The sequence below is a fragment of the Thermodesulfatator autotrophicus genome, assembly GCF_001642325.1.
Taxonomy (GTDB): domain Bacteria; phylum Desulfobacterota; class Thermodesulfobacteria; order Thermodesulfobacteriales; family Thermodesulfatatoraceae; genus Thermodesulfatator; species Thermodesulfatator autotrophicus.
This window is the reverse complement of sequence record NZ_LSFI01000017.1, coordinates 1-49,629: the sequence shown is the minus strand read 5'-3', so window position 1 is coordinate 49,629 and position 49,629 is coordinate 1. Positions and strand designations below refer to the sequence as shown.

General features: G+C 42.0%; 53 protein-coding genes and 1 other annotated feature. Of the genes, 23 read left to right on the top strand and 30 right to left on the bottom strand.

Annotation, left to right across the window (positions count from 1 at the left end):
- The first annotated feature begins 315 nt into the window (after positions 1 to 315).
- The 5 genes from TH606_RS04615 (at position 316) to TH606_RS04595 (ending at position 3,665) form a co-directional block, all read left to right on the top strand.
- Positions 316 to 732: a Fur family transcriptional regulator gene (locus tag TH606_RS04615; protein ID WP_082863517.1), complete on the top strand. Its 417-nt coding sequence runs from the start codon at positions 316 to 318 to the stop codon at positions 730 to 732.
- Between the two features lie 2 nt (positions 733 to 734).
- Positions 735 to 842: an RCKP-type rubredoxin-like domain-containing protein gene (locus tag TH606_RS04610; protein WP_022852340.1), complete on the top strand. Its 108-nt coding sequence runs from the start codon at positions 735 to 737 to the stop codon at positions 840 to 842.
- Positions 843 to 859: 17 nt separating this feature from the next.
- Complete coding sequence (locus tag TH606_RS04605) at positions 860 to 1,297, top strand: hypothetical protein (protein ID WP_231887738.1); 438 nt, start codon at positions 860 to 862, stop codon at positions 1,295 to 1,297.
- A 66-nt stretch (positions 1,298 to 1,363) separates the two neighbouring features.
- Positions 1,364 to 3,058: an indolepyruvate ferredoxin oxidoreductase subunit alpha gene (iorA, locus tag TH606_RS04600; RefSeq protein WP_068541715.1), complete on the top strand. Its 1,695-nt coding sequence runs from the start codon at positions 1,364 to 1,366 to the stop codon at positions 3,056 to 3,058.
- Positions 3,059 to 3,074: 16 nt separating this feature from the next.
- On the top strand, positions 3,075 to 3,665 hold the full coding sequence (locus tag TH606_RS04595; RefSeq protein WP_068541713.1) for an indolepyruvate oxidoreductase subunit beta: 591 nt from the start codon (positions 3,075 to 3,077) through the stop codon (positions 3,663 to 3,665).
- Here TH606_RS04595 and murJ read toward each other — a convergent pair.
- The 6 genes from murJ to TH606_RS04565 are packed head-to-tail and all read right to left on the bottom strand — an operon-like array spanning position 3,655 to position 8,278.
- Positions 3,655 to 5,226: a murein biosynthesis integral membrane protein MurJ gene (murJ, locus tag TH606_RS04590; protein ID WP_068541712.1), complete on the bottom strand. Its 1,572-nt coding sequence runs from the start codon at positions 5,224 to 5,226 to the stop codon at positions 3,655 to 3,657. The genes TH606_RS04595 and murJ overlap by 11 nt on opposite strands.
- Positions 5,227 to 5,565: a hypothetical protein gene (locus TH606_RS04585; protein WP_068541709.1), complete on the bottom strand. Its 339-nt coding sequence runs from the start codon at positions 5,563 to 5,565 to the stop codon at positions 5,227 to 5,229.
- Entirely contained in the window at positions 5,549 to 6,532 is a 984-nt protein-coding gene (glk, locus tag TH606_RS04580) for a glucokinase (protein ID WP_068541707.1), read from the bottom strand. The genes TH606_RS04585 and glk overlap by 17 nt, the downstream gene beginning before the upstream one ends.
- The gene (locus TH606_RS04575; protein WP_068541705.1) at positions 6,532 to 7,059 is read right to left on the bottom strand and encodes an OmpH family outer membrane protein; all 528 of its coding nucleotides are present in this window, start codon (positions 7,057 to 7,059) and stop codon (positions 6,532 to 6,534) included. The genes glk and TH606_RS04575 overlap by 1 nt, the downstream gene beginning before the upstream one ends.
- 8 nt (positions 7,060 to 7,067) lie before the next feature.
- Positions 7,068 to 7,709, bottom strand: a complete 642-nt coding sequence (gene pal, locus TH606_RS04570) for a peptidoglycan-associated lipoprotein Pal (RefSeq protein ID WP_068541703.1) — start codon at positions 7,707 to 7,709, stop codon at positions 7,068 to 7,070.
- A gap of 8 nt (positions 7,710 to 7,717) precedes the next feature.
- Complete coding sequence (locus TH606_RS04565; protein WP_068541701.1) at positions 7,718 to 8,278, bottom strand: hypothetical protein; 561 nt, start codon at positions 8,276 to 8,278, stop codon at positions 7,718 to 7,720.
- A gap of 55 nt (positions 8,279 to 8,333) precedes the next feature.
- On the opposite strand from TH606_RS04565, the gene TH606_RS04560 reads away from it, so the two are divergent.
- The 5 genes from TH606_RS04560 to TH606_RS04540 all read left to right on the top strand — a co-directional run bounded on the left by TH606_RS04560 (position 8,334) and on the right by TH606_RS04540 (position 12,158).
- The gene (locus TH606_RS04560) at positions 8,334 to 9,215 is read left to right on the top strand and encodes a YicC/YloC family endoribonuclease (RefSeq protein ID WP_068541700.1); all 882 of its coding nucleotides are present in this window, start codon (positions 8,334 to 8,336) and stop codon (positions 9,213 to 9,215) included.
- An 86-nt stretch (positions 9,216 to 9,301) separates the two neighbouring features.
- A complete protein-coding gene (locus TH606_RS04555; protein WP_068541698.1) occupies positions 9,302 to 9,607 on the top strand; it encodes a DUF370 domain-containing protein in 306 nt (101 codons plus the stop codon).
- Between the two features lie 2 nt (positions 9,608 to 9,609).
- The gene (gene gmk, locus TH606_RS04550) at positions 9,610 to 10,212 is read left to right on the top strand and encodes a guanylate kinase (protein WP_068541696.1); all 603 of its coding nucleotides are present in this window, start codon (positions 9,610 to 9,612) and stop codon (positions 10,210 to 10,212) included.
- Positions 10,213 to 10,953: a 23S rRNA (guanosine(2251)-2'-O)-methyltransferase RlmB gene (gene rlmB, locus TH606_RS04545; protein ID WP_068541694.1), complete on the top strand. Its 741-nt coding sequence runs from the start codon at positions 10,213 to 10,215 to the stop codon at positions 10,951 to 10,953.
- Positions 10,953 to 12,158 (top strand): 3-deoxy-D-manno-octulosonic acid transferase, encoded by a 1,206-nt coding sequence (locus tag TH606_RS04540; RefSeq protein WP_068541693.1) that lies wholly within the window; start codon positions 10,953 to 10,955, stop codon positions 12,156 to 12,158. Before rlmB ends, TH606_RS04540 begins: the two co-directional genes overlap by 1 nt.
- Here TH606_RS04540 and TH606_RS04535 read toward each other — a convergent pair.
- A complete protein-coding gene (locus tag TH606_RS04535) occupies positions 12,155 to 12,397 on the bottom strand; it encodes an Lrp/AsnC family transcriptional regulator (RefSeq protein ID WP_068541691.1) in 243 nt (80 codons plus the stop codon). The genes TH606_RS04540 and TH606_RS04535 overlap by 4 nt on opposite strands.
- The gene (locus TH606_RS04530) at positions 12,387 to 12,767 is read right to left on the bottom strand and encodes a response regulator (RefSeq protein WP_068541689.1); all 381 of its coding nucleotides are present in this window, start codon (positions 12,765 to 12,767) and stop codon (positions 12,387 to 12,389) included. The genes TH606_RS04535 and TH606_RS04530 overlap by 11 nt, the downstream gene beginning before the upstream one ends.
- 173 nt (positions 12,768 to 12,940) lie before the next feature.
- Between TH606_RS04530 and ftsH the strand changes: the two genes are divergently transcribed.
- The 5 genes from ftsH to glmM are packed head-to-tail and all read left to right on the top strand — an operon-like array spanning position 12,941 to position 18,689.
- On the top strand, positions 12,941 to 14,761 hold the full coding sequence (gene ftsH / locus TH606_RS04525) for an ATP-dependent zinc metalloprotease FtsH (RefSeq protein ID WP_082863515.1): 1,821 nt from the start codon (positions 12,941 to 12,943) through the stop codon (positions 14,759 to 14,761).
- A gap of 6 nt (positions 14,762 to 14,767) precedes the next feature.
- Positions 14,768 to 15,610, top strand: a complete 843-nt coding sequence (gene folP, locus TH606_RS04520) for a dihydropteroate synthase (protein WP_068541687.1) — start codon at positions 14,768 to 14,770, stop codon at positions 15,608 to 15,610.
- Positions 15,607 to 16,407: a diadenylate cyclase CdaA gene (gene cdaA, locus TH606_RS04515; RefSeq protein WP_068541685.1), complete on the top strand. Its 801-nt coding sequence runs from the start codon at positions 15,607 to 15,609 to the stop codon at positions 16,405 to 16,407. Before folP ends, cdaA begins: the two co-directional genes overlap by 4 nt.
- Complete coding sequence (locus TH606_RS04510; protein ID WP_068541683.1) at positions 16,404 to 17,315, top strand: CdaR family protein; 912 nt, start codon at positions 16,404 to 16,406, stop codon at positions 17,313 to 17,315. The genes cdaA and TH606_RS04510 overlap by 4 nt, the downstream gene beginning before the upstream one ends.
- A gap of 24 nt (positions 17,316 to 17,339) precedes the next feature.
- A complete protein-coding gene (glmM, locus tag TH606_RS04505; protein ID WP_068541681.1) occupies positions 17,340 to 18,689 on the top strand; it encodes a phosphoglucosamine mutase in 1,350 nt (449 codons plus the stop codon).
- On the opposite strand, the gene TH606_RS04500 is transcribed toward glmM, so the two are convergent.
- The gene (locus TH606_RS04500; protein ID WP_197460508.1) at positions 18,686 to 19,408 is read right to left on the bottom strand and encodes an MgtC/SapB family protein; all 723 of its coding nucleotides are present in this window, start codon (positions 19,406 to 19,408) and stop codon (positions 18,686 to 18,688) included. The two genes, glmM and TH606_RS04500, sit on opposite strands and share 4 nt — an antisense overlap.
- A gap of 132 nt (positions 19,409 to 19,540) precedes the next feature.
- On the opposite strand from TH606_RS04500, the gene TH606_RS04495 reads away from it, so the two are divergent.
- The gene (locus TH606_RS04495; protein ID WP_068541679.1) at positions 19,541 to 20,584 is read left to right on the top strand and encodes a uroporphyrinogen decarboxylase/cobalamine-independent methonine synthase family protein; all 1,044 of its coding nucleotides are present in this window, start codon (positions 19,541 to 19,543) and stop codon (positions 20,582 to 20,584) included.
- 323 nt (positions 20,585 to 20,907) lie between these two features.
- Here the strand turns inward: TH606_RS04495 and TH606_RS04490 are convergent, their stop codons facing one another.
- Together TH606_RS04490 and TH606_RS04485 are read right to left on the bottom strand one after the other, a co-directional pair.
- A complete protein-coding gene (locus TH606_RS04490) occupies positions 20,908 to 22,428 on the bottom strand; it encodes an Rne/Rng family ribonuclease (RefSeq protein ID WP_068541677.1) in 1,521 nt (506 codons plus the stop codon).
- Position 22,429: 1 nt separating this feature from the next.
- Positions 22,430 to 23,290 carry a purine-nucleoside phosphorylase gene (locus TH606_RS04485; RefSeq protein WP_068541675.1) on the bottom strand — a complete coding sequence of 287 codons (861 nt, stop codon included), beginning with the start codon at positions 23,288 to 23,290 and terminating at the stop codon, positions 22,430 to 22,432.
- Between the two features lie 71 nt (positions 23,291 to 23,361).
- Here TH606_RS04485 and TH606_RS04480 point away from each other — a divergent pair, with 71 nt between their 5' ends.
- Complete coding sequence (locus tag TH606_RS04480) at positions 23,362 to 24,414, top strand: sigma-54 interaction domain-containing protein (protein ID WP_197460507.1); 1,053 nt, start codon at positions 23,362 to 23,364, stop codon at positions 24,412 to 24,414.
- Positions 24,415 to 24,416: 2 nt separating this feature from the next.
- Positions 24,417 to 25,385: an SDR family oxidoreductase gene (locus TH606_RS04475; protein ID WP_068541673.1), complete on the top strand. Its 969-nt coding sequence runs from the start codon at positions 24,417 to 24,419 to the stop codon at positions 25,383 to 25,385.
- A gap of 392 nt (positions 25,386 to 25,777) precedes the next feature.
- Here TH606_RS04475 and TH606_RS04470 read toward each other — a convergent pair.
- From TH606_RS04470 to TH606_RS04425, 9 genes are all read right to left on the bottom strand, one after another.
- A protein-coding gene (locus TH606_RS04470) for an IS3 family transposase (protein ID WP_157627859.1) occupies positions 25,778 to 27,027 on the bottom strand; the annotation gives its coding sequence in 2 pieces (ribosomal slippage) (positions 25,778 to 26,739 and positions 26,739 to 27,027; 1,251 coding nt in all).
- Positions 26,633 to 26,749, bottom strand: a sequence feature (AL1L pseudoknot). It overlaps the preceding gene by 117 nt.
- 99 nt (positions 27,028 to 27,126) lie before the next feature.
- Entirely contained in the window at positions 27,127 to 27,498 is a 372-nt protein-coding gene (locus TH606_RS04460) for a response regulator (protein ID WP_068541667.1), read from the bottom strand.
- Positions 27,498 to 28,514, bottom strand: coding sequence for a galactose-1-phosphate uridylyltransferase (gene galT / locus TH606_RS04455; protein WP_068541665.1), 1,017 nt, complete (start codon positions 28,512 to 28,514; stop codon positions 27,498 to 27,500). Before galT ends, TH606_RS04460 begins: the two co-directional genes overlap by 1 nt.
- Positions 28,515 to 28,530: 16 nt before the next feature.
- Positions 28,531 to 30,663 carry a glycoside hydrolase family 57 protein gene (locus tag TH606_RS04450; RefSeq protein WP_068541663.1) on the bottom strand — a complete coding sequence of 711 codons (2,133 nt, stop codon included), beginning with the start codon at positions 30,661 to 30,663 and terminating at the stop codon, positions 28,531 to 28,533.
- A complete protein-coding gene (gene dksA, locus TH606_RS04445) occupies positions 30,663 to 31,025 on the bottom strand; it encodes an RNA polymerase-binding protein DksA (RefSeq protein ID WP_068541661.1) in 363 nt (120 codons plus the stop codon). The genes TH606_RS04450 and dksA overlap by 1 nt, the downstream gene beginning before the upstream one ends.
- 10 nt (positions 31,026 to 31,035) lie before the next feature.
- A complete protein-coding gene (gene moaC / locus TH606_RS04440) occupies positions 31,036 to 31,512 on the bottom strand; it encodes a cyclic pyranopterin monophosphate synthase MoaC (protein WP_068541659.1) in 477 nt (158 codons plus the stop codon).
- Entirely contained in the window at positions 31,509 to 32,615 is a 1,107-nt protein-coding gene (gene dnaJ, locus TH606_RS04435; protein ID WP_082863513.1) for a molecular chaperone DnaJ, read from the bottom strand. The genes moaC and dnaJ overlap by 4 nt, the downstream gene beginning before the upstream one ends.
- On the bottom strand, positions 32,612 to 32,884 hold the full coding sequence (gene rpoZ, locus TH606_RS04430) for a DNA-directed RNA polymerase subunit omega (protein WP_068541655.1): 273 nt from the start codon (positions 32,882 to 32,884) through the stop codon (positions 32,612 to 32,614). The genes dnaJ and rpoZ overlap by 4 nt, the downstream gene beginning before the upstream one ends.
- A 9-nt stretch (positions 32,885 to 32,893) precedes the next feature.
- Positions 32,894 to 33,115: a NifU family protein gene (locus TH606_RS04425; protein WP_068541654.1), complete on the bottom strand. Its 222-nt coding sequence runs from the start codon at positions 33,113 to 33,115 to the stop codon at positions 32,894 to 32,896.
- A gap of 516 nt (positions 33,116 to 33,631) precedes the next feature.
- Between TH606_RS04425 and ilvD the strand changes: the two genes are divergently transcribed.
- A complete protein-coding gene (gene ilvD, locus TH606_RS04420; RefSeq protein ID WP_068541652.1) occupies positions 33,632 to 35,293 on the top strand; it encodes a dihydroxy-acid dehydratase in 1,662 nt (553 codons plus the stop codon).
- Positions 35,294 to 35,511: 218 nt separating this feature from the next.
- Here ilvD and TH606_RS04415 read toward each other — a convergent pair whose 3' ends face one another.
- The 5 genes from TH606_RS04415 to dnaA form a co-directional block, all read right to left on the bottom strand.
- Complete coding sequence (locus tag TH606_RS04415; protein ID WP_068541650.1) at positions 35,512 to 37,041, bottom strand: ATP-binding protein; 1,530 nt, start codon at positions 37,039 to 37,041, stop codon at positions 35,512 to 35,514.
- Positions 37,038 to 37,937 (bottom strand): ABC transporter substrate binding protein, encoded by a 900-nt coding sequence (locus tag TH606_RS04410; protein WP_068541648.1) that lies wholly within the window; start codon positions 37,935 to 37,937, stop codon positions 37,038 to 37,040. The genes TH606_RS04415 and TH606_RS04410 overlap by 4 nt, the downstream gene beginning before the upstream one ends.
- A complete protein-coding gene (locus tag TH606_RS04405; protein WP_068541646.1) occupies positions 37,925 to 39,808 on the bottom strand; it encodes a TonB-dependent receptor plug domain-containing protein in 1,884 nt (627 codons plus the stop codon). Before TH606_RS04405 ends, TH606_RS04410 begins: the two co-directional genes overlap by 13 nt.
- Positions 39,809 to 39,877: 69 nt before the next feature.
- Positions 39,878 to 41,254 (bottom strand): FAD-binding oxidoreductase, encoded by a 1,377-nt coding sequence (locus tag TH606_RS04400; protein ID WP_197460506.1) that lies wholly within the window; start codon positions 41,252 to 41,254, stop codon positions 39,878 to 39,880.
- The gene (gene dnaA / locus TH606_RS04395; protein WP_068541644.1) at positions 41,151 to 42,551 is read right to left on the bottom strand and encodes a chromosomal replication initiator protein DnaA; all 1,401 of its coding nucleotides are present in this window, start codon (positions 42,549 to 42,551) and stop codon (positions 41,151 to 41,153) included. The genes TH606_RS04400 and dnaA overlap by 104 nt, the downstream gene beginning before the upstream one ends.
- A 413-nt stretch (positions 42,552 to 42,964) precedes the next feature.
- Here dnaA and cutA point away from each other — a divergent pair, with 413 nt between their 5' ends.
- Genes cutA through TH606_RS04380 form a run of 3 tightly spaced genes read left to right on the top strand, consistent with a single transcriptional unit; the run spans position 42,965 to position 45,228 of the window.
- A complete protein-coding gene (gene cutA, locus TH606_RS04390) occupies positions 42,965 to 43,297 on the top strand; it encodes a divalent-cation tolerance protein CutA (protein ID WP_068541642.1) in 333 nt (110 codons plus the stop codon).
- The gene (locus TH606_RS04385) at positions 43,290 to 44,711 is read left to right on the top strand and encodes a CsgG/HfaB family protein (RefSeq protein WP_068541640.1); all 1,422 of its coding nucleotides are present in this window, start codon (positions 43,290 to 43,292) and stop codon (positions 44,709 to 44,711) included. Before cutA ends, TH606_RS04385 begins: the two co-directional genes overlap by 8 nt.
- 10 nt (positions 44,712 to 44,721) lie before the next feature.
- Complete coding sequence (locus TH606_RS04380) at positions 44,722 to 45,228, top strand: hypothetical protein (RefSeq protein WP_068541638.1); 507 nt, start codon at positions 44,722 to 44,724, stop codon at positions 45,226 to 45,228.
- Positions 45,229 to 45,258: 30 nt separating this feature from the next.
- On the opposite strand, the gene nikR is transcribed toward TH606_RS04380, so the two are convergent.
- Positions 45,259 to 45,678, bottom strand: a complete 420-nt coding sequence (gene nikR, locus TH606_RS04375) for a nickel-responsive transcriptional regulator NikR (RefSeq protein ID WP_068541636.1) — start codon at positions 45,676 to 45,678, stop codon at positions 45,259 to 45,261.
- A 127-nt stretch (positions 45,679 to 45,805) separates the two neighbouring features.
- On the opposite strand from nikR, the gene TH606_RS04370 reads away from it, so the two are divergent.
- Positions 45,806 to 46,843 (top strand): bis-aminopropyl spermidine synthase family protein, encoded by a 1,038-nt coding sequence (locus TH606_RS04370; RefSeq protein ID WP_068541634.1) that lies wholly within the window; start codon positions 45,806 to 45,808, stop codon positions 46,841 to 46,843.
- Between the two features lie 180 nt (positions 46,844 to 47,023).
- On the opposite strand, the gene TH606_RS04365 is transcribed toward TH606_RS04370, so the two are convergent.
- From TH606_RS04365 to TH606_RS11335, 4 genes are all read right to left on the bottom strand, one after another.
- Positions 47,024 to 47,638, bottom strand: a complete 615-nt coding sequence (locus TH606_RS04365; RefSeq protein WP_068541633.1) for an FmdB family zinc ribbon protein — start codon at positions 47,636 to 47,638, stop codon at positions 47,024 to 47,026.
- Between the two features lie 4 nt (positions 47,639 to 47,642).
- Positions 47,643 to 48,437, bottom strand: coding sequence for a 4Fe-4S binding protein (locus TH606_RS04360; RefSeq protein ID WP_068541631.1), 795 nt, complete (start codon positions 48,435 to 48,437; stop codon positions 47,643 to 47,645).
- Positions 48,434 to 49,162: an ATP-binding protein gene (locus TH606_RS04355; protein WP_068541629.1), complete on the bottom strand. Its 729-nt coding sequence runs from the start codon at positions 49,160 to 49,162 to the stop codon at positions 48,434 to 48,436. Before TH606_RS04355 ends, TH606_RS04360 begins: the two co-directional genes overlap by 4 nt.
- Positions 49,163 to 49,456: 294 nt before the next feature.
- Positions 49,457 to 49,629: PD-(D/E)XK nuclease domain-containing protein (locus TH606_RS11335; RefSeq protein ID WP_197460505.1), on the bottom strand; the 173-nt coding region annotated here is incomplete at its 5' end.

Sequence of the window (49,629 nt, the reverse complement as noted above, 5' to 3'; positions counted from 1 at the left end):
ACTTCCACGAAATAGACCTGAGAGAGCCAGCAGATGAGGTTAAGGAGATAGTCTTTTTCTTCCTGGCCAAGGACGTGGTGGCCTGGAAGGGCCGTGCGGGAGATGACGTGATAAGCCGCTTTTGGGTCGTTCATAAAAAATCTAGGTATGCGTGGCATAACGAAACCTCCTTTTAAAAGTTTGCCTGTCCCTTTTATCGGTTAGTTTTAAGCAGCGCTAAAGATGTTTTGCCTGTCCCTTTCAAAACTTGCAAAATGAAAATTTTTTATTATCTTAGAGCCAATCTAAACAAAAAAAATTTATGAGGTGATAACTGTGACCAGAGAAAAAATTGAACATTATCGTAAGCTAGGGCTTAAGATGACTCCTCAAAGGCTTGCTATTTTGGAGTATTTAGAAGGAAATACTTCTCATCCTTCAGCGGAAGATATTTATCGCCATGTGGAAGGTAAATTTCCCAGTATGTCTTTTGCTACCGTTTATAACACTTTAGAGGCCTTAAAAGAGAAGGGCCTCATACGGGAGTTGAGTATTGAACCTGGGAAAAAGCGTTTTGACCCTAACCCTTCCCCTCACCACCATTTTATTTGTGAAAGGTGTCATAGGGTCTATGATATTTTTGAAGATTTTCAAATAACACTTCCTGGGGAACACCAAAAACAATTTGAAATAAAAGAATGTGAAATAATTTTCCGCGGAGTTTGTGCAGACTGTAAAAGAAAGGAGGTGTAACTATGGCAGTTTTTCGTTGTGAAAAGTGCGGTGCCACTAAAGAAGGCCGTTGTAAGCCCCGTAAGTGCCCTAAATGTGGAGAGCAGGGCACCATGAAAAAAGAAGAATAGAGGTGTTTTTTATGTGTATGGAAGTCAAAATACGCTGTGAATGCGGGCAAAAAGAGGCAAGTTTTAACCTGAGAGACAATATTATGCCACAAGAAGTTATTTTTAGCCTCTACTGCCCGCGCTGTTCTTCTGAAATAGAACTTAATGAATCCACCATGATTTGGGATAACGGCTGGATTATTGAGTATGATATGGAACTTGCCCGTTTTATGGCTGTAGCCAAACTTGGTATTCCCGCAGAAAAAGTAACTCCCGCTTTTCTTTTTGATGAGGGCTACGCCACCTGGAAGGAGCTTTACCCAGGCGAATTAGAAGACATAAAAAACGAAAAAGAAGCTATCGTGGCTATTCTTAAGGAAGATCCTCATCGTTATTTCAAAGAGTTGAGGGATTGGGCTAACGCTAGAATGGCTCGTCTTAAAGAAGAGGGCTGGCGTAAAGCTCAACTTATTTAAAATTGCTCTTGCCATTTAGCCTCCCGCCAGGTAATACCTTTCTAACTATTGGCGGGAGGTTTAATTATGCATCCACTGGTAGAAGCCAAACCAGGCCAAAAACTCCTTTTATTAGGAAACGAAGCTATTGTTAGAGGAGCCTTAGAGGCAGGCCTAAAGATAGGCGCCGCCTATCCAGGGACCCCTTCCTCTGAGATTGGCAATAACCTGTTTCAGATACAGCATGAATTACCCGGGCTTTATTTTGAATTCTCTACCAATGAAAAGGTAGCTACCGAGGTAGCCGCTGCCGCTGCGGCCTCTGGCTTAAGAAGTCTCACCTGTATGAAGCACGTCGGTTTAAATGTAGCCGCTGATGCCCTGATGACTCTTGCCTACATTGGAGTACAAGGTGGCATGGTAATTGTGGTGGCAGATGATCCTTCCTGCCACTCTAGCCAGAACGAACAGGATAGCCGCTACTATGCCAGGCTCTCAGGTCTCCCATTACTTGAGCCTGCTACCCCTGAAGAAGCTTACCAGATGACCCGTTTTGCTTTTGAACTTTCTGAAAAGCTTGAGCTTCCAGTGCTTTTGCGTACGACTACTAGAGTGTCTCATGCCAGAGGAGTTGTAAAAGTAGGAGAAATGCCCTCCTATGATAAACCAGTTAAAGGAAAATTTGAAAAAGATATCCGCCGCTGGGTGCCTATCCCAGCTGTAGCCAGGGAAAGACACAAAGTACTCCTTGAAAAGATGAAAGAAGCCGAAACTTTGGCTGAAAGTGCTTCCTGGAACTTTGTTTACGGAAACGGCACTTTAGGTATCATCACCAGCAGTGTGGCGGCTAATTATGTTTACGATGCCTTTCAGGAATTAAACATTGATGAAAAAATTAGGGTATTGACCCTTGGTTTTACCCATCCCTGGCCAACTAAACTTATAGCCGAATTTTTAAGTCAGGTAGAAAAGGTCCTCGTAGTAGAAGAACTTGAGCCTTACCTTGAAGAGGCTGCCAGAGTAGTAGCTCAAAGAGAAGGGTTTAAAGTAGATATACTTGGTAAATATTCTGGTCATCTTCCCCGTTATTTTGAGTTTGATCCGGGCCAGGTTAAAGAGGCCATAGCCAGAGCATTTTCTCTAGATTTGCCTCAACCTGAGACCCCTGATGTTTCCTGGGTGCCAGACCTTCCACCAAGGCCCCCTACGCTTTGCCCTGGTTGTCCTCATCGCGAGACCTATAACGTGATCAAGGATGTCTTAAAAGACTTGGGCCAGCTTGAAAATACTATCTTCCCCACTGATATTGGCTGTTACACCCTGGGTATTTTACCGCCTATTCAAATGGCTGATTATCTTATCTGCATGGGTTCAAGTGTTGGATCTCCCTGTGGTTTTTCGGTGGCTACTGACCAGCGCATAGTCTCTTTTATAGGTGATTCCACCTTTTTCCACGCCGGGCTTTCTCCTTTAGCCAGCGCGGTTTTCAATAAACATAACTTTACCTTGGTGGTACTTGATAACGAAACCACCGCTATGACCGGCCACCAGCCAGTTCCTTCCCAGGAACTGCGGCCTAAAGTTCTTGAAGATCGGCCCAGAATAGACATTGCTGAAGTGGTTAAGGCCTTAGGGGTCAAAAATGTGGTTACCATAAATCCTTATCAGAAAGAAAAGGCTAAAGAAGCAGTGCGCCCTATTCTTGAAAAAAATGAGCTTTCGGTGATTATAGCCAAGGCGCCGTGTGTACTTTACCGGGCTCGTTTGGCCAAGAAAAAGTAACTGCGGGAGGACACGCATGAAAAAACTTCGTATTTTAACCGTGGGAGTAGGAGGGCAGGGGATACTTCTTTTTTCTAAAATTTTAGGGGAAGCCTGCCTCAAGGCTGATATTCCAGTAGCTATGTCAGAAGTTCATGGTATGGCCCAGCGTGGTGGTGTAGTTGAAACAAACATTGTTATGGGGGGAATAAAAAGTCCTCTTATTGCCAAAGGCGAGGCAGATGTGCTGGTAGGGCTTGAACCAGTAGAGACTTTAAGAGCGCTCCCTCGCACCCGTAAAGGGACGGTAATTGTTTCAAGCACAGACCCGGTTGTCCCTCAAATTGTAAAAGATGGCTTTGCTAAATACCCAGAGCTTCCACCTCTTTTTGAAAAACTGAAAGAGCTTTTTAATAAAGTTTATCTCTTCCCAGGAGAACAACTTGCCAGAGAGGCTGGTACCAGCCGGGCTTTAAACGTGGTAACCCTTGGGGCCTTGACAGGAACCGGGATTTTACCTTTCAGTAAAGAAGATATGGTTGAAGCTATTAAAAGCACAGTTAAGCCCCAGTTTTTGGAAGCCAACCTTAAGGCCTTTGAGCTGGGTTTTAACGCGGTTACCGCCTAGGGCGAAGTTTAAAGAGATAAAGACCTTCTTCAGGGCCAAGGAGCTTTATTAGGCTAAAATAAAAGGCAGCACAGAGGCTGATCAAGCCCAAAAGGCCAAAAACAAAATTTGGCCCAGAAAGGTTTTCAATATGCTTTGCCCCGTAAAAAGCGAGCAGTCCCAGGCCGGTGGTAGCTATAAGAATACGGCTTAAGCCATTTATTATTCCATAATAGTTTATCCCCTTTAGGGTTCTAACAAGAACAAATAGCTGGAATAGGGCCTGGGCCACTATACCAAGGCTCATGCCTAAAGCTACCGCCTTAAAGCCAAGAGATTTAATTAGGCTTACCACGGTAAAAAGGTTTACCCCCACAGAAAGAAAGCTTGAAAGCATGGGAATTTTAGGTCTATGCAGGGCGTAAAAGAGAGGCGCTGTGACCTTGGTGAGAGCATAAGCCGGAAGAGAAAGAGAGAAGAGACAAAGGGCGGTGGCGGTGGCTAAGGTGTCTTCTGGGCCAAATTTTCCACGTTCAAAAATCACTTTGACAATTGGTTGAGCCAGAATAATAAGGCCCACGGCAGAAGGAAGGGCTAGAGATTGGGCCATAAGCACCGCTGAAAAATAAGTAGAACGAAGGCGTGTTAAATCTTTTTGGGCAGCCTGTGCTGAAACTACGGGAAGAATAGCGGTGGCCAGTGCTACTCCAAAAAGCCCCAGAGGTACATACATGAGCCTGAAAGCATAAGAAAGCCAGGAAAGCGAGCCTTCTTCACATAAAGAGGCAAAGTAAGTGTTGATAAAAATATTTAACTGCACCGCTGAAAGGCCTATTACCGCTGGGGCCATAAGCTTAAATATTTGTCTGACATAAGGGTCCTTAGGAGCAAAAGAAAGTTTAAAACGAAAACCTTTTTGCCAGAGAGCAGGTATTTGCACACCAACCTGGGCCGCTCCCCCTATCACCACCCCGATAGCCATGGCGACAATGGGGGTATTTCCTGCGTTGGTGAAAACAAAATAGAGACTAATTCCCGTTAAAATAGAAACCAGGTTAAAAACAGCTGAGGAAGCCGCTGGTAAAAAGAAAGTGCCAAGGGCGTTTAACATGCCGGCAATTACTGCGGAAACACTAATTAAGGCCAGGAAAGGGAACATAATACGGGTAAGAAAAGTGGCTAACTCAAATTTGTAAGGATTGGCCTTAAAACCGGGAGCCAGTAAGGCCACAAGATAAGGTGTAAAGATCTCTCCCAGAATTACTAAGAAAACAACCAGGATAAGGACCGTTCCCAGAGCCTTTCCTGCCAGGCGCCAGGTTTTTTCAAGGCCATATTTTTCTTTGTGCTGGGTAAAGACAGTAACAAAGGCGGTGGCAAGAGCCCCTTCAGCCAGAAGGTCTCTTAATAGGTTGGGAATACGGTAGGCCACCACGTAGGCATCCATCTGGAGCCCGGCGCCAAAAAAACCCGCCAAAACTTGTTCACGCACTAAACCAAGGAGGCGGCTTAGTAACACGGCTATGGTTACGGCTCGTGCACCTGAGGCTATTTTCTTAAAGGTTTGTTGTTCTTGAGGCATCTAGGTTTGAGAAGATCTGTGCTTGAGAGCTTGGTATATGTTAAACAACGAGGCTAATAAAGTTAAAGCAATCACTCCACCCAAAATAAAACCAGTTTTTAAAAAAGGTAGATTATGTACCGCGTAAAATATTTTTAGGTAATAAAATGTCTTAACCCAAAGTGCTACTCCAATTAGAAGCCCCAGGCTTAAAATCAAGCGGACTGGCCATTTTTTTATTATTAATGAAAAGGGCAACAAAGTGAGGATTAAGGCCAATTCTATCTGGGCATGGCGCCAAAAGTGAGCGGCTAAAAGGAGATAGGCCAGCCATAAAAGTGTACTAGCTAAAAAATTCATTACCTCTTCCTTGTGCTTTTATTAATTGGTGTTTTGCCCATAGGGCCGCGCCTTGAAGCACAGAGTAAGGATGGTTAACCAGCCAGATGGGAATATTTTCAAGAAATGTTTTATGCCTTCCTTTGGCTAAAAAAGCTTCCTCAAAAATTCCTCTTTCAAAAAAGGATAAAAGCTTGGGAGCAATCCCTCCGCCTATAAAAACCCCTCCAGTAGCAAGGCTTTTAAGAGCCAGATTGCCAGCCTCAGCACCGTAGGCGTAAAAAAATAGTTCAAGGGCCTTTTCTGCCAGGGGGTCTTTCCCTGTAAGGCCGGCCTGGCCGATTTCTTTGGCCGAAGAAAGACCCGGGCTAAGACCTTCTTCTTTACAGAGAAATTCATAAATGTTTTCAATACCTGGGCCTGAAGCTACTCTTTCCCAGCTCACATGGCCAAATTTTTGGGAAAGATGGGCGTGAAGCCTATAGGTAAGTTCATTCCAGGGGGCAAAATCCGCGTGTCCACCCTCCGTGGCTACTGGAAAATTAGAGCCCTCCTTTCTGATTAACAACGCTTCGCCAAGGCCTGTGCCTGCAGCAATAATTGCCAGGTTTCCCTTTTTATCAACCCGGCCGGATTTGATAGGGATAAAATGTTTTTTAGAAAGAAAAGGAAGGGAATAGGCCAGAGCTTCAAGGTCATTTAGTAAAAACACCCGGGATAAATTGAATTTTCTTTTCAGGTCTTTTACGGTGAAACGCCAGCCTACGTTTACCATGTTTACCTGGCCTTTTATTACCGGGCCAGCCACTCCCAGAGAAATACAGGTAGGTCTAATCTTAATTTCTGAAATATATGTGTTTAAGAGAGTTTTTATGCTGGAAAAACTTTTGGTGGAAAATAAGCGCATTTTTTTGGGCCTGGCGGGGCCAGTTAGCTCATAAATAGCCAGTAAGGTCTTGGTCCCGCCTATATCTCCCGCCAAAATCATTATTTTTTCTGGGAGGTCCAATATTTGTCGTAAAGTTCAATTAAATGCTGGGTTATGTCTATTTCTTTAGCAGCCCAGTAAAGTCCAGGCATTCTCTTTTCAAGGATAAGGTCATAGCCTTCTTTTTGGGCCATATCTTTAATAATTTTGTCCAGATCCTGCATGATGGGCTTTAAGGCCTTTTCTTCTTCCTGTTTCATTTCAAATTGAGCGTCTTCTCTGGCGGCCTGATATTCTCTTAGCATTTTTTGGTATTCTCTTTCTTTTTCTTTGCGGGCCTCTGGAGATAGAAGAGGTGCTTTCTTTTCCAGTTCAGCCTTAAAATTACGTATTTCCTCTTCTTTTTTCTGGAGTTTGGCCCTTAGTATTTCAAATTTGGCCTGAAGTTTTTTAAGGGCTTCCTGGCCAGCCTGAGAACTTCTAACTACCGTTTGTATATCTACTACTCCAATTTTTAATTCTCCAGCCCAACTAACTGCACTAAAAATGAAGATTCCAAAAATCATCAAAACTGCTAATCTTTTCATAAAACCTCCTAATCTGTTTTAATATTTGAGTTATTTTTAATTATCACAAAATCCACCCGTCGGTTAAGCGCCCAGGCTTCTTCGTTATGTCTGGGGTCAAGGGGCCTTTCTTCGCCAAAACTAACGGTGATTAGCCTATCAGGAGAAATACCGAGATTTACCAGGTAACGTTTAACCGCAAGGGCCCTTCTTTCTCCAAGGGCCAGGTTATATTCGCTTGAGCCGCGCTCATCACAATTCCCTTGAAGTTCTACTTTTATTTCTGGATTTTCCAGGAGAAAGCGGGCATTTTCCTGCAAACGGCTTTTCATGTCCTCACGAATGTAATAGGAATCAAAATCAAAAAAGATAGCCTTAAAAGGCCTGGTGCTGCGCCCATAGATTAAAAGTTCTTCACGGTGGGCATCTATCCACTCTGGGCTTTGAGGCTCAAGGCCTACTTCTTCAAAAAGAGGTGGTTCTGAGGGCTTGGCCGACTCTTCAGGAGGAAGTTGGGCTTCTTCAGAGGGTATTACTGCAGGGTGGGGCTCTTCTTTTACGGCAGGAGGTGGTGGCGCTTCTTCTTCAATGCCTGTAGGTATCTCTTTTTTTGCACAAGAAAAAATAAACAAGCCTGCCAACAGAAGAATTAATAAATTTAGCCTTTTCATAGAACCTCCTAATAACCAGTAAGGTCGTATTCTAACAGGAACTTTCCTGTCCAGTCTTCCAGCCTTTCACGTATAAGTGAAGTTAGACGATGTAAAAGGGTTAGTTCTTCGTTTAAGACCTGGGTTATATGGGCCATTTCTTTGTCAGAGAGCATATTTAGATGTCTAAGGCAAAAATAATCTCTGCACAACATGGGGCGGGCCAAAATTTTGCACCCTCTTGGCCCTACAAAAAAACATCTCCCGGGGACCTCTCTTTCTTCAGGAAAATCCTCTCCAAGCATAAGGTTTAAGAGCAGAATTAAGACCGTGCATTCATTTTCAAGGCCGATTTTGCAACACCCTTTACCCTCAAGAACAGTGCACACATAACATTCGTGGAAAGTTCCCGCTTCTTCCATGGCCTGGTTAGAGTTTTCCACCGCTTTTACATATTTAGGAAGAAGGGGAGCAATCTCTGGGTCTTTAAGTAATCTATCACCCCAGACTATAAAAATTTCTTTGGCAGTGTCTATTTTTTCTTCTATAAGACGTGTAGGGTCAGGCCTTTTAGAACGTAGATATCGCATAGTGCTTATTTACCATTAAAATGGAAGCCTCAAAAGGGAGAAAAGGAGGAAAATAATGAGTTTGAAAAGTATGACAGGCTTTGGCCGAGCTGAAGAGATAAGAGACACCTGGTCCCTTCGCGTGGAAATAAAAAGTGTGAATCATCGTTTTCTAGAAATAGTGGCCAAACTTCCCAGGCGTTACCAGGCCCTTGAAGAAAGGGTGAGAAGAGCTGTCAGAGAAAAGTTTTTGAGGGGAAGATTTGATATATACGTGCAACTGGTGGGAAGTCCGCCGGCAGCCCAGAGTTTAAGCTTTAATGAGACCCTTGCCCGTCAATACGTAGAAGGCCTGCGCTACTTAAAAGTAGCTTTGGGGTTAAGTGGTGAGGTAGAAACCAGGGATTTGCTACGTATGCGAGAGGTATTTCAGGCCTTAGAAGCCGAGGAAGACCTTGAAACCCTCTGGAACGAGCTAGCCCCGGCTTTAAACCAGGCCCTTGACCAGCTGGCTAATATGAGAAGAGAAGAAGGGACATTCTTGGAAAGGGTTATTAGAGAACAGCTTTCAAAGCTAGAAGGCCTCTTGAAAAAAATAGAAGAAAAACGCGAAGAGGCCTTTTTAATGGCTAAAGAACGTCTTGAAGAACGTATTAAAAAACTTCTTTCGGACAAAGAGCTTGACCCCTTACGCCTGCACCAGGAGGTAGTAATACTTGCCGACAGGACAGACTTTACCGAAGAGCTAGATCGCCTAAAAAGTCACCTGAAACAGTTTTTAAAGACCCTGGAAGAGCCCGGCCCCCATGGTCGTAAACTGGACTTTTTGGTTCAGGAAATGTTCCGTGAAATAAATACTCTTTCTAACAAAGCTGCTAACGCCGAGATATCCCAGCTGGCAGTGGAGGTGAAATGCTCCCTAGAGAAAATACGTGAACAGCTTCAAAATATCGAATAATTTAAGTAAAATTTTCATATGTTGACATTTTTTAGGTGTTTGGTTAAAATTTCTGGCGAAATTTAGAAAATTTTGGAGGAACAGTTATGAGCTGTAAATGCCGTCTATTGAACATTGGGTTTGGTAATTCCGTGGTAGCGGAACGCATTATCGCTATAGTTAACCCCAATTCTGCTCCCATGAAAAGGCTTCGTGAAGAAGCCCGTGAGTCAAAACGTCTTATTGATGCCACCCAGGGCCGCAGAACTCGCTCCATCATTATTACTGACAGTAATCACGTCATCCTTTCTGCTATTCAGGCAGAGACCATTTCCCAGCGTCTTGCCTCTGATTTACTTAAAGTTAACCATGAAGACGGCGAAGAGTGCGAAAGCAAAGGCTCTGGTAAATAACTATGAGAAAAGGTTTAGTCTTAGTGGTTTCGGCCCCTTCTGGGGCCGGCAAAACTACCCTTTGTCGGCGATTACTTTCTCTTGACCCAGAAATTTCTTTTTCTATTTCTTATACTACCAGGCCTCCACGTCCTAACGAAAAAAACGGCTTTGATTATTTCTTTGTTGACAGAGATACCTTTCAAAAAATGATAAAAGAAGAAGTTTTTCTGGAGTGGGCTGAAGTTCACGGTAATTACTACGGCACTTCTCTTGAACAGGTGAAAGAGGCTGTCTCATCGGGAAAAGACGTTTTACTTGATATAGATGTCCAGGGAGCTTTTCAGATTAGGGAGAAGCTTGGCCGCGAAGCGGTGTTGGTTTTCGTTTTGCCCCCTTCTTTTGAAGAGCTTGAAAGGCGTCTTAAAAAACGTGGCACTGAAGACCAGAGAGAACTTGAAATAAGGCTTTCTGCAGCTAAGGAAGAGATAGCCAAGGCCCAGGCCTTTGACTATTTAGTTGTAAATGATGTCTTAGAAGACGCTCTTGATAAACTCTACTCTATATTAAAGGCCGAAAGGCAGCGCACTTTCCGCCGAAGTGACCTTATCATGAGGTTCTTTTAGATGGCTGAAATTATCTGGGGGATTAATCCCGTTCTTGAATTTCTTCGCGCCCAACCTGCCAGAATAAAAGAAATTTACATTCAAAAAAAAGAATTAAAGGGCCGTGTTTACCAAATAGTGGAAAAGGCCCGCAAAAATGACATACCAGTAAAGATAAAAAAAGAAATATCACCCTCAGGGCTTCCTCCAGAGGCTAAAACCCAGGGGGTAGTGGCAATTATTAAAGAATTTGATTACGTCTCCCTGGAAGATATCCTTGAAAAAGTTAAAAAGAGCCAGGAACTTGGCTTGATAGTAGCGGTAGATGGTCTTCAGGACCCGCAAAATCTGGGTTCTTTAATAAGGAGCGCGGTGGCAGCCGGGGCTCACGGCTTAATTATCCCTGAAAGAAGGGCTGCAGGGATTACCGGCACAGTGGTTAAAGCTTCGGCTGGAGCCATTTTCCATCTTTTGGTCCACCAGGCCAAGAATTTAGGACAGACCCTTGAAAAGCTCAAAGAAAGAAACTTTTGGATAGCCGGGCTTGACACCAGGGCCCAAAGTACAATTTATCAACTGGACTTAAAGCTTAATTTGGTATGGGTAATAGGTAGTGAAGAAAAAGGGCTGCGCCTATCAATAAAGGAAAAGTGCGATTTTCTGGCCTCTATTCCCATGCGTGGACCTATAGATTCCCTTAACGCGGCGGTGGCTGGAGCCATAGCCCTTTTTGAAACCCAGAGGCAGCGTTATCATTCGTAATGCTCAGGGCATATCGGCTAATAGGGCATCTGTTTACCCCCTTTTTAAAGGCCAGAGGCCTTCCCTCCACCCGCCAGGGAAATCTCCCCAGGGCTGACCTCTGGATTCACGCTGCTTCGGTAGGAGAGGCCAATGTGGCGGCAAGCATTATTTCCGGCTTTTTAAAACGGAATCCTGGTGTAAAGGTCTTACTAACTTTGCAGACCCATACAGGGATTAAAAAAGCACAAGAGTTATTGGCAGGGCTCCCTGTGGCTATAACTCTCGCACCCTTTGATGTCCCTTCTTTCATTAAGAAGGCCTTTTCCTCAGTAAACCCCAAAGTTTTGGCTATAATAGAGACAGAGTTATGGCCAAATTTAATATGTGAAGCCCGGGCTAGAGGAACAAAGCTTTTGGTGTTAAATGGCCGCTTATCTGCTCGTAGTTTCAAAAGCTACCGGCTTATAAAACCTCTCCTTAAAAAATTGCTGGTAAGTTTTGAGCATATCGGCGTTATTGGTCCTGATGAGAAAAAAAGATATCTTTTGCTTGGGGCGTTGCCTGAAAAAGTTTCTATAATGGGAAATGCTAAATACGATCTTCTCTGGGAAAGACACAAAAAGCTTGATCTTACCACTATATCTTCCAAGCTCCCTCAAACAGAAGAGCTCTTTGTCTTTGGAAGTGTTCGTCGGGGGGAAGAGGAAACCATAGCCAAAGCTATTTTTTTTCTGAAGGGAACTTTGCCCAACGTGCATTTTATTATAGTGCCGAGGCATCTCACTTTAATCCCCAGGATAAAGGACCAGTTATCTAAAAAAGGACTTTCTTTTCGTCTTTACAGTGAGCCTATAAATACTGCTCTGGTTACCATAGTTGATGAAATAGGCCCTCTTTTTGGCATTTATGCCCTGTCAAAAGCGGCTTTTGTGGGAGGAAGTCTTTGCCCCAAGGGAGGCCAAAATCCCTTTGAACCAGCGGTGTTTAGAAAACCTGTGCTTGTTGGGCCTCACATGGAGAATTTTTCTTACGAAGCGAAAGCCTTGGTTACTGAGGGCGGGGCTCAGGTGGTGAAAAACTCTAGGGAATTGGCTGAGGATATATACAAACTTTTTAAGGAAAAAAAATTGGCTCAAGAAAAGGGAGAACTGGCATTTAAGGCCTTTAAAAAATTTTTAGGGGCTACCGAAAACTACATTTCACTTCTGGAGAAGTACTTTTAATCTTCAATTTTTATTACCGGACAGGTCATGGTATGTTGGATGTAATCAATGCTTTGTAATTTTTTAATGACCATGTCTGAGAGTTCGTCGTGGTCTTTTGTTTCTACCTCTGCGATAATATCGTAAGGTCCCATAATAATGTCTAGCCTTTTTACCTCGGGCATATTTTTTAATGTTTCAGCCACTTCAGCTGTTTTACCAATCTGGGTGTTTATCAAGATATAAGCTTTAAGAGCCATTTTTGCCTCCTTTGGAGATAAGTCCTTCCAGGAGTTTAAGCATCTTTTCCGTTTCAATGGGCTTAGAAAGCACGGCATCGGCTTCTTTTTCCTGGGCTAGATTTTCTACTTCTGCTCCGTAACCAGTGATGGCTACTACAGGGATATCCGGATTTTCTCTTTTGAGGATAGTTATGATGCCAATGCCACTTATATAGGGCATGGTTATGTCGGTTATTACCAGGTCAAAAGGTTCATTTTTGAGCTTTTCAAGGCCCTTCAGGCCGTCTTCGGCCTCTTCTACCTGATAGCCCCCCTTTAAAGACAGGTATTCTGCTAACTGGGTTCTAAGGTTGTCATCATCTTCTATTATTAAAATCTTCCTGCTCATAGGCATCTCCTAACACTTTTTGATTTTAGCAAAATATATTTAGATGTGCAATGAAGAAAAATTTATATTATTTTTTCCGATAAAAAGTTAAAAACTGTTGCCCGATTGCAAAATATTCATAAAGATTTAAAATTTAAACAAATTTCGTTCAAAAAAGTTTAGAGGTGAAAGAATTGCGAAACTTTTATCGTAATTTAACAATCTGGCTCCTCATCGCTCTTGCCATGATATTACTTTTTAATTTTGTAAGTACTCCACACCAGAAGGCCACAGAGATATCTTATACTGATTTTATATCTATGGTGGAAAAGGGGCAGATTACAGAGGTTACCATTAAGGGTAGAGAAATTCGCGGGGTGGTGGCGGATAAAAAAGAAACCTTCATAACTTATATTCCTGAAGGAGAAACGGAGCTAATCCCCATGTTACGCCAGGCCGGGGTGCGTATAAATGTTAAACCTGATGATAAAAATCCATGGTATCTCTCTTTTTTGATTTCCTGGCTTCCCATGTTATTGCTGGTAGGAGTCTGGATATTTTTCATGCGGCAGATGCAAGCAGGAAGCGGCCGAGCCTTTTCTTTTGGCCGCAGTCGCGCGCGCATGGTTTCTGGCGAAGAGGTCAAAGTAACCTTTGATGATGTAGCTGGTGTTGATGAAGCCAAAGAGGAGCTTCAGGAAGTTATTGAGTTCCTGAAAGACCCTCATAAATTCACCAAACTGGGGGGGCGTATTCCTAAAGGGGTTCTCCTGGTTGGCCCTCCAGGAACAGGGAAAACCCTCCTGGCCAAGGCCATTGCCGGTGAAGCCGGGGTACCCTTCTTCAGTATCAGTGGTTCTGATTTTGTAGAAATGTTTGTGGGAGTAGGCGCTGCCCGGGTGAGAGACCTTTTTACCCAGGCCAAAAAGAATGCCCCCTGTATCATTTTTATAGACGAAATAGACGCTGTTGGCCGTCACCGTGGGGCAGGCCTTGGTGGAGGCCATGATGAACGTGAGCAGACCTTGAATCAACTACTGGTAGAGATGGATGGTTTTGAAGGGAATGAAGGCATTATTGTGGTAGCTGCCACTAATCGTCCTGATATTCTTGATCCAGCCCTTTTGAGGCCCGGGCGTTTTGACCGCCAAGTAGTGGTACCTCCCCCAGACGTTAAAGGAAGAGAAAAGATTCTTAAAGTTCACACTAAGAAAGTACCCTTAGCTGAAGACGTTGATCTAGCAGTTATTGCCAAAGGAACTCCTGGTTTTACAGGAGCAGACCTTCAAAATCTGGTAAATGAAGCGGCTCTTATTGCGGCCCGCAAAGGGAAAGACAAGGTCTCCATGGAAGATTTTGAAGAAGCCAAAGATAAACTCCTTATGGGACGTGAGCGAAAAACCGCTGTTATCAGCGAAGAAGAGAAAAGAGTTACGGCTTATCACGAAGCCGGGCATACCATGGTAGCCAAGCTACTTCCTGGAACTGACCCAGTTCATAAAGTGAGTATAATTCCTCGTGGCCAGGCTCTAGGTATTACCCAGCAGTTGCCCCTTGATGAAAGACACACTTATTCCAAGGATTATCTTTTAAAAAGGCTTATGGTCCTTTTAGGTGGCAGGGCGGCTGAAGAGATAGTTTTCAACGAGTTTACCACGGGTGCAGGCAATGATATTGAAAGAGCCACAGAAATTGCCCGTCGTATGGTTTGTGAGTGGGGTATGAGTGAAAAGTTAGGCCCGGTATCTTTTGGTCAGCGCCACGAGCCAGTTTTCCTGGGTAAAGAGCTTTCTCAGATTAAAAATTACAGTGAAGCCACCGCGCTGGCTATTGATAATGAAATTCGCGAGATAGTGCTTTCTTGCTATAACAAGGCCAAAAAGATTTTAGAAGATAACATTGAGCTTCTTCATCGGTTGGCCAACGCTTTACTTGAGAAAGAGACCCTTGATGCCAAAGATATTGATAATATCCTTGGCCTTTCACAGGAGAAACCGGCTGAAGGGACGGCTTAGCCTCTAATGCTTAAACCTCTCAAGGTTAGAAACAAGGTTTTTGAATGGGGCCAAAGGACATACCTGGTTGGGATTTTAAATGTCACCCCGGATTCTTTTTCTGATGGAGGGCTTTACTTAAACCTTAAACAGGCCCTTAAAAGAGCTGAAGAAATGATAGAAGCCGGGGCTGATATAATAGATGTTGGTGGAGAGTCCACCAGGCCTTTTGCTAAGCCAGTTCCCGCAGATGAAGAATTAAAAAGAACTATTCCGGTCATTGAAGCTATCAGGAAATACTGGGATATTCCCATTTCTATTGATACTTATAAAGCAAAAGTAGCCAAGGAAGCCCTTGAGGCTGGGGCAGATATAGTAAATGATATTAGTGCCCTTCGTTTTGACCATGATATGGCGAGAGTAGTGGCTGAAAGTGGAGCCCCGCTTATCCTCATGCATATGAAGGGAAATCCTCAGACCATGCAACTTGATCCCTATTACGAAGATGTTTTAGCGGAAATAAGTACTTTTCTGGAAGAAAGGATAAATTTTGCCGAAAAGGCCGGTATTCCTCGTGATAGAATTATTATTGACCCGGGCTTGGGTTTTGGGAAACGCTTTGAAGATAACCTCAAAATTATCAAAGAGATTGATTATTTTAAAAGACACCAGTTGCCTATTCTGGTTGGCCCTTCAAGAAAATCTTTTATTGGACAGATATTAAATAAAGAGGCCAAGGAAAGGGACGCAGGTACTATGGCTGCGGTGGCTTATCTTGCCTTGAAAAACGTTGATTTGGTGCGTGTTCATAATGTAGCCATGGCCAGAGATGTTATAAAAGTTATGGAAGCCTTAAAGGAGGTTAGGTGAAAGACCTCCTCAGGCAATATCTCAGTCTTCTCCGCTGGCAAGACATTGTTGACATCCTGATTGTAGCCTATCTCTTTTACCGCATCCTTTTACTTATTCGGGGAACCAGGGCCGTTCAAATGGCGGCTGGCTTAGCCATGTTGGTGATGATGTATTTTGTAGCGGCAAACCTTCAACTCCTTACTCTTCACTGGCTCCTGGGAACCTTCCTTTCTTCCATCTTTCTGGTGGTAATCATTGTCTTTCAGGATGATATTCGCCGTGCTCTCATTCAAATGGGGCAAACTCCTTTTATTAAAGCGCGCACTGAGTATAGCCAGATAATTGAAGAAATAGTTAAGGCTGTAACAGCTCTTTCTGAAAAAAAGATAGGGGCTCTTATTGTTATAGAACGAAATACCGGCCTTGGGGAATTCATAGAAAGTGGAACCCCTATTGAAGCCAGAGTTACCAGAGACTTACTTGTATCTATTTTTCAAAAGGATTCTCCTTTACACGATGGAGCGGTTATAATTAGAGAAGGCCGTATCGCCGTAGCTGGCGCTATTCTCCCCTTATCTACCAACCCAAAGATAAGCCGTAGATTAGGAACCAGGCATAGAGCGGCTATTGGCATTACCGAGGTAAGCGACGCGGTGGCTATTGTGGTTTCCGAAGAGACTGGAAGTATTTCAGTGGCTTTAGGTGGCAAAATAACCAGAGATATTAAGCCCTCTAATCTCAGGCAACTTTTACTTAATTTATTGGGTTTTGAGGAAAACCAGAGTAAATGGTGGCGGAGAAAGATATTTAAATGAATCCTTTTAGAGTTCTCAGCCAGAATTTATTTTTAAAGGTTCTTTCGCTAGCGTTTGCCATCCTTCTTTGGTTTTTTGTAGTCCTTGAAGATAAAGTTGATAAAGAGATTACCGCTCAATTGAAGCTGGTAAATGTGCCCAAAGGCCTGGTACTGGTGAAAGAGCCACCGGCTTTTGTTTACGTCAAAGTCTCTGGCCCGAGAAGTATTTTGAGAAATCTTGAAAAAAATCCCCTGATAATAACCCTTGATCTTAAAGATTTAGGGCCAGGTCGGCATTTTATAAGAATAAGGCCCTCAAAATTAAATCTACCCGCAGGTTTAAGTGTTAAAGAAGTAAATCCTGCCCAGGTGGAAATTGTTCTTGAAAAAGAAGCCAAAAAGACAGTTAAGGTAAAACCGGTGATCTATGGCAGCCCTCCACCTGGCTGGAAAGTGGAAAAGATAGAGGTTCATCCTTCAAGGATAAAGATCAGGGGCCCTAGGTCTCTTGTTTTCCGTATTCGGGAGATACCAACTAAACCACTGGATATTTCTAATCTTACAGGGGAAATCCGCCGTGAAGTACCTCTGGATTTACCTCCACTGGTGAAAGCTGAGCGTGAAAGTGTAGAACTAGCAATAAAAATCGTAGAAAAAATAGTTATTAAACACCTTAAAGACTTCCCGGTAAAAATAGTAGGTGCCAAGAAAAAGCCAGTCAAATTATTGCAAAACACCGTTGATTTAGTCATTGAGGGACCAGAGAATTTACTTACAGCCTTTGTTGATGAAAAGAAAGTGAAGGCCTTGGTTAATATTAAAAATCTGAGTAAAGGGAAACATTTAGTTAAAGTAGAAATAATACTTCCTCCAGAAATTAAACTCCTAAAAATTGAACCCAGCCAGATAGAAGTTATTATTGACTAGTCAAATTCAGGGATGGAGGAGCTTATGGGAAAGCTTTTTGGAACAGACGGCATACGCGGTAAGGCCAACAAATGGCCTATGATTCCTGAGGTAGCTTTACAGGTTGGTCGTGCGGTAGGCCATATTTTTAAAAATCATCGTAGTCGTCATAAAGTCCTCATTGGTAAAGATACCCGTCTTTCTGGCTATTTATTAGAAAATGCCATTGCTTCAGGACTTTGTTCCATGGGGGCTGAAGCTATTTTTGTCGGCCCTATGCCCACCCCTGCTATTGCCTTTCTTACAGTAGATATGCGCTGTGATGCTGGAATTGTTATTTCAGCTTCTCATAATCCCTACTACGACAACGGTATTAAAATTTTTGGTTCAGACGGATTTAAACTTTCTGATGAGCTAGAAGAAAAGATTGAAGACATGGTATTAAACGATACCATTGCTTCGTTTAGGGCCGAGGATGAAAAAATTGGTAAGGCTTATCGTATTGAAGACGCCCCTGGCCGTTACGTGGTTCATCTAAAAAATACTTTTCCCCGGGAAGAAAACCTTGAAGGGATAAAAATTGTCCTTGACTGCGCTAACGGAGCAGCCTACAAAGTAGCCCCTTCTGTTTTTGAAGAACTCGGGGCAGAGGTTATAAAAGTTGGCGTTTCGCCCAATGGCTTAAATATTAATGACGGCTGTGGAGCTCTTTATCCAGAAAATATTTCCCGTCTGGTGAGAGATAATCACGCTCATATAGGGCTGGCCCTTGATGGTGATGCTGACCGTTTAATTGTGGTTGACGAGAAAGGAAGGGTGGTTGATGGGGACCAGATTCTGGCCTTATGTGCTGAAGAAATGCAAAAAGAAGGGGCTCTTAAAGGAAATACGGTGGTGGCTACGGTAATGAGTAATATGGGTCTTGAAAAGGCCCTGGCCAAAATGGGTTTAAAGCTCTTGCGAACTAAAGTGGGAGACCGCTTTGTGGTGGAGGCCATGAAAGAAAACGGCTATAACCTGGGCGGAGAACAATCGGGGCATATTATTTTTCTTGATTATGCTACCACTGGAGATGGCATATTAGCCGCCCTCCAGGTACTAGCTATTATGAAAAAGAGAGGAAGACCCTTATCTGAACTGGCTAATCTGGTAGAAAAATATCCTCAGGTTCTGGTGAACGTCAAAGTTAAAGAGCGGATACCCAAAGATGAAATAGCCGGCTTAAACGAATTAATAGCCAGGATAGAAAAAGAGTTAGGTGATGAGGGTCGTGTTCTCATAAGACCCTCTGGCACAGAGCCAAAATATAGAGTGATGGTAGAAGGTCAAGATGAAGAAAAGATAAAAGCTTATGCTGAAGAGCTGGCTGCCCATATAAGAACGAAGCTTTCTTAAGGTACCGGGGCCTCTTCCCAGATGATGCGCTTTATATTCTCAAGTACGAGAATGTCTCCAACTAGCTTTTCAAGGGGGATATTGTCAGTCATACGCAGGCGTAGTTTTAAAGTATAAATAGTTTTTTCTATATCATAAAAAAAGTCAGCGTTTTGAATTTCAATATTATAACGCGCAAGAATTGGCTTTACCTTTTCTAATTGTTCAACAGGGCAGGTGCAGGTAATAGTTAAAATACGATAAGTATCTCTTACAAAAGAAGGCCTAAAAACCAAACGAAATACATAGAGAAAAACAATACTTATAACCGTGGTAATTATAGCCAGTAAATAAGCACCTGCCCCTACTGTTAACCCGATAGCATTTACCAGCCAGAGGCCTGCGGCTGTAGTTAATCCTCTAACTGTGCCCTTACCCTTGATGATAGCTCCAGCCCCCAAAAAACCCATTCCTGCTACGGCATAGGAAGGGATACGAGCCGGGTCAAGTCTCAAGGAAAAGCTAGCCGATTCACTTCCATAACGCTCTACCAGAAGTATAGAAAGAATCATTAGTAAACAAGAAGAAGTTGCTACAATGATATTAGTGCGGAAGCCTGCCGCCTGGCCATGTTTTTCTCGTTCATAGCCAATTATTGCCCCGAGACCTGCGGCCAATAAAAGCTTCCCTAACTCTTCAAACAGAAATATTTTGTCAAAAAATTGCCATAATTCAGTCACAATTTAGTAACATAATAGCGGACTTAAAAATTCGCAAATAAACCTGGATATAAAATCAGAAATTATTTCTTTTAGTCCTCTGGTCAAAAAAGAAAATTCTGGTAAAAAATAAGCCAAATTTGGGAGGTGAAGATGTTTAAAGGAAAATTGCTCCCTACTCTTATTGGGAGTTTTCCTGGCAAGAACCATGAAACGGTAGTGGATTTGATATTAAAGTATTGTCCTGAAATACCCTGTTGGCCCCAGTTACCAGCTTATCCTCAAGAAGGGATGTTAATCCAGTTTTCAAGGGGGCTACCAGGTTTTCAACCAGAAAACCTCACCATAGACCCAACCAGTGAGGACTTTGAACCTCAAATGCTCCAGTTTTATGAAGAATATCTGGCGGTAAAAGAAGGCGGCAGACCGGTTCTTGAAAGTGCCTTTGCCCTTACGCCAGAGGAAGCCAGGGGGCTTTTTTTATTGAAAGAAAAGCTCGGTGATCTTAAACCCTTAGCGGTAAAGGGGCAGGTTACCGGGCCCTTTACTTTAGCTACCGGCCTTAAAACTCCAGATGGCAAGGCCTGTTTTTATGATTCTACTTTGCGAGATATTATAACCAAACAGGTGGCCTTAAAAGCGGCCTTTCAGGTGGAATTTTTAAAGGACCTGGGAGTCCCGGTTATCATATTTCTTGACGAGCCAGCGCTGGCAGGGTTTGGTTCGTCAAGTTTTGTAGGAGTAAGCCGAGAAGAGGTCCTTACTGTTCTTGGCGAAGTGACAGACGAAATAAAGGCAAGGGGAGGTATTGCAGGGGTTCATGTTTGTGCCAATACCGAATGGGACCTTTTGGTTGAAGCTGGTATTGATATTTTGAATTTTGACGCCTTTGACTATCTTGACCGCTTTATGCTTTATAGCCAGGACATTTCAAAGCATATCACTAATGGTGGAAACGTAGCCTGGGGCATTGTTCCCACCCTAAAACCCGAGGCCCTTAAAGAAAGTACCGCAGAAAGTCTTGCCAGACAGCTTGAAAGCGCCTTTGATAAACTGAGAAAAGAAGGAAATTTGTCTCAAGAACAGATAGTAGAACAAGGTTTAATTACTCCCAGCTGTGGCATGGGGACTTTGCCTGAAAACCTGGTGGAAAAAGCCCTATCCCTTTTGAGAGAGATTTCTTCTGTTTTGAAATAACCCTTGTCCCGAGCGCTAGCGAAGGGATCTGAGATTGCTTCGCCACTTCGTGGCTCGCAATGACCAGGAAGGAGTGTGGCTCGCAATGACATCCTTTTTTGTCACTGCGAGCGAAGCGAAGCAGTTTCTGAGATTACCGGGTTGAGATTGCTTCGGCCTCTGACAAGGCCTCGCAAGTGACAAAGTGGGCCAGTCATCGCGAGGAGACCCTCTCTCTGCTCGGGATAAGCGAAGCGGTCTCAGGTTTCATGGAACAAGCGAAGCAGTCTAAAGCGCGAACAGTCACTAGATTGCTTTGTTTCGTTTGTAATGACAAATCCTCGTCACGGTGAGGGTGAAGAGATTTTTTGGTCGGGAAAGTGGGAATTTAAAATAAATTTAAATTCCCAGGGAGCAAGTTCTGGGTCTTCACTTACTGAGGCCTCAAATTCAAATTTTTTTTCTATTTCTTCCAGGAATTCAATTTCTTCTCCTGTTAAGACCTGAGCCACATCAGGGTGGACTTTAATAATTATGTTTTTTCCTTTTACGTGAGGGCCCATGCGTTCAAGACGGCGAAATAGCTCGTAACAGACGGTGCGTTTGCTTTTTATAAGGCCGTCACCGTGACAAAGGGGGCAGGTTTCCATAAGAAGGGTATAAAGGCTTTCGCGGCGTCTTTCTCTGGTCATTTCTATAATGCCAAACTCAGACATAGGGCGTACATTGGTTTTGGCCCGGTCACGGCTCAGGAACTGTTTGAGGGCCAGATAGACTTTTTCGCGGCTTTCCTGACGATGCATGTCAATAAAATCAATGATAATGAGCCCGCCAATATTGCGCAGGCGTAATTGATAAGCTATTTCTTTGGCGGCTTCAAGGTTAGTGCGAAGTACGGTTTCTTCAAGGTCATCTTTGCCTACAAAGCGGCCGGTGTTGACATCAATAGCGGTAAAGGCCTCACAGGGTTCAATCACTATGAAGCCTCCTGACTTAAGCCACACCTTGCGGGCTAAAAAACGATGGTAGTCTATTTCAACGCCGTAGGCCTCAAAAATTCCAGGTGGTGGTTCATGCAGTTTGATACAACCTTTTAAGTGGGGAGCCAGGTCTTCTACGTAAGAAAGAATTTTCTCATAAACCTGCCTGTTATCTACTATTAGAGAAGAAACTTCTTTTACCAGTAAATCGCGTACAGCCCTGAGACTTATATCAAGCTCTTCATAGAGCAGGGCCGGGGACGTGACTTTTTGCGCGCGTTTTTTAATGTCTTCCCACAAAGAAACCAGGAAAGATATTTCTGTCTTAAGCTCTTCTTCGGTGGCTTCTTGGGCTACCGTCCTTATGATCCAGCCGGTACCAGGGGGCCGTAAGGCCTCGATGAGTTCTTTTAGGCGTTTTCGTTCTTTTTCATCGGTAATTTTTCTTGAGATACCAATATGCCCCATGGTTGGCAGGAAAACCAGGTAACGTCCGGCAAGAGTTATATTGGTGGTGAGTCTTGCTCCTTTGTTGCCAATAGGTTCCTTAACCACTTGGACTAAAATTTCCTGACCAGGTTTTAAAACGTCTTCTATAGGGGGGATTTTAAATTTTTCCTGGGAGAATTCTTCGCCAAATAGTTCTTCGGCTTCAAAAAGGCTGGGGCATAAATCTCCGCCGTAAAGGAAAGCCGTGCGGTTTAAGCCAATATCTACAAAAGCGGCTCTCATACCAGGAAGAACTCGGACTACACGGCCCTTGTAAATATTTCCTACGTAGCCCCTTTCTCTTGGCCGTTCCAGATAAAATTCGGCAAGTGAGCCGTCTTCAAGAAGGGCCACCCTTGTTTCGTAAGGAGCATAGTTTATTAGAAGTTCCGCCATCTTAGCCCAGCCAATCTCTTGGAAGAGATTTTAATAGCTCTTTTATCAGAAAAAGCATTTTCTTTTCTGCCTTTTGGGCGTTGGCAATGACATCTTCCAGAAGAATAGGTTCAAAGTTATCCGGGTCATTCACGTTAGCAATGACCGAAAGGCCAAGTATTTCTAGGCCCGCGTGTCTGGCCACGATGACTTCTGGCACCGTGGACATGCCTACGGCATCTGCCCCTATCAGGCGTAAAAAACGAGTTTCTGCTGGCGTTTCAAGGCTTGGGCCAGGGACCGCCACGTAAACTCCTTCCTGAAGGGAAACCTGCCCCTGAGCTACAGCTTTAGCCAGGTGGCGTAGTCTTTTACTGTACGCTTCAGAAAGATCGGGGAAGCGCGGCCCCCAGTCTTCATAGTTCTCTCCCCTTAACGGATTCTCTGGAATAAGATTGATATGGTCGGCAATAAGCATTAAATCGCCAGGCCTGAATGATAGATTAAGGCCCCCAGCGGCATTTGAAATGATAAGAAGCCTTGCCCCCATAAGGCTTAGTACCCTCAAAGGAAAGGTTATTTCTCTGGTAGAGTAGCCTTCGTAATAGTGAAATCTTCCTTGAAAAACCGCTATTTCAAGTCCTGAGAGCCGACCCACGATCAAATTGCCTTTATGGCTTTCCACCGTTGAGCGGGGAAAATGTGGAATTTCTGTATAAGGAATTACAAGGTCTTTTTCCATTTCTTCGGCGACCCCTGAAAGGCCTGTCCCCAAAATAATGACCACTCTGGGAAAATAGGGAAATTTTTGGGTTAAAAAATCTCTGGCTTCTTCTATTTTTTGCCGATAAGATAGGTTAGAGTTACTTTTTGAATTTTTCATGGCACTCCCTTGCTTAAAGTTCTGTTTAGCCTATATAATAAAAGCACATTTTCAAAAGTCGGGTATCTGGAGTGAATGCATTAGCCATTAAACAAGAAAAACATCTTGAAGGCCCCTTAAGAAATATTGTTGGCCAAAGCCCTGCTATTAAGCGCATCAAAAATCTTATCCTCCAGGTAGCTGATACGGATTTAAATGTTGTTATATATGGAGAAAGCGGAGTCGGCAAGGAGGTTGTGGCGAGAACTTTATACGCCTGCTCTTATCGTTCTCGGGGGCCATTTGTCAAAGTTAATTGCGCTGCTATCCCTGGAGAACTCCTTGAAAGTGAGCTTTTTGGCTACGAAAAAGGGGCCTTTACCGGAGCGGAAAAGGCCAAACCTGGTCGTTTTGAGCAGGCCAACGGTGGTGTTATTTTTCTTGACGAAATCGGTGATATGCCCCTTTCTTTACAATCAAAATTACTCCAGGTCCTTCAGGACCAGGAGTTTTGCCGCCTGGGAGGGAAGAAAGACATAAAAGTTGACGTCTGGGTTATAACGGCAACTAATCACGACCTTGAAAAAGACGTAGAAAATGGTTCTTTTCGGCAGGACCTTTATTATCGTTTGAGTGTTATCAAGATTTATATCCCGCCACTAAGGGAAAGGAAAGAAGATATACCCCTTTTATGCGATTATTTCGCAAGGATTTATGGCCGTAAATACAATATCACCGATTTTGAGATTCCTCCGCAGTTACTAGAGCTATTTCTCAAATATCACTGGCCTGGTAATGTGCGTGAACTTGAAAATTATATCAAACGCTTGGTGGTTTTAAGAGATTTTGAAGAAGTAGAAAAAGAAATAAAGCGTTTTTCAAAGGTTTTAGAGCCTGAAGACGCTCCTAAGACAGAAAATGAAAAGTTTGCTCAACGTATAGCCATTGAATTGGCTAAGGCTGAACAAGGCCAGGTCTCTCTAAAAGAAGTAAAAAAACGGGTGCTGGCCCTGGTAGAAAAAAAGATTATTGACCTCGTTCTCAACCAAACCAACGGCAACAAAAAGCAGGCGGCTGAACTCTTAGGCATCTCTTATAAAGCTCTTCTTTATAAAATCCGAGAATTTGAAGAAATGGGGTTATAGTCATGGAATTTCTGATTACTGGCGGGGCTGGGTTTATTGGTTCAAACATTGCGGAGTATCTCTTGCGCGAAGGTTATAAAGTGAGGGTGCTTGACAATTTCTGTAATGCCTCTCGGGAAAACCTGGCTTTTTTAGAAGAAATACCAGGGGCCAAGGCCCGTTTTACCTTAATTGAGGGCGATATTAGGGACTTAAAACTTTGCGAAGAGGCCTGCCAGGGAGTCGATTATGTTTTTCACGAAGCGGCCTTAGGGTCGGTGCCGGCTTCAGTGGAAGACCCAGGCACTTACCAGGAAGTTAACGCCACGGGAACCCTTAATATTTTGCAGGCCGCTGGCAAAGCTGGAGTAAAAAGGCTTGTATATGCCGGCTCTTCCTCTGCTTATGGAGATAGCGGTGAGGAATTTCCTTCTCCCAAAAAGGAAGATATGCTTCCTAATCCCATGTCACCTTACGCGGTAACCAAGCTTTCAGGGGAATATTTTTGTAAAATTTTCCCGGAACTTTATGGCCTGGAAACAGTAATTCTCAGGTATTTTAATGTTTACGGGCCACGGCAGGATCCAAAATCCCAATACGCGGCGGTAATTCCCAAGTTCATTACCTCTTTGCTTAAAGGAGAGCCTCCCACTATTTTTGGCGACGGTGATCAAACCCGAGATTTTATTTTTGTTGAAGACGTGGTAAAAGCCAATTTACTCGCTTGTAAGGCAGATAAAAATGCCGTGGGAGAAGTAATAAATGTGGCCTCAGGAAAGGCCATAAGTATTAATGAACTTTATCGGATTATTGCTGAAATCATAGGCACAGACATAAAACCAGATTATGCTCCATCACGAGCAGGCGATGTGCGTCATTCCCTGGCTGATATTTCTAAGGCTCGCCATTTACTTAACCTGAAAGATTTGACAAGCCTTGAAGAAGGGCTTTCAAAGACTATTTCCTGGTACAAAAATTCTCTAAAACATTAAGTTTTCTAAATCTGAACGGCGTTGGCGTTGAGTCAGGGTGACTTGGTGACGTTTTTGAGTTTCTTACAGTAGCAAATAAATATGCTCCCCGTAGTGACAGGGAGAGGAGTCATTTGGTCATTGCGAGCCACTCTCTCTTTTGGTCATTGCGAGCCACGAAGTGGCGAAGCGATCCTTGTCGCGAGGTACCACCAGTGCCGTGGATATCTGGTAGAGATTACTTCGTCGGCCCTTCGTGCTCCTCGTAATGACCCTGTAGGGTCACTTCGTCGGCCCTTCGTGCTCCTCGTAATGACCCGGTAGGGCCACTTCGTCGGCCCTTTGGGCCTCCTCGTAACAATGACCTGGTATAGTTAATTCGTTAGTGAACCGCCCCAGGTTTGCTGGAGACCTCAATGTGTGAGTCCTGATAACTTAAACGACCCATATCCACTAGAACAAAATCTATTGTTCTTATAATATCCTTCTTCATACTCTGCCGGCGGCATGTAACCAATCGACTCCATTAGCCTATGATTGTTATACCAATGCACCCAGCAAAGCGTCTCCCATTCTACCCGTCCTATTTCTTCCCACGGCCCTAAATGCCGAATTACCTCTGTCTTATATAATCCTATCACCGTTTCTGCCAAAGCATTGTCATATGAATCCCCTACACTGCCTACTGAGGGCTCTATACCTGCTTCTGCTAAACGATCCGTATACCTAATCGACAAATATTGCACCCCTCTATCACTATGATGAATAAGCCCTTCTTCCAAACTACGACTTTGAAGAGCTTCCTCCAAGGCTTCCAAGGCCAATTCCGCACCTAGCGACTCCGAAACCCGCCACCCTACTATCATCTTTGAAAATACATCTATCACAAAAGCTACGTAAACAAATCCTTGGCCACAGGGCACATACGTCAAATCTGCCACCCACAGCCTGTTTGGCCTCTCTGCCTTGAAATTACGCTCTACAAGATCTCTTATCTGATGATTCTCCTCTGAAACCGTTGTCCGTGGTTTGCGTTTTCCACGAACTACCCCTGCCAATCCTTTCTGTCTCATCAGCCTCTCTACTGTGCACCGGGCCACATTAATCCCTTCCCTTAAAAGCTGACGCCAAACTTTCCTGGCCCCGTAAACCCTGCGACTTTCTTCCCAAATCCGCTCTATCTCACAACTAATCTCTTCATCTCTACGAGCCCTGGCCGAAAGACGGGAAGGATCTTTTTCTCGCCTCTTCCATTCATAGTATGTTGACGGAGCAATCGGCAAAACCCTGCAGATCGGCCCGACTCCGTAACTCTTTCGGTATCTGTCAATAAAGGCCACCATTACTTTTGTAGGCGGTCGAGCTCCGCCTGGGCGAAAAAAGCCGCTGCTTTACGCAAAATCTCGTTTGCTCGCCTGAGTTCCCGATTTTCGCGCTCAAGCTGTCTAATCTTTTGGATTTCCTCGGTGGTAGTTCCAGGTCGTTTGCCAAGGTTGATTTCCTGACGCCGCAGCCAGCGACGAAGAGTTTCAGGAGCACAACCAATTTTTTCAGCCACAGAGCAGATAGCTGACCACTGGGAATGGTATTCACCCTGGACTTCCATAACCAACCGAACCGCCCGTTCCTTTACCTCGTTAGAAAATCTTTTTGTTTTGTCCATACCTTATCCTCCCACAGATTTTTATATTCGGCAAACCTGGGGCGGTTCATAGTCTTACGCATTCCGTAATGACCTGGTAAAGCCATTTCGGTCTTACCTTTAGCTCTCCACTTTTGCCAGGTTTTTCTTTATGGATTCCTTTAGTTCTGTAAGGTCAAAGGATTTGACAATGTAATCCTCTGAGGCCCAGGAACTTAAATCCTGCTTAAATTCTGGATAAGCAGAACAAAGTATAACTGGTAAACGAGGATGTTTTTCTTTAATAATGCGCAATACTTCCAGGCCGTCCATGCCAGGCATATTGATATCAAGGACTACCAGATCAGGATTTTCTTTATCTACTAACTCGATAGCCTCTGGGCCGTTTAAGGCCGAGATGACTTCATAACCCTCATCTGATAGTTCTTCTCGATAAAGAAGGTGGATACTTTCTTCGTCATCAACTACTAGTATTTTGGGTTTGTCAGCCATTATTGGCCTCCTTCTGAGAGTTTTATTTCACGCAAAAAGTGAGCGGCGTCTTCCGGGCTGGTTGGTGTAATATAGAAACCTGTTCCCCACTCAAAGCCAGCTATTTGGGTAAGTTTAGGCAAAAGTTCAAAGTGCCAGTGATAATGTTCTAAGTATGGTTCACGCAAAGGAGCCGTATGAAGGACAAAGTTATAGGGACAGCGCGGAATAGCAGCATCAAGTCTTTTTAGTACTTCAGAAAATATTTCTGCTAGGGCCTGGAATTGGCTTTCGTCAATGGAGCGAAAATCAGAGTGATGTTTTTTAGGAATTATCCACATTTCAAAAGGCTGCCTGGGTGCAAAGGCACAAATAGCTACAAATTCGTGATTTTCACATACCACCCTTGAACCATCTTTTAATTCCTGGCGAACAATATCACAAAATATACAACGTTCTTTGTAGTCGTAATACATCTTAGAGCCCTGTAGCTCCTGGGTTATACGAAGAGGGATTACAGGGAGAGCAATAAGTTGTGAGTGGGCGTGCTCAAGTGAGGCTCCAGCCGCCCGGCCGTGGTTTTTAAAGATAATTACATAACGAAAGCGAGGATCTCGGGAAAGGTCAACCATGCGGTCGCGATAAGCCCAGAAGACCTGGACTATTCTATCCACAGGCATGGTGGATAATGTTTCATGATGGTTAGGAGTTTCAATAATAACTTCATGGGCGCCGATGCCATTCATTTTATCGTAAAGACCTTCACCTTCTTTCCAAAGCTCTCCTTCTATACGAAGGGCTGGGAATTTGTTGGGCACTACCCTTACCGTCCAGCCAGGGCTGTTGGGTGGGGCTTCGGGGGGCCTTCCGTAGGCCAGGACCTCTGGGGGGGTGGTATATTCATGGCCAGGGCAAAGGGGACAAAAACCCCCCTTGGTTTTTTCTTCAGGGACAATAAAGTCATGTGGGCGTTTGGCTCTTTCTTTAGCAATGATGACCCACCGGCCGACTACCGGATCTTTTCTTAATTCAGGCATAAATGCCTCCTTTTCTTTAAGCTAACCACATTTCTTTTTCGAAATTTTCGTCTGGAACGGTAAATAAAATATTTCCCGTTCTTGGTATTCTTTCTCGGACAAGACCATTTTCCAGAAATTCCAGGTAAAAATTGACTTTTTCTCCTACTACGAATCCAAGATTTTCAAAAGGGATAGCCAGTTCTAATATACGGTCAAAGGCTATTTCTCCGGCATCTTTTCCATAAAGGCGAAACGGGCCTTTCACAAGGATAAGGCTCTTGGTTATATCTTTGGCTTTTGGTTTAAACATAACCTGGGTTTTATGTTTGAAACCGCAAAAAGTAATTACAGCTTGCAATTCCTCAGGTAAAGAATCAAATATTTTTTCTTTAAAATCAAGCCGTAAATAAAAATGGCTTATATCAAAACCAAAATATAGGGCAAAGATAATACTTTCGCCAAAATACATAGCTTCTCCCACAGTTGAAGGGAGGAAACGGCCAGCTCCAATCCACTCGAAGAAAAAAGTTTCTCGCCCATCAATCACCGGTTTTATAAAGGCTACCGGGCTTTCTTCTGTTTCAATGGGCTTAGGTTTTTTTATGGGGTAGAAAAGATCAATAAATGGTTCTTTATCAAGGGCCTTAAAAACCGCCTGTAAATGTCCTCTAAAAAGCCGGTCAAATTCAGCATCAAATAGGCTGGTAAAATGGTCTCCATACCACCAGAACCAATCACTTCCTTCTGCCGCCATTATGGCCTGACGGGCCTCTTGAGGGGCTTCTTTTAAGCCATTTAGTATTCTTCTTGTCCGGCCAAGAAGCTCCCAGGCCTGGTTTTCTTCTTCATGTCCTATCCAGATGTCAAAGTTGGCGTTTATCCAGGAGCCTGTGTAAAGATGGGATATCTTTTCCTGAGGGGGAAACCTTTCCAGATATTCGCTTATGGTAACAGAGGTTATGTCCGGGTCATTTGTAATGTTTTCAAAAAGTCTTGTTAAAAAACCTTTACCACCATCAGCATAGTATTCCCAGGGATTTTCACCGTCTAGAATCAGGGTTAAAAGGGGATTTTCAAGCCCACTTTCTCTGGCCAGCCTTTTGGCGGTGTTGACAAGGTCAGAAACAGCTTCTTTAGGAGATAGATCACGATATACAAAACCAATGCGGTCAGAGAGGTCATGGTGGCGAAAAACCATGGCTATTTGAGAATCTTCATGAAGGGCTAGGTAAGGCTTTAGTAGGACTTCAGGTCCGTGGCGGCCAATACTTTTATAGAGGATTTCTTCATCGGTGGCCATCCAGGAAAGCCCGGCGTTAGCCACCAGAGGAATTAACTCCGGACAAACTGAACCTTCTGAAGGCCAGAGACCTTTTGGTCTCTTAAAAAATAACTCCTGGTGATAATTCAAGGCTTCTTCAATTTGAAAAGCGGCGTCTTCCGGATAACTGAAACGCGGTGGCAGAGGAGAGTAGGGTAGATTCCGCCTGGCCAGGTCAGAATCAATGATTAGGGGAAGGATAGGGTGATAAAAAGGTGAGGCTGATATTTCTATCTGGCTATTTTCCTGGAGCTTTCGGTAAAGTGGAATAATTTTTTTGATAATATCCAGATGTAAATCAAGGAGTAAGTTTTTTTCTTCTTCATTAAAATACCTTCCCTTACTAATAAGCTCCTGGATTAACGGCTCCTGGCGATGGCCAAAGCCAATCCAGGTAAGGTTAAACCATACTTGTAGATCTAAAAAATCCCGCTCTGAAAACTCATTAAGGGCCCTTTCTATATCATGGGGGTGGTCTCCACCACGCAGAGTCAGGAGTTCATGATAGCGGGGAAAGGGATAAATATGTGTTTCCCAATGACAACTAAAGAAATATTTCAATATAAAAGCCTTATCTTCAAGGCTTAATTCATTAGCCGGTTTGCGGGAGAGTTCCAAAAAAAGATCAGTTTTTCCTTCTTCATAATGGCACAACTGGAGCAAAAGGCTTGGCACCAGGTTGAAATTATTTTTAACTGCAGGATATTGGGAAAGAAGATAGGGGAGGTCAAAGTAGGCTTTAACAGCGTGTAACCTTACCCAGGGAAGGGCAAGCCAACCCTTCTCCCAATCCAAATAGAAGGGTTGGTGCATGTGCCACAAAAAAGCTAGGTGGAGATTGGGCATCAGTCACCACGTAATTTTTCAAGTCTTTCCTGTTCTCTTTTACAATGAATGCATAAAGAGGCCTCTGGACGCGCTTTAAGCCTTTTTTCGTCAATATCTTCACCGCAGGCCTCACAAATGCCGTATGATCCTTCTTCTATACGTTTTAAAGCCTTGTCTATCTTTTTTATAAGTTTACGTTCCCGATCTCGTATTCTCAGTTCAAAACCCTTGTCGCTTTCAAAAGTGGCCTGATCTGTAGGGTCTGGTAGCCTTTCTGGGTTTTCTACTAACTCACCTACAGTTTTTAAGGCTTCTTTTATCAATTTTTCCCTTTTTTCCAGTAATAAATTGCGAAAATATTCCAGCTTTTCAGGGTCCATAAGTCCTCCTTTATTCCAGGATTAAGGTGCCGCTTTTGCCTCCGGTTTTTTTGACTAACCGAATCTCTGTTATACGCAGGGCTTTATCTATACCCTTGCACATGTCATAAACTGTAAGAGCTGCCACACTCACCGCGGTAAGGGCTTCCATTTCTACGCCTGTTTGCGCTACTGTTTTGGCCCGGGCTTCTATGTTCAAGCTTTTATCCTCAGGAGAAAGAGAAAAATCTACTTCCACTTTGGTTAGCGGTAACGGGTGGCACAGAGGGATTAAATTCGCCGTTTTTTTGGCGGCAAGGATGCCGGCAATCCTTGCCGTGGCAAAGAGATCCCCTTTAGGAATATTTTGGTCAACTACAGCCTGAAAGACTTTCTCTCCAAGGACTACCTTACCTCTGGCTATAGCCTCCCTGGCAGTAGGAACTTTTTGAGAGACATCTACCATTTGGGCCTTACCATCTTCAGTTAAGTGGGTAAATTTGTTCATTTTTTAACCGCTTTCCAGATTTTTTTGAAAAAATTATTTCTTTTTTCCTTTTCTATTGCCTGAAATTCTTTCAGAAGTTCAATTTGTCTTGGCGTAAGGTCTTTGGGAATTTCTATCTTAAGACGAAGTAAGAGGTTTCCCTTTTTATTTGTGCGCCAATCAGGTAGCCCTTTCCCTTCAATAGCTAAATTTTCATCAGGCTGAATTCCTGGGGGGATTTTAACTTTTATTTCTTCTTCTAGGGTGGGGATTTCTACTTCTGTGCCTAAGATAGCATCAATAACCGAGATAGGAACTTCTAAAAAGAGGTCTTTCCCTTTTCTTTCAAAGATTTCATGGGGAAGTATGCGAACTTTAAGATAAAGGTCTCCTGGTGGGCCTCCCAAAAGCCCTGCTTCCCCTTCACCACTAACCTTTATGACGGAGCCGTCTTCTATCCCTGGAGGAACCTTTACAGAAAGTTTTTTCTTTTTGCGCACACGCCCCTTACCTTTACAGGCTGGGCAAGGGTCTGTAATCAAAGTACCTTGACCATGGCAGGTAGGGCAGGTGGTAGAAAGACGGAAAAACCCTTCAGAATGAACCACGTGTCCTCTGCCTTTGCAGGTGGGGCAATACTTTGGCGAAGCTCCAGGAGCAAGCCCAGTACCCTGACAAGCACTGCAATTTTCGTAACGTTCAATTTCTATTGGTATTTCTCGGCCGAAATAGACATCTTCAAGGGTAACGGTGATTTCGTAAGAAAGGTCAGCCCCTCTCCTGGGACGACGCTCTCGAGTAGGGCCACCACCAAAGCGGATACCGAAAAACTCTTCAAAAAGGTCTGAAAAAGTACTGAAAATATCGTCAACATCGGTGAAGCCTTCATATCCTCGTTCATGAAGGCCGCGCCAGCCACGGGCGTCATATATCGCCCGTTTTTCCGGATCAGAGAGTACTTCGTAAGCTTCTGAGATTTCTTTAAAACGCTCTTCAGCCTCTTTGTCTCCAGGGTGTAGGTCAGGATGATATTGGCGTGCAAGACGCCGATACGCCTTTTTGATTTCCTCCTGAGAGGCGTTACGAGAAACACCCAATATCTGATAATAATCTTTTTCTCTCACGACTTGGTTTTTTCTTCGGCTAATTTAGCCAGGTCTAAAAAGTCTCCCAGAGATAGTTCTTCGGTTTCTTTTTCTAGTTGGTCAATATTTTCCCAGGTCACTTTACCGGCGGCTATTTCTCTAAGGGCACAAACAATTTCTTTATTGTCACACTCTATTAAGGGTTTTGCACCCTTACGAAGCTGTTTTACCCTTCTTATAGCCAGGTGGATTAAACGGAAACGCCTGGGCTCCTGGCGTAAACAATCTTCTACGGTAACTCTGGCCATAAAAACCCCCTATACTTCTTCTACGGCTTTAACTTCTGGAACTTCTTTTTTAAGAAAGCGCTCAATGCCCATTTTTAAAGTGTAAGTTGACATAGGGCAACCTTTGCAAGCTCCCTGAAGGCGGAGCTTGACTATACCGTCTTCAGTAACTTCTACCAGTTCAACATCTCCACCATCAGCCTGAAGCATGGGGCGTACTTTCTGAAGGGCCTTTTCTACCTCTTCCCTCATAAAAACCTCCTTTGAGTTTGAAGGCATTTTAATTTCAAAAATATTCTGTGCCAAGAGTAGAAGTTTTTATTGATGTTATTATTGAAGGCACAAATCAGACGACAATTTGGGGCTGTTATTAATGAGAGCATAAAAGATGACAATTTTGGGTTGTCATTGCGAGTCTTCCTGCTGCGTCATTGCGAGCCTTCCTGCTGCGTCATTGCGAGCCTTCCTGCTGCGTCATTGCGAGCGGAGCGAAGCAATCTAGATCCCTTCGCTAGCGCTCGGGACAGGGATTACTTCGTCGCACTTCGTGCTCTTCATAATGACCCGTTGGGTCACTTCGCCACGGCGACTACGTAGCCTCGCGTGACGCTCTGTAGGGTAAAAAAAATGCTCCCATTAATATTAGGGAGATAGTAAGGAGCAGGAAATTCGTTAAGCGTGTTAGTTTACAAAAATTCCAGGAATGCTTTGCTAAAATTTTCTTTTAGTAGTAAAAGGAAATTCAAGTTTGATTAAGGAGGTTTTTCCATGCGTAGTGACGCTGTAAAGAAAGGGATTGAGAGGGCTCCACATCGTTCTCTTTTGAAGGCCTCTGGATATACAGATGAAGAACTTTCTCGCCCTCTGGTGGGTATCGCTAATTCTTTTAATGAAATAATCCCAGGCCATGTCCATCTTCGGCAAATAGTAGAAGCGGTTAAGGCTGGTGTGCGTATGGCTGGAGGAACTCCCATGGAATTCGGAGTTATAGGTGTCTGTGATGGAATCGCCATGAACCACGAAGGCATGAGATATTCCCTTGTTTCTCGAGAAGTTATTGCTGACTCCATAGAAATCATGGCCAGGGCGCATGCTTTTGATGCTTTGGTGTTGGTTCCCAATTGTGACAAGATTGTTCCGGCCATGTTGATGGCGGCTCTGCGTCTTGATATCCCAGCTATTATTGTTTCTGGTGGCCCGATGTTGCCAGGCAGCTTTAAGGGCCAAAAAGTAAATCTAATTACAGTCTTTGAAGCTATTGGCAAAGTAAAATCAGGGAAAATGAAAGAAGAAGAACTGGTTGAGCTTGAGAATGAAGCCTGCCCCACCTGTGGTTCTTGTGCTGGTATGTTTACCGCTAATTCTATGAATTGCCTTTCCGAGGCCCTGGGCCTGGCCTTACCTGGAAATGGAACTATTCCTGCGGTGAGTTCTTCTCGCATAAGGCTTGCTAAACAGGCTGGAATGCAGGTTTTGGCCCTTTTGAAGAAAAAATTGACTCCTAGAAAAATTGCTACTTTAGAGGCCTTTAAGAACGCTATAGCCGTTGATATGGCTCTGGGATGTTCCACTAATACAGTGCTACATTTGCCGGCCATTGCTCATGAAGCCGGACTGGACCTTTCCCTCAAACTTTTTGATGAAATTTCCCGCAAAACGCCTTGTCTTTGTTCCCTTATTCCAGGAGGACCTCACAGTGTAGTAGAACTCTATGAGGCCGGCGGAATACCAGGCGTTATGTTAGAGCTTTCTAAAGCCGGGCTTATTAATAAAAGAGTGAAAACAGTCACAGGTAAGACGGTTGGAGATAATTTAAAGAAGGCCTATGTTTTTGACCATACTGTAATCAGACCTTTTGATAAGCCGTATAGGCCAGAAGGAGGAATAGCTATCCTTTGGGGAAACCTTGCCCCTGAGGGTTCAGTGGTTAAAGCCAGCGCTGTAGCCCCTGAAATGCTTCATCATGAAGGGCCTGCCCGGGTTTTTGAGTCAGAAGAAGAGGCTTATGAAGCTATTCTTGATGGAAAGATAAAGGAGGGTGACGTCGTAGTTATTCGTTATGAAGGGCCTAAAGGTGGTCCTGGAATGCGCGAAATGCTATCACCGACCTCAGCTATCATTGGCATGGGGCTTGGCCGTTCGGTGGCGTTGATTACTGATGGTCGTTTCAGCGGAGGAACACAGGGAGCATGTGTAGGGCACGTTTCACCAGAGGCTGCTGAAGGTGGGCCTATTGCTCTGGTAGAAGAAGGCGATCTTATAGAAATAGACATTCCCAATAGACGTTTGGTTCTGAAGGTAAGTGAAGGGGAACTTGAAAAAAGAAGGAAGAAAATAAAAATAAAACAAAAGAAGGTAAAAGGAGTTCTTGGCAGATACGCTAAGTTAGTTACTTCAGCAGCCAAAGGAGCCATTTTATTAGAAGATTAAGAGATATAGATTTAGGTCATCACGGCGACTGGTGTCTCCTCGCAACAAGGATTGCTTCTCCTCGCTCGTAATGACCGGGAGAGGGGCACAATGATGCCCCTTGTTACTGCGAAAAATGATACTCTATTTGTCAACGCGAGGAGGCCGAAGCCAACGAAGCAGTCTCAGGTTTTAGTTGCAAAAAGAAATGTTATTGAAGTCTTGATAACTTGTAAAAGCTAAATGGTCTTAAGGATAATTTCAAATACAGCTCCAGGGTCATTATCAAGTACTCTAATAAAACCATTGTATTTTGTAATAATACGATAGACGATATTAAGACCTAGCCCTGTTCCTTCCCCGGGGTCTTTAGTAGTGAAAAATGGATCAAATATATATTTTCGGTGTTCAGGAGGAATACCAGGTCCAGTGTCTTTAACGTATATATAAACAAATTTATTTTTTTTGTCTTCTTTGGCTTCTACATAAATGGTGCCTTTCCCTTTCATTGCCTGGATAGCGTTTAAAAATAGATTAATAAATACTTGTTGTAGTTCAGTTTTTCTTCCTACTATAGTTATATTTTTGCTAATTTTTATATTAAAATTTATGTCTTTAAGCTTTTCAGAAAGCTTTACCGTTTCTTTTGCTTTATTTACTACTTCATATAAGTTTATTTCTTTTAGGTCTTTTTCTTTTCTGGTATATTCTCCCAATGATTCTGTTATTTTTCTTATTCTTTCAACGCTTTCTTTAACTTTTATTAAACTATTTATTTTTTTATTGTCCGTTTCTTTGGCTAAAAGTATTTCGCAATATCCATTAATTATTTGTAAAGGATTATTTATTTCATGAGCTATTCCTGCTACGATAAAACCTAATCCTGCCAGTTTTTCTGTCTGTATTAGTTGTTCTTGACTTTCTTTTAGTTCTTTTACTGTTTTCTGTAGCTCTTCATTTTTCTTCTGTAGTTCTTGTATGTATCCTTCTATTTCTTTTCTGACTTCTATTTCTTTGTTTTTAAGGGCTTCTACTAATTGATTGAATGCATTAGCCAATTTCTGAATTTCTTTTATTTCACTCTTGACTAGTTTTGGTTCTATCTTATCAATTTTTCCTTGAGAAATAGCTATAATTTGTTTTGTGACTTCTTTTAAGGGGGCCGTTATTCTTTTAGTCATTAGCAATGATAAAATAGTTATGATAATAGTTATAATTAGACTTATTAAGATAGAATTTTTGATGGGTTTCCATAGTTGGTTGTTTATTTTTTTAGCAGATAATATAAAACATAAATGATATTTTTGTTTTGATTGATTATTTTTCTTCTTTTCAAGGAAGATCAACTCTTCTATGTCTCTTTTTTGGGGAGTTGTTATTTCAAATGTTATTCTATAGTAGAAATGGTCTTCATGTTTTGCTATTTTTCCTTTTTGACAAAAAAATAAGGGTTTTGGATTGCTAATTGGTTTTATTGAGATAAGTATTTTTTTATCGTCGTCTCTAATTAAAGCAATATTTTCAATATTGCTAATGCCTATATAATTTTTAAATAGCTTTTTGATGGCTTCTTTTTGGTTTAATGGTAAAAAATATTTTATATTTTCTTTGAGAGAATATCTTATTCCTTGTAGTATAGATATTTGGTTTTTCCAAAAATTCTTTTTGTTAATATATATATAACTTAAGCTTATAATAGTAGCTGTAGCAATTATTGATAATATTATAAGTCCCGTAAATCTAAAATATAAACTATTAAATTTTTTCATTCTTTTAATATTATATTTTCTGAATTTTTGATTTTGACGTTCCAAAATTTTGCTAAATTTTTATTAATAATTATCTTAAAATTTTTGCTAAATTTAATTTTACAAATATTTTTTTGGTAGCAATCTAAAAATATTTTGGTAGCTTCTATAATATATCTATTATTGTCTATTTCGTAGCTCATAAAGGCACCACTTTCTATAAATGCTGGAGAGAATGTTATTACAGGAATTCCTCTTTTAACTGCATTTATAATAGTTAATTTAATGCTTAATTGATCATATATATTGCTATCTGGAATCATCCATAGTATGTTTCCAGCATTAAAAGCTTTTTCCATATTGATTAAAAAATTTTTTCTATTAGTTTTAACTAGTATTGTCTTTATGTTGTATTTTTGGGCTATTTTATAAATTTTCTGACTATATATTTTGCTTGAATCGCTGTATAGTATGGCTATAGTGTATTTATTGTTAAAAATATTTTTTATAATTTTTATTCTTTCTTCTATTTCCGGGATATAAAAAATACCACCTATTTTTATTTTGTAATTACTATTTTTTTTTCTTTCAATTAAGTCGAATAATGTTGTATCAGCTGTCATAAAGAAAAATATTTTGTTAGAATTGCTTTTGATTACTTTTTGGGTATATTCTCCTCCTAGAGAAACTATGAAATAATTCTTATTGAATTCATTGAAACCATTATATAAAATCTTTATTTCTTCATTTTTTAACTGTTCTTTTACTTTTTTAAGGAAAAGTTCTGCAGCTTGTTTGTAATATGTTTTATTAGGAGAATAAATTATTATTTCTGCTTTTATATTGTTTGAAAATATAAAAAGAAATATTAATGTTATGAATATTTTGTTTGTATTTTTTTTGTTTACCATTGACATTTTAGGCTAATAAATACTCTTCGTTCTAAATTTCTTCCTAAGAAATCATTTTTTTTCTTGCAATTTAGTATGTTTAATCCTTGGATATTTATTGTTAGCTTTTTGTTTACTTTTATGTTTGTTCCAGCGTCTAAATAGAATATATCTCCGATTTTTTGACTTTCAAACCTTCTTTTACTTATATAATTTAAGCCGATAAAGCTATTCCAATTTTCTTTTTTATAAATAATTAATCCTGATATAAGATGTCTGGGAAATATAATTTCTTTTTCTCTTTTAGTTAAATTTTCTGTATCTGTATATTCGTAGTTGGCCCTAAGGTTAAAATTTTTAAATATATTATATTGATATTCTATGCTAAATCCTTTTATCCTTCTTTTAAGGAATTTTGATATAATATTTATTTTTCCTGTCAATAAATCTATTTTTTCTATTTCTTGATAAGGATAATTTTTGATTAAATATCTAAAGCCAGATATTAGGGCTCTTTGTTTTTCTTTTTTTATTAATAAACTAATCTCATGTCCTTCTTGTTTTATATATTTTTCTTCCCTGTTCGGATTTATTGTTAGGTAAAATATAAAATTTTTAGTTTTTATTGGATATTCTTTTAAGTTTATCCTTGAATAATATTGGATAGGATTTCCAAAGCTTTTAGTATAAGTGTAGCGGATTCTTAAGTTATTTTTGGGTTTAAAAATTATAGATGCTCTGGGTGAAAAATAAAAATCAGCTGATGGATGATAGTTTAGTCTGGCTCCAAAAAATAATTCAAATTCTTTACTTATTTTTATTTCATCTTCAAAAAAGGTAGCAAATCTTATTTCATCGCTATTTTTTATAAACTCAGACTCTGTTTTTGTATTTTCAAGATTAAAACCAAAAGTTAACTTTTGTTTATAAAAATATAAATATTTTTGAGTTTCTAGCAAATAATTTTCTTGCCTATACTTTACAGGCGGATTAAAAGTATTAGTAATAATCAAGTCTCCATTAGCGATATAATTTGAAAACCTTAAAAAATAACTGGCCCCTTCTAATGATATGCGTGTTCCCCAATGATAAACATCATCAGCATTAAGACTAAAATCAAAAATATCTAGAGCCTCAGAAACATTTTTTAGTATGTAAAGATTTTTAACTTCTCCATTATAAAGGCCAAAATCAATCCTTAATGTTCCCCAGTTGGTAATACGAGAAAGAGAGGTTCTGGCCATAAATCTTTTCATTGAAATATCTGAAGAGTGAAAGTTGTCCATTGTTTCTTGACCAATAAAAGCGTAAAAATGCCAGGGCTTTATATATTTTTTGAAAACTCCAGTAGTCCTGAAATAAGATTGGGATCCACCAGAGATTTGAACATAATTTTTGGAAATAGCTTCAGGGGGTTTGGTTACTATATTGATGGCTCCGGTTAAAGCGTTTGAGCCAAAATGGACAGAAGCTGGTGTGCTTATGAGTTCAATACGTTCTATTTCATGTGGGTCAATAAGCAAGAAAGGCCAGACAGTTATTCCTATAGCTTCAATAGTATAAGGCCTTCCGTCGAGTAATACCTGAATTGGTGGAAAAATGCCGGTAGCTCCTCTAAACATAATATTGGCATAACCAGCTGAGGTGTAATTAACCAATACACCGGGTAAATAACGCAATATCCAGGTAAGGTCTTGGGGATTTAAGACTTCCAGGTCCTGAGAAGTTAGAGTAGAAAGGGTTCCTGGCTCCTTAGAAAAAATCGTTTCATGTCTTATAGCTGAGGCCAGCTCTTTAAAAATTTCTTTGTCAAAGATTAACTCTTGGCTGTAAGAACCGTTTAAAGGGCCTAAAAAAAGAAAATATAGCAATAATATGGGGATTTTAAGTTTAGACATGGTTATTAAAAAACCCCTCGACTCTAATTTAACGCAAAGTTTATACAGTATTTTTGCCTTTAACTGCAACTAAAAAATTTTCCCTGGGTTAAGTATATTTTGGGGGTCGAAAACTTCTTTTATTTTCTTCATTAGTAAAAGAACCTCAGGTGAGAGCTCTTTGGGTAAAAAACCTTTTTTGGTAAATCCTATACCATGTTCACCTGAAATTGTCCCACAAGAAGCAAGAACCTTATTTAGTATTTCATTTCGGGCCTCTCTAGCTTTTGATTCATCTTCTTTTTCAAAAAGAATATTTACGTGAATGTTGCCATCACCTAAATGGCCAAAACAAGCCACGGTAAGGCCGTATTTTTCTCCTATTTTTTTAGCAAAGCTTAAAAATTCAGGTAATTTACTCCTGGGAAGCACCACGTCATCTGCCAGTTTGCCTGGCGCAATCTTTTTTAGGGCCGGAGAAATAAGGCGGCGGGCCTGCCAAAGCCTTTCTCTTTCTTTTTTATTAACAGCTATATCTAGCTTCATCCCAAAGTTGCTTAGAGTTTTTTGTGCTTCTGATAAGTCTTCTTCCACCTGTTTTTTGGCTCCATCAAATTCCAGTAAAAGGAGGGCCTGGGCTTTGGGATGAATTTCCTTTTTTAAAAGATTTTTTACAGCTGAGAGGGTGGTGTCATCTAATAGTTCGGCGGTGGAGGGGAAAAGTCCAGCCTTTAATATTTCTAAAAAGGCTTGGGCTGCTTTTTCTGTGCTTTCCAGCCAAAGAGCTATGGTAGCCTGAGAAGGGGGCTTAGGTATTAGTTTAAGAATAAGTTTAGTGATTACGCCAAGGGTGCCCTCTGAGCCCGTAAAAAGATGGACCAGGTTATAGCCAACTACGCCTTTCATGGTGCGCCGACCGCAAAAAATTATTTCTCCCGTGGCGGTAACAGCTTCTAGTCCCAATACGTAGTCTTTAGTGGTGCCGTATTTAAGACCTTTTGGCCCCCCCGCTCCGCAGGCTACGTTGCCGCCAATAGTTGAGAATTCATAGCTCGCCGGGTCAGGAGGATAAAAAAGGCCAAGTTCTTCAACGGCGCGCTTAAATTCTCCTGTAAAAACTCCAGGCTCCACCACCGCTACCAGGTCTTCTTGATTAATCTCAATGATACGATTTAAACGTAAAAGAGAAAGTACTAACCCCCCTTGAGGCGCCAAAGAGGCTCCCGTAGTGGCTGTACCTGCCCCCCTGGGAATCACGGGAAAATTTTCTTGCTGGGCCAGCCTTAAAATTTCAGCTATCTCTTCGGCATTTACGGGCAAAGCCACGGCTTCTGGCAAAAAGTTATAAGGAGAAGCGTCAACGCTATAGGCTTTTAAGTCTTCTGGTGCTTCCAGAAACCGCTTGCCCAGTATCTGCCTTAATTTCTTTCTTATTGATGGGTTTAGTGGGCTGTAAATATTCTTCAATTTCACGGCAAAGGTATTCTATTTGATATTTAGTAGGGCCAGGGAGGCTCAACTTTTTGTTTATATTTTTTATAGCGTAAACCACCGTAGCATGGTCTTTGTTAAAAAGTTTGCCAATGGCCTGTAAACTTTCGTCAGTAAAACGGCGGCATAAATACATGGCTACCTGACGTGAAAAACTGATTTTGCGCTGCCTCTTTTTGGAAGTCAAATCTTCTTTGCTCACCTTAAAATAACGGCAAACAAGATCAATTATGAAATCTTTTGTAAGAGAAGGTACCTGAGGAGTTATTTCCTGAATCAACTCTTGCGCCAAAGAAAGGGTTATAGGCTCCTGTAAAAGACTTGAGCGGGCCACTAACCCCACAATAGCACTTTCTATCTGTCGGATATCTCCTCGTAAGTTCTGGGCCAGATAATCAATGACTTCTTCTTTTAGTTTAATGCCCTGTTTTTCTGCCTTGCGCCTAATTATGTTTATTCTTGTTTGATAATCCGGTGGATTAATGCGTACGATAGCTCCAGCTTGAAAGCGGCTACGCAGGCTATCATCAAGGCGTTCTATCTCTTGAGGTGGGCGATTGGCGGTAAAAACAACAATTTTTCCTGCGTCATATAAATAGTCTAAAGTCAGAGCTAATTCTTGTTGGGTAAAATCCTTTCCTGCAAAATGGTGCACTTCTTCTAACATCAATATTTCAAGGCCTTTGCGCAATTTTTCTTTGAATTCGTCAAAGCGGTCCTGCTTTAAGGCCCTAACTAGATGAGCTGTAAAATCCTGGGCAGTAAGGTAACAGATTTTCCCCTTTCCTGGATTTTTTAAAATGTAATTTCCAACAGCCTGACTTAGATGACTTTTACCAAGTCCTGTTCCAGCACATAGATAAATAATAGGGCTTTTAGGATTTTTATTGGCTAACGCCCAGCAGGTGGCATAGGCCAGACGGTTGCACTCACCTACCACAAACTCTTCAAAAGTAAAACGCCCAGAAAGTTTTCTACCTAAAAGGCGCGTGGGATCATATGGTAGCTCTCCTTGGACTATGGCGTTATTTATTGTTTCTTCTTCTACCAGAAATTCAACATCAAGAGATAGCTTCTGTTTTTTAATAGCTTCTCTAAAAAGTGGTAAATAGTTTTCTTTAATCCATTCCAGGCTAAATTGATTGGGGCAGGCAATTAATATCCTGTTTTCCTTTAAGCCCATATATTTCAAGGGTTTAATCCAGACCCTGAAACTGGCTTCAGGAAGAAGCTCACGTAATACTTCCAATATGCCTCCCCATAATTTTTCCATAAAAGGTCCCCCCTTGGAGAATGACTCAAAACTTAATCAGATATTACGAAGAGGTCAAAATCCATTTTGCCAAAATAGAGTCAAATATTAGACAGAAAAGTTTGACAGGAATTTTGGCGCTAAAAATGAAGGTTATGTTTAACCACTGACGGAAGACCAATTATTCTTGCTTTTCACAAGTTTTTTAAAAATAATGGTTTTTGTGTATTTTGTTTTTACTAAATCAAATTTTGAACAAAATACCTATCTTCAAAAATTGGACTTTTTTAAGTTTTTTTAAAAATTTTATTTTTATTTTGAAGTCTGGAGTTGTTTTACGTTGAAAGGGATTTTTAGAGAAATTTCCCGTATTTGACCTTATAACCTATTTAAGGATATAAAACAGAAAACCGAATCATTGAATGGAGAGGGATATGGGAATAATGATTTTTTATGTTACCTGTTCGGATGAGGCCGAAGCCAGAAAGATAGCTAAAAGCCTTCTTGAAGAGAGGCTTATTGCCTGTGCCAATATTTACACAGGAATTAGCTCTTTATACTGGTGGGAAGGGAAAATCCAGGAAGATAACGAGGTAGTTATCATTCTCAAGACAAAAGAAGAATTAACTCAAAAAGTCATAGCAAAGATTAAAGCACTACACTCCTATGAGTGTCCTTGTATTTTGAGTTTTTCGGTAAAAGAAGGCTATGAGCCTTTTTTAAACTGGATAAAAAAAGAAACAGAGGAGGCTGGTAGAGATGCGTAAATTCAATTTTTGGATGGTTTTAATGGCTGTGGTGGGGCTTGTTTTATCTTCTTGTGTTTCCTCTGGGGTACAAACTCAGGTGGATACTACCGGGCCTAGTGCTGGTGAAGTGCTTACTTACACAGGGCCTAAAGCTCGTATTGCCGTGGCCAGTTTCAAGTGTAAAGCGGCTAAATGTGGTGGGCAGATTGGCGAAGGTATTGCCGATATGCTTGCCACTGCCCTTTTCCGTAGCGGGCGCTTTATCGTCCTAGAAAGAGGAGAAGGGCTTAAGGCTATAAAAGAAGAACTCGCTTTAGGGCAGTCTGGTTATGTGCGGCCAGACGCCGCTCCACAGGTGGGGCAAATGGAAGGGGCTGATATTTTGGTAGTAGGTGCTATCACTGCTTTTGAGCCAGATGCTGGTGGCTTTGATGCAGGCGGGGCTATTGGTCATCTACCCTTTCTTGGTGGTGTAAAATTGGGCAAAAAAGAAGCTTATATCGCCGTTGACCTGCGCTTGATAGATGTGCGCACCGGCCGGGTGATAAACGCCACCACGGTGGAAGGAAAAGCCTCTTCCTGGAAAATAGGTGGCCTTGGTGGGGGCATCTTTGGTGATATAGGTCTTGGTGGTGGTCTTCAGGTTTATAAAAACACCCCTATGGAAAAGGCTATCCGGGTAATGCTTAACAACGCTGTTGAAGCTATTGCCAAGCTTGTTCCTGAAAACTACTATCGCTGGGGTCAGGAAGGGGCTGTTAAACCGGTGCCCAAGCCAACAGCAACTGCTCAAGCTCCCACTTCACAGGCCGCCGCTTCGTCAAACATCGTGGGAGGGCAATCAGCTACTGGGGGCATAGTTGGCGGAGGAGAAAATTTTGTCCCTGGTAAAAAGGTCCTATTTGCGGAAGATTTTTCTGAATACAACATCGGTGATATCCCTACCAAAATAAATATAGTTGAAGGCCAGGTGGAAGTAGCCTCTTTTGCCGGCAAAAAGTGGATGAGAGCCCTGGCAGGAGGGAGGGTTATAGCAGAGAAAAAAATCAAATTACCAGCCAATTTTGCAGTGGAATGGGAAGTCTATTTTAGCAAACCTGGCATTGGTCATGCCATGTTTCTTGGACCTGCAAGGAACCCATTCTCCAAAGATACTTTACACTGGAATTCTGGCTGGAGATATCCTCGCTGGAGTAATAAAGAGATTAAAACTGTTAAGCTGCACCCCGGGAAAATTTATCATTTTGCCGTGCAGCAAAAAGACGGCATGATAAAAGTTTACATAAACGGGCGTCGTGTTTACCAGGAACCACTGGGAATTGTAGGTGCTACCACACCTAATCGGGATCAGGTTACCTTTGGTATCTGGGACTATAATCCAGCCGAAGGGTATGAGTGTCTTATAACCAATATCAAAGTTACAGCTTATTAGGAGGGAAAAGATGTCTAAATTTCTAAGCCTAATGGTGATGCTAGTTTTTTTGGGAGTTAGCCCGTCCCTGGCTTATAAACTTCCTTCCTATCAGGAAGTCTGTTCTGTCTTGACTGACCTAAAAGGCTGGCAGGCTGAAGAATGTTCGGGTATGAATGTGAGCACTCCTATGGGGGAAATGGTTACAGCCGAGCGCTCTTACCAAAAAGGGGATAAAGAAATTTCGGTGATGGTAATTCACGGCATGCAGGCCGTTCAATTCTGGCAGCCTTATGCTTATGTTACAGAAATGGATTCCCCGGAAAGTTACGTTAAACTAACTACCATCAATGGGTTTAAAGTAGGCATTTCTCACGACAAGCAAACCAATTCTGGTTCTGTGGTTGTCCTATTAAACGAAAAATCTGGCGTAGTAGCTACCATTTTTGCTCTTCAATACAATGACATGTCCTGGAAAGATGGTCTTAAACTGGCCCGTCAGTTTAACTGGAAAAAAATAGGAAAATTTTTTGAATAGGGACAAGGCCTCCCTTAAGGGAGGCCTTATTTATACAAGTTTTTTGCCAGTGGTGGTCATGGCCAGTTGACAATGGATTATACCTTTTAATGATTTAATACGGTCGCTTAATTTTTTAATTTGCTCTGCTTTTCCTTTTACTATAACCACCTCCAGGCAGCGGTCATGGTCTAAATGAACATGCTGGGTGGAGATGATTTCCTGGTAGTGGTCATGCTGAATGTCCATAAGCTTATCAGCGAGTTCTCTTTTGTGGTGGTCATATACATAAGTAATGGTGCCAATAACTTCTTCAGAGCTTTCACGCCATTCTTCTTCTACCAGTTTTTCCCTAATCAAATCTCTTATAGCTTCTGAACGGTTGGTGTAGTGGTGGCGTTCAATGTAACGGTCAAATTCTTCCAGAAGTTTAGCTGGCATGGAGACTCCAAAACGATATAATTCAGCCATATTTCCTCCTCCTTATTGAACTTTTTTTAGAATAATCAAAGTAGCAAAAAAGCAAAAGAAATTAAAAATGAAAACTTGTCAAAATGAGAAGCTTTTGTTATCCGTGCCAGAGCTAGGAGGTGAAATTATGACGGAAAAAGAAAGGATTAAATACCAGATTCTTAGGGCTCTCAAAGCAAAACCAATGAGTTTCTGGGAACTGATAAATTATCAGGACGCGCATTTAGTAGCCTTTTTTGAAGCGGTAAAGGAACTATTAGATGAAGGTGTTATAAAGCAAGAAGACAAAGTCTTTAAATTAGCTAAAGAGATAGACATACATCCCCTTGAGGATACCCTTTGTGGATGTTGTGGCCAGGGTGTAGAAATAAAGGGCTTTTTCCGTGAAGTTTATGAAAAATTTGAAAAGATTTGTGAGGGAAGACCCCTTCCCACCAGTGATTTTGACCAGGGTTTTATTCGTCCGGTGGATACCATGAAACGGGTGGTTTATCTTTACCAGCGCGGAGATCTTGAAAACACAGAAATTTTTATTTTGGGCGACGACGACCTTTTTTCCATAGCAGCTATGTTAACTGGGCTTCCTAAGAAGATTGTAGTGGTAGAAATAGACGAAAGGATTAACAATTTTATCCGTAAGTTCTGCGAGAAGGAAAAAATTAATAACCTTGAAGTATATAATTACAACGTTATAGAAGAACTTGATCCCAGTTTGCGTGGCAAATTTGACGTCTTTGTAACTGACCCCGTTGAAACTAAAAAGGGGCTTAAGCTTTTTGTAGGCCGCTGTATTGAGGCCTTAAAAGGTCCGGGAGCAGCAGGCTACATGGGATTTACCCATCGGGAGGCTTCTCTTCGCAAATGGTTTGATTTTCAGAAGTTTATTCTTTCAGCTGGTTTAGTTATAACCGATATTTTGCGCGACTTTACTACCTACCCTGAAAGAGAAAACCGCTGGGAAGATTTTTACCGCACTTATGAAATTATGAAAAAAATGGAACTACCCATGCCTGAAGTTGATTGGTATAAGTCCTGCTTTGTTCGTTTTGAAGTTATAGAAGGCCCGTCTCTTCCGCCTTTTGAAAAACCCAAAAACCTTGAAGAACTTTATTTTGATGAGGAGTCCTGGGCAACCCCGCTTCCTTCTTTCATGGAGAACAACTAAGGCTTGAGAATTTTGCTTTGCCAAAGGATAAAGGCTCTCCTTGCAGTGACAAGTTAGGTTATCATCGGAGGGCCTCTCTTTCCTAATCATTATGAGAGAAGCGAGCAGTTTTTTATTCAAAGTCTAAGGTTATAGAGTTCTACAAAAATCTCAGTTTGTAATACAGCTCAGAGGACACTATTAAACTTTACAAAAACGTTCTCCAAGCCTTTCCCCTGTTTGAGTTTGGAAATTAAAAGAAGATTGACTCTCTCCTTCAGAAATTAAACTTAATAAGTGTGCGTCACTTAAGACCTTGCTTTCAAGGCTGTCTTCGTGGTGAAGGGTTTTAATAATTTCCTCTTTGAAAGTTGATGGGACTTTTAAAGCGGTAAGAAGGGTTTCTGCTTCTTCTTTAAGCTCAATTAAACAGGCTGAAGCCAGTACCACCGGAAGGTTTGCTCCTTCTTCCAGGGCAATTTGCTCGGCGAATTTTAGCCTTAATTGTAGGCGTTTTATGACTTCTTCTTGTCCCTTTAAACGGTTTAAGACTTCTGTTTCTATGCGGTCTTTGAATATGCCTTTTTGTTTTTCAAGGAGTTCAGGGGGAAGGCTTCCCAGGCATTGTTCTGCATAGGGGCAATAAGCCGCGCACCCAAAATCAAGGCGGGGATTGGGAAGACGTTTTCCGCAACCAGGGCACACTCTTGAGGTGTCATCCTTAAAAAATTCAACCACTTCGCCACAATCAGGGCATTTTACTTCAAAAATGGCGTCTTCTTTCCAGTATCTCGTATCCTGACCTGGGCATTTCATTTCGTTATCCTAAAATTTCTTTAATAGCCTGCTCAAAACCAAGTCTTGCTATGATGGCCCCGAGCCTTTCTCCTTCCTGACAGTGTCTTTTATAAAAGTCTAGCACTTTACTAAAGATTTCTAAAGTTTCAGCCTCATTGGCGAAAGATTTAATTTCTTGAGCCAGTTGAGGATGACGGCCTAATTTTCCGCCAATCAAAAGGCGATAGCCTTTTTCTTTAATTGAGATGGCCTCTGTTTCGCAAACCCGGGCACATGCCCCACAGCCCAGGCATTTTTCTTTGTCTATTTCAGGGCCGGCAGCAGAAATTACTACGGCTTTTTCCTCGCAGGCCTTTTCACACTCGCCGCAAAAGCTGCATCTTTCAGGGGAAAGTGCTAATACCGCCTGACCTATGAGGGCAAAATCTTTTATCTGCACCTGCGAACAGGCATTTGGGCACTCGGCCAGGCTTACTTTAAACTGGTGGTGGTGTTTTAACGGGCCTTTAATCTTCTCTTTTAAGAAAGAAGTTAGCTCCTTCTCTTCAAGGATTTTTTCCAGGTGATTCAAAAGTTCCTCGGAAGAGGTAACGGCGTTAGGGCAGTTTGAGATACCAAAACACCCTTCAACAGAAAAAGCCTTTTCCGCCTGAGCCGCCTTGTCCCGTAGGGCTTCGCGTGCTGCCAGCATGGACTCTCTGGTTACCGTGGCCTCGCCGCGTGCTCTTACAAATTCTTCCACTTTCTTTTTTACTTTTTTACGCACAAAAAAGGGCACACGTTTAAGTAGTGCTTCGGCTTCTGGCTCCCACTTCATGAGCTGAACTCCTTTTCTTCAACAATTTTCCCATCTGCCGAAACCACTATCACCTGGTAAGTTCTTTTTTGCCCTGCCAGTTCGCAGGCCTTGTTGATGATGCCCATCATGGAGTGGCAGCAAGGTACTTCCATAATAGCCAGGGTTAATTCTCTTATAGGCTGAGTTTTAAAGATTTGGGCAAACTTTTCCACGTATTCCTCGGCATCATCAAACTTAGGGCAACCTGTCATCAAGATTTTTCCTGGCAGCATTTTTTGATGGAAAACCGGAAAACTGAAGCCCACACAGTCAGCTGCCACCAGGAGGTGGGCATCCTTCAAAAAGGGAGCATGCGGGGGGATAAGTTTAATCTGAATAGGCCAATTTCTAAGGGCTGAAGGTATTTCACCTTCATGTTTTATTCCAGCTACTGGACTTAAGATTTTTAAATGGCTACCAGGGCAGCCACAGGCAAGCTTTTCTTGGGGTTCTTTTTTTTGGGAGAGATATTCTTTAACGGCCTCTTCATCAAAGGCTTCAGCCTCGCGTTCTACAATTTTAATGGCTCCTTTCGGGCAGTCCCCAAGACAGGCCCCCAGGCCATCACAGTACTTTTCTGCTACTAAGCGGGCCTTGCCGTCTATAATCTGGATAGCCCCTTCTTCACAGGCCGGCACACATTGCCCACAGCCGTCACAAAGCTCTTCGTCTATTTCAATTATTTTTCGCAAAATTTTTGGCATCTTCTCTCTCCTGTTTATTATTTGTCTTTTCCTAAACGGCTTTACCTGCTTCAAGCAAAGCAGGTACTTCATTTTTACAATGAAGTAATACCTTGATAATGTCTTTGATTTAGATCAAGCTTTGAAAATTACGGTTATCTGTCTCAAGGTTTATTAATATCCCAGGTGAAGTTAATGATCTCCATACAGTGACAATAGGGGGTAATTGGAAGGATCTTTTTGAAATTTCTGTAAAGGCCTCAAGATTTAAAACTTTTTATTCCCTGGGTGTCTTCTATCTGACTAGATGTGTTATTAATTTCCTATTTTTTCCCACTCAAAGCCCACTATGTTTCTTTCCTTCTTGCTGAACTCAACTCCCACAAGATAAATCTTCTGGCATTTATCAAGATACTTTTCGTGGTAACCCCTGGCTTTGAGCTGCTCTAAGGCCTTGCCTTCTGGCTCAAGCTCTACTACTTTGAACT

What these genes read in the sequence shown, in the direction of transcription:
- TH606_RS04490 (WP_068541677.1), bottom strand. Translation starts at nt 22,428, where the DNA reads ATGGCGGAACTTCTAATAAACTATGCTCCTTACGAAACAAGGGTGGCC.
- TH606_RS04385 (WP_068541640.1), top strand. Translation starts at nt 43,290, where the DNA reads ATGCGTAAATTCAATTTTTGGATGGTTTTAATGGCTGTGGTGGGGCTT.
- iorA (WP_068541715.1), top strand. Translation starts at nt 1,364, where the DNA reads ATGCATCCACTGGTAGAAGCCAAACCAGGCCAAAAACTCCTTTTATTA.
- TH606_RS04355 (WP_068541629.1), bottom strand. Translation starts at nt 49,162, where the DNA reads ATGCCAAAAATTTTGCGAAAAATAATTGAAATAGACGAAGAGCTTTGT.
- TH606_RS04565 (WP_068541701.1), bottom strand. Translation starts at nt 8,278, where the DNA reads ATGCGATATCTACGTTCTAAAAGGCCTGACCCTACACGTCTTATAGAA.
- dksA (WP_068541661.1), bottom strand. Translation starts at nt 31,025, where the DNA reads ATGGACCCTGAAAAGCTGGAATATTTTCGCAATTTATTACTGGAAAAA.
- TH606_RS04450 (WP_068541663.1), bottom strand. Translation starts at nt 30,663, where the DNA reads ATGCCCAATCTCCACCTAGCTTTTTTGTGGCACATGCACCAACCCTTC.
- TH606_RS04485 (WP_068541675.1), bottom strand. Translation starts at nt 23,290, where the DNA reads ATGAAAAATTCAAAAAGTAACTCTAACCTATCTTATCGGCAAAAAATA.
- rpoZ (WP_068541655.1), bottom strand. Translation starts at nt 32,884, where the DNA reads ATGGCCAGAGTTACCGTAGAAGATTGTTTACGCCAGGAGCCCAGGCGT.
- gmk (WP_068541696.1), top strand. Translation starts at nt 9,610, where the DNA reads ATGAGAAAAGGTTTAGTCTTAGTGGTTTCGGCCCCTTCTGGGGCCGGC.
- TH606_RS04370 (WP_068541634.1), top strand. Translation starts at nt 45,806, where the DNA reads ATGACGGAAAAAGAAAGGATTAAATACCAGATTCTTAGGGCTCTCAAA.
- TH606_RS04595 (WP_068541713.1), top strand. Translation starts at nt 3,075, where the DNA reads ATGAAAAAACTTCGTATTTTAACCGTGGGAGTAGGAGGGCAGGGGATA.
- TH606_RS04585 (WP_068541709.1), bottom strand. Translation starts at nt 5,565, where the DNA reads ATGAATTTTTTAGCTAGTACACTTTTATGGCTGGCCTATCTCCTTTTA.
- TH606_RS04510 (WP_068541683.1), top strand. Translation starts at nt 16,404, where the DNA reads ATGAATCCTTTTAGAGTTCTCAGCCAGAATTTATTTTTAAAGGTTCTT.
- TH606_RS04555 (WP_068541698.1), top strand. Translation starts at nt 9,302, where the DNA reads ATGAGCTGTAAATGCCGTCTATTGAACATTGGGTTTGGTAATTCCGTG.
- TH606_RS04415 (WP_068541650.1), bottom strand. Translation starts at nt 37,041, where the DNA reads ATGAAAAAATTTAATAGTTTATATTTTAGATTTACGGGACTTATAATA.
- nikR (WP_068541636.1), bottom strand. Translation starts at nt 45,678, where the DNA reads ATGGCTGAATTATATCGTTTTGGAGTCTCCATGCCAGCTAAACTTCTG.
- cutA (WP_068541642.1), top strand. Translation starts at nt 42,965, where the DNA reads ATGGGAATAATGATTTTTTATGTTACCTGTTCGGATGAGGCCGAAGCC.
- TH606_RS04560 (WP_068541700.1), top strand. Translation starts at nt 8,334, where the DNA reads ATGAGTTTGAAAAGTATGACAGGCTTTGGCCGAGCTGAAGAGATAAGA.
- moaC (WP_068541659.1), bottom strand. Translation starts at nt 31,512, where the DNA reads ATGAACAAATTTACCCACTTAACTGAAGATGGTAAGGCCCAAATGGTA.
- TH606_RS04365 (WP_068541633.1), bottom strand. Translation starts at nt 47,638, where the DNA reads ATGAAATGCCCAGGTCAGGATACGAGATACTGGAAAGAAGACGCCATT.
- murJ (WP_068541712.1), bottom strand. Translation starts at nt 5,226, where the DNA reads ATGCCTCAAGAACAACAAACCTTTAAGAAAATAGCCTCAGGTGCACGA.
- TH606_RS04460 (WP_068541667.1), bottom strand. Translation starts at nt 27,498, where the DNA reads ATGGCTGACAAACCCAAAATACTAGTAGTTGATGACGAAGAAAGTATC.
- TH606_RS04605 (WP_231887738.1), top strand. Translation starts at nt 860, where the DNA reads ATGGAAGTCAAAATACGCTGTGAATGCGGGCAAAAAGAGGCAAGTTTT.
- ilvD (WP_068541652.1), top strand. Translation starts at nt 33,632, where the DNA reads ATGCGTAGTGACGCTGTAAAGAAAGGGATTGAGAGGGCTCCACATCGT.
- galT (WP_068541665.1), bottom strand. Translation starts at nt 28,514, where the DNA reads ATGCCTGAATTAAGAAAAGATCCGGTAGTCGGCCGGTGGGTCATCATT.
- TH606_RS04380 (WP_068541638.1), top strand. Translation starts at nt 44,722, where the DNA reads ATGTCTAAATTTCTAAGCCTAATGGTGATGCTAGTTTTTTTGGGAGTT.
- pal (WP_068541703.1), bottom strand. Translation starts at nt 7,709, where the DNA reads ATGAAAAGGCTAAATTTATTAATTCTTCTGTTGGCAGGCTTGTTTATT.
- TH606_RS04360 (WP_068541631.1), bottom strand. Translation starts at nt 48,437, where the DNA reads ATGAAGTGGGAGCCAGAAGCCGAAGCACTACTTAAACGTGTGCCCTTT.
- TH606_RS04425 (WP_068541654.1), bottom strand. Translation starts at nt 33,115, where the DNA reads ATGAGGGAAGAGGTAGAAAAGGCCCTTCAGAAAGTACGCCCCATGCTT.
- folP (WP_068541687.1), top strand. Translation starts at nt 14,768, where the DNA reads ATGCTTAAACCTCTCAAGGTTAGAAACAAGGTTTTTGAATGGGGCCAA.
- TH606_RS04475 (WP_068541673.1), top strand. Translation starts at nt 24,417, where the DNA reads ATGGAATTTCTGATTACTGGCGGGGCTGGGTTTATTGGTTCAAACATT.
- glmM (WP_068541681.1), top strand. Translation starts at nt 17,340, where the DNA reads ATGGGAAAGCTTTTTGGAACAGACGGCATACGCGGTAAGGCCAACAAA.
- TH606_RS04530 (WP_068541689.1), bottom strand. Translation starts at nt 12,767, where the DNA reads ATGAGCAGGAAGATTTTAATAATAGAAGATGATGACAACCTTAGAACC.
- rlmB (WP_068541694.1), top strand. Translation starts at nt 10,213, where the DNA reads ATGGCTGAAATTATCTGGGGGATTAATCCCGTTCTTGAATTTCTTCGC.
- TH606_RS04575 (WP_068541705.1), bottom strand. Translation starts at nt 7,059, where the DNA reads ATGAAAAGATTAGCAGTTTTGATGATTTTTGGAATCTTCATTTTTAGT.
- TH606_RS04410 (WP_068541648.1), bottom strand. Translation starts at nt 37,937, where the DNA reads ATGTCAATGGTAAACAAAAAAAATACAAACAAAATATTCATAACATTA.
- dnaA (WP_068541644.1), bottom strand. Translation starts at nt 42,551, where the DNA reads ATGGAAAAATTATGGGGAGGCATATTGGAAGTATTACGTGAGCTTCTT.
- TH606_RS04610 (WP_022852340.1), top strand. Translation starts at nt 735, where the DNA reads ATGGCAGTTTTTCGTTGTGAAAAGTGCGGTGCCACTAAAGAAGGCCGT.
- glk (WP_068541707.1), bottom strand. Translation starts at nt 6,532, where the DNA reads ATGATTTTGGCGGGAGATATAGGCGGGACCAAGACCTTACTGGCTATT.
- TH606_RS04535 (WP_068541691.1), bottom strand. Translation starts at nt 12,397, where the DNA reads ATGGCTCTTAAAGCTTATATCTTGATAAACACCCAGATTGGTAAAACA.
- TH606_RS04405 (WP_068541646.1), bottom strand. Translation starts at nt 39,808, where the DNA reads ATGTCTAAACTTAAAATCCCCATATTATTGCTATATTTTCTTTTTTTA.
- TH606_RS04495 (WP_068541679.1), top strand. Translation starts at nt 19,541, where the DNA reads ATGTTTAAAGGAAAATTGCTCCCTACTCTTATTGGGAGTTTTCCTGGC.
- TH606_RS04540 (WP_068541693.1), top strand. Translation starts at nt 10,953, where the DNA reads ATGCTCAGGGCATATCGGCTAATAGGGCATCTGTTTACCCCCTTTTTA.